61 protein-coding genes and 2 pseudogenes (2 of these 63 only partly in view) are annotated in these 57,067 nt (G+C 40.5%); 18 read left to right on the top strand and 45 right to left on the bottom strand.

Features of this window, described 5'->3' with window-relative positions; all coding sequences use genetic code 11:
- Together glgP and malQ are read right to left on the bottom strand one after the other, a co-directional pair.
- On the bottom strand, positions 1-1,470 hold the 5' portion of the coding sequence (glgP, locus tag KX728_RS00580; protein ID WP_215805149.1) for a glycogen/starch/alpha-glucan family phosphorylase. Its footprint begins 789 nt before the window's first position; only the first 1,470 of its 2,259 coding nucleotides appear in the window; the start codon lies at positions 1,468-1,470; its stop codon lies off the left edge, out of view.
- Between the two features lie 24 nt (positions 1,471-1,494).
- Positions 1,495-3,012, bottom strand: coding sequence for a 4-alpha-glucanotransferase (gene malQ, locus KX728_RS00575; protein ID WP_215805148.1), 1,518 nt, complete (start codon positions 3,010-3,012; stop codon positions 1,495-1,497).
- 473 nt (positions 3,013-3,485) lie between these two features.
- Between malQ and KX728_RS00570 the strand changes: the two genes are divergently transcribed.
- The 8 genes from KX728_RS00570 (at position 3,486) to KX728_RS00535 (ending at position 11,147) form a co-directional block, all read left to right on the top strand.
- Positions 3,486-4,757 carry an extracellular solute-binding protein gene (locus KX728_RS00570; protein WP_000095463.1) on the top strand — a complete coding sequence of 424 codons (1,272 nt, stop codon included), beginning with the start codon at positions 3,486-3,488 and terminating at the stop codon, positions 4,755-4,757.
- Positions 4,758-4,883: 126 nt separating this feature from the next.
- Complete coding sequence (locus KX728_RS00565; protein WP_000431414.1) at positions 4,884-6,176, top strand: carbohydrate ABC transporter permease; 1,293 nt, start codon at positions 4,884-4,886, stop codon at positions 6,174-6,176.
- A 1-nt stretch (position 6,177) separates the two neighbouring features.
- A complete protein-coding gene (locus KX728_RS00560; protein ID WP_001065654.1) occupies positions 6,178-7,020 on the top strand; it encodes a sugar ABC transporter permease in 843 nt (280 codons plus the stop codon).
- A gap of 180 nt (positions 7,021-7,200) precedes the next feature.
- A complete protein-coding gene (locus KX728_RS00555) occupies positions 7,201-8,001 on the top strand; it encodes a DUF1189 domain-containing protein (RefSeq protein ID WP_084942594.1) in 801 nt (266 codons plus the stop codon).
- Between the two features lie 9 nt (positions 8,002-8,010).
- Positions 8,011-8,997 carry a LacI family DNA-binding transcriptional regulator gene (locus KX728_RS00550; RefSeq protein WP_215805147.1) on the top strand — a complete coding sequence of 329 codons (987 nt, stop codon included), beginning with the start codon at positions 8,011-8,013 and terminating at the stop codon, positions 8,995-8,997.
- Positions 8,998-9,219: 222 nt separating this feature from the next.
- Positions 9,220-10,263: a hypothetical protein gene (locus tag KX728_RS00545; RefSeq protein ID WP_215805146.1), complete on the top strand. Its 1,044-nt coding sequence runs from the start codon at positions 9,220-9,222 to the stop codon at positions 10,261-10,263.
- Positions 10,241-10,624: an ASCH domain-containing protein gene (locus KX728_RS00540; RefSeq protein WP_000645808.1), complete on the top strand. Its 384-nt coding sequence runs from the start codon at positions 10,241-10,243 to the stop codon at positions 10,622-10,624. The genes KX728_RS00545 and KX728_RS00540 overlap by 23 nt, the downstream gene beginning before the upstream one ends.
- A 1-nt stretch (position 10,625) precedes the next feature.
- Positions 10,626-11,147, top strand: a complete 522-nt coding sequence (locus KX728_RS00535) for an ATP-binding protein (RefSeq protein WP_000875131.1) — start codon at positions 10,626-10,628, stop codon at positions 11,145-11,147.
- A 76-nt stretch (positions 11,148-11,223) separates the two neighbouring features.
- Here the strand turns inward: KX728_RS00535 and KX728_RS00530 are convergent, their stop codons facing one another.
- The 5 genes from KX728_RS00530 to hisS all read right to left on the bottom strand — a co-directional run bounded on the left by KX728_RS00530 (position 11,224) and on the right by hisS (position 16,435).
- On the bottom strand, positions 11,224-12,165 hold the full coding sequence (locus KX728_RS00530; RefSeq protein ID WP_215805145.1) for a YitT family protein: 942 nt from the start codon (positions 12,163-12,165) through the stop codon (positions 11,224-11,226).
- The gene (gene aspS, locus KX728_RS00525; protein ID WP_215805144.1) at positions 12,143-13,906 is read right to left on the bottom strand and encodes an aspartate--tRNA ligase; all 1,764 of its coding nucleotides are present in this window, start codon (positions 13,904-13,906) and stop codon (positions 12,143-12,145) included. Before aspS ends, KX728_RS00530 begins: the two co-directional genes overlap by 23 nt.
- A gap of 151 nt (positions 13,907-14,057) precedes the next feature.
- Positions 14,058-14,276: a hypothetical protein gene (locus tag KX728_RS00520; protein ID WP_215805143.1), complete on the bottom strand. Its 219-nt coding sequence runs from the start codon at positions 14,274-14,276 to the stop codon at positions 14,058-14,060.
- Positions 14,277-14,293: 17 nt separating this feature from the next.
- Positions 14,294-14,935 carry a CPBP family intramembrane glutamic endopeptidase gene (locus tag KX728_RS00515; protein ID WP_215805142.1) on the bottom strand — a complete coding sequence of 214 codons (642 nt, stop codon included), beginning with the start codon at positions 14,933-14,935 and terminating at the stop codon, positions 14,294-14,296.
- Between the two features lie 219 nt (positions 14,936-15,154).
- Positions 15,155-16,435, bottom strand: a complete 1,281-nt coding sequence (hisS, locus tag KX728_RS00510) for a histidine--tRNA ligase (RefSeq protein ID WP_215805141.1) — start codon at positions 16,433-16,435, stop codon at positions 15,155-15,157.
- Between the two features lie 168 nt (positions 16,436-16,603).
- On the opposite strand from hisS, the gene KX728_RS00505 reads away from it, so the two are divergent.
- Entirely contained in the window at positions 16,604-16,945 is a 342-nt protein-coding gene (locus KX728_RS00505; RefSeq protein WP_001204052.1) for a metal-sulfur cluster assembly factor, read from the top strand.
- 60 nt (positions 16,946-17,005) lie between these two features.
- Here KX728_RS00505 and ilvD read toward each other — a convergent pair whose 3' ends face one another.
- The gene (gene ilvD / locus KX728_RS00500; protein WP_061428478.1) at positions 17,006-18,709 is read right to left on the bottom strand and encodes a dihydroxy-acid dehydratase; all 1,704 of its coding nucleotides are present in this window, start codon (positions 18,707-18,709) and stop codon (positions 17,006-17,008) included.
- Between the two features lie 230 nt (positions 18,710-18,939).
- Between ilvD and rpmF the strand changes: the two genes are divergently transcribed.
- Entirely contained in the window at positions 18,940-19,122 is a 183-nt protein-coding gene (rpmF, locus tag KX728_RS00495; protein WP_000290417.1) for a 50S ribosomal protein L32, read from the top strand.
- A gap of 15 nt (positions 19,123-19,137) precedes the next feature.
- Positions 19,138-19,287, top strand: coding sequence for a 50S ribosomal protein L33 (gene rpmG, locus KX728_RS00490; RefSeq protein ID WP_001265622.1), 150 nt, complete (start codon positions 19,138-19,140; stop codon positions 19,285-19,287).
- Positions 19,288-19,834: 547 nt separating this feature from the next.
- Here rpmG and KX728_RS00485 read toward each other — a convergent pair.
- The 17 genes from KX728_RS00485 to KX728_RS00410 form a co-directional block, all read right to left on the bottom strand.
- A complete protein-coding gene (locus KX728_RS00485; RefSeq protein WP_257474691.1) occupies positions 19,835-21,181 on the bottom strand; it encodes an ATP-binding protein in 1,347 nt (448 codons plus the stop codon).
- Positions 21,182-21,207: 26 nt separating this feature from the next.
- Positions 21,208-21,801: a helicase HerA domain-containing protein gene (locus KX728_RS09295; RefSeq protein ID WP_252344798.1), complete on the bottom strand. Its 594-nt coding sequence runs from the start codon at positions 21,799-21,801 to the stop codon at positions 21,208-21,210.
- Positions 21,801-22,976: an SIR2 family protein gene (locus tag KX728_RS00480; protein ID WP_215805140.1), complete on the bottom strand. Its 1,176-nt coding sequence runs from the start codon at positions 22,974-22,976 to the stop codon at positions 21,801-21,803. The genes KX728_RS09295 and KX728_RS00480 overlap by 1 nt, the downstream gene beginning before the upstream one ends.
- Positions 22,977-23,575: 599 nt before the next feature.
- Positions 23,576-23,788 (bottom strand): hypothetical protein, encoded by a 213-nt coding sequence (locus KX728_RS00475; protein ID WP_215805139.1) that lies wholly within the window; start codon positions 23,786-23,788, stop codon positions 23,576-23,578.
- 66 nt (positions 23,789-23,854) lie between these two features.
- Complete coding sequence (locus KX728_RS00470; RefSeq protein ID WP_215805138.1) at positions 23,855-24,046, bottom strand: LSm family protein; 192 nt, start codon at positions 24,044-24,046, stop codon at positions 23,855-23,857.
- Positions 24,047-24,334 (bottom strand): hypothetical protein, encoded by a 288-nt coding sequence (locus KX728_RS00465; RefSeq protein WP_042768212.1) that lies wholly within the window; start codon positions 24,332-24,334, stop codon positions 24,047-24,049.
- Between the two features lie 113 nt (positions 24,335-24,447).
- Positions 24,448-24,699: a 16S rRNA processing protein RimM gene (locus KX728_RS00460; RefSeq protein WP_215805137.1), complete on the bottom strand. Its 252-nt coding sequence runs from the start codon at positions 24,697-24,699 to the stop codon at positions 24,448-24,450.
- Between the two features lie 17 nt (positions 24,700-24,716).
- The gene (locus tag KX728_RS00455; protein ID WP_215805136.1) at positions 24,717-24,932 is read right to left on the bottom strand and encodes a hypothetical protein; all 216 of its coding nucleotides are present in this window, start codon (positions 24,930-24,932) and stop codon (positions 24,717-24,719) included.
- A 75-nt stretch (positions 24,933-25,007) separates the two neighbouring features.
- Complete coding sequence (locus KX728_RS00450) at positions 25,008-25,190, bottom strand: hypothetical protein (RefSeq protein ID WP_000780389.1); 183 nt, start codon at positions 25,188-25,190, stop codon at positions 25,008-25,010.
- A gap of 622 nt (positions 25,191-25,812) precedes the next feature.
- A complete protein-coding gene (gene rpsD, locus KX728_RS00445) occupies positions 25,813-26,424 on the bottom strand; it encodes a 30S ribosomal protein S4 (RefSeq protein ID WP_000092756.1) in 612 nt (203 codons plus the stop codon).
- 202 nt (positions 26,425-26,626) lie between these two features.
- Positions 26,627-27,661, bottom strand: a complete 1,035-nt coding sequence (locus KX728_RS00440) for a sensor histidine kinase (protein ID WP_215805135.1) — start codon at positions 27,659-27,661, stop codon at positions 26,627-26,629.
- On the bottom strand, positions 27,658-28,356 hold the full coding sequence (locus KX728_RS00435) for a response regulator transcription factor (protein WP_215805134.1): 699 nt from the start codon (positions 28,354-28,356) through the stop codon (positions 27,658-27,660). Before KX728_RS00435 ends, KX728_RS00440 begins: the two co-directional genes overlap by 4 nt.
- Before the next feature lie 80 nt (positions 28,357-28,436).
- Positions 28,437-30,971, bottom strand: coding sequence for an SSURE domain-containing protein (locus KX728_RS00430; RefSeq protein ID WP_215805133.1), 2,535 nt, complete (start codon positions 30,969-30,971; stop codon positions 28,437-28,439).
- Between the two features lie 155 nt (positions 30,972-31,126).
- A complete protein-coding gene (locus KX728_RS00425; RefSeq protein WP_038806509.1) occupies positions 31,127-31,792 on the bottom strand; it encodes a potassium channel family protein in 666 nt (221 codons plus the stop codon).
- A gap of 13 nt (positions 31,793-31,805) precedes the next feature.
- The gene (locus KX728_RS00420; protein WP_215805132.1) at positions 31,806-33,185 is read right to left on the bottom strand and encodes a TrkH family potassium uptake protein; all 1,380 of its coding nucleotides are present in this window, start codon (positions 33,183-33,185) and stop codon (positions 31,806-31,808) included.
- Between the two features lie 33 nt (positions 33,186-33,218).
- Positions 33,219-33,983: a nucleoside phosphorylase gene (locus KX728_RS00415; RefSeq protein WP_215805131.1), complete on the bottom strand. Its 765-nt coding sequence runs from the start codon at positions 33,981-33,983 to the stop codon at positions 33,219-33,221.
- Positions 33,984-34,032: 49 nt separating this feature from the next.
- On the bottom strand, positions 34,033-34,923 hold the full coding sequence (locus tag KX728_RS00410; RefSeq protein WP_215805130.1) for a LysR family transcriptional regulator: 891 nt from the start codon (positions 34,921-34,923) through the stop codon (positions 34,033-34,035).
- A 118-nt stretch (positions 34,924-35,041) separates the two neighbouring features.
- On the opposite strand from KX728_RS00410, the gene KX728_RS00405 reads away from it, so the two are divergent.
- The gene (locus KX728_RS00405; protein WP_215805129.1) at positions 35,042-36,088 is read left to right on the top strand and encodes a threonine aldolase family protein; all 1,047 of its coding nucleotides are present in this window, start codon (positions 35,042-35,044) and stop codon (positions 36,086-36,088) included.
- A gap of 112 nt (positions 36,089-36,200) precedes the next feature.
- On the opposite strand, the gene KX728_RS00400 is transcribed toward KX728_RS00405, so the two are convergent.
- The 3 genes from KX728_RS00400 to KX728_RS00390 are packed head-to-tail and all read right to left on the bottom strand — an operon-like array spanning position 36,201 to position 38,664.
- Positions 36,201-36,824, bottom strand: a complete 624-nt coding sequence (locus KX728_RS00400; RefSeq protein WP_084856237.1) for a TetR/AcrR family transcriptional regulator — start codon at positions 36,822-36,824, stop codon at positions 36,201-36,203.
- 39 nt (positions 36,825-36,863) lie between these two features.
- The gene (locus KX728_RS00395) at positions 36,864-37,946 is read right to left on the bottom strand and encodes an ABC transporter permease (protein WP_215805128.1); all 1,083 of its coding nucleotides are present in this window, start codon (positions 37,944-37,946) and stop codon (positions 36,864-36,866) included.
- Between the two features lies 1 nt (position 37,947).
- Positions 37,948-38,664 (bottom strand): ABC transporter ATP-binding protein, encoded by a 717-nt coding sequence (locus KX728_RS00390; RefSeq protein ID WP_215805127.1) that lies wholly within the window; start codon positions 38,662-38,664, stop codon positions 37,948-37,950.
- A gap of 229 nt (positions 38,665-38,893) precedes the next feature.
- Here KX728_RS00390 and KX728_RS09445 point away from each other — a divergent pair.
- Positions 38,894-39,028, top strand: a pseudogene (locus tag KX728_RS09445) (low temperature requirement protein A); the annotation flags it as partial.
- A gap of 54 nt (positions 39,029-39,082) precedes the next feature.
- Here KX728_RS09445 and KX728_RS00385 read toward each other — a convergent pair.
- Together KX728_RS00385 and KX728_RS00380 are read right to left on the bottom strand one after the other, a co-directional pair.
- A complete protein-coding gene (locus KX728_RS00385; protein WP_000837416.1) occupies positions 39,083-40,318 on the bottom strand; it encodes a carbohydrate-binding domain-containing protein in 1,236 nt (411 codons plus the stop codon).
- Between the two features lie 272 nt (positions 40,319-40,590).
- Positions 40,591-41,154: a sugar O-acetyltransferase gene (locus tag KX728_RS00380; protein WP_215805126.1), complete on the bottom strand. Its 564-nt coding sequence runs from the start codon at positions 41,152-41,154 to the stop codon at positions 40,591-40,593.
- Between the two features lie 175 nt (positions 41,155-41,329).
- Here KX728_RS00380 and KX728_RS00375 point away from each other — a divergent pair, with 175 nt between their 5' ends.
- From KX728_RS00375 to KX728_RS00370, 3 genes and pseudogenes are all read left to right on the top strand, one after another.
- Positions 41,330-41,638 carry a rhodanese-like domain-containing protein gene (locus KX728_RS00375; RefSeq protein ID WP_215805125.1) on the top strand — a complete coding sequence of 103 codons (309 nt, stop codon included), beginning with the start codon at positions 41,330-41,332 and terminating at the stop codon, positions 41,636-41,638.
- A gap of 3 nt (positions 41,639-41,641) precedes the next feature.
- A pseudogene (locus KX728_RS09425) lies at positions 41,642-42,009 on the top strand (rhodanese-like domain-containing protein); the annotation flags it as partial.
- A complete protein-coding gene (locus KX728_RS00370) occupies positions 41,984-42,280 on the top strand; it encodes a rhodanese-like domain-containing protein (RefSeq protein ID WP_215805124.1) in 297 nt (98 codons plus the stop codon). The pseudogene KX728_RS09425 and the gene KX728_RS00370, both read left to right, overlap by 26 nt.
- A 222-nt stretch (positions 42,281-42,502) precedes the next feature.
- Here KX728_RS00370 and KX728_RS00365 read toward each other — a convergent pair whose 3' ends face one another.
- The 15 genes from KX728_RS00365 to KX728_RS00295 all read right to left on the bottom strand — a co-directional run bounded on the left by KX728_RS00365 (position 42,503) and on the right by KX728_RS00295 (position 55,422).
- A complete protein-coding gene (locus tag KX728_RS00365; RefSeq protein ID WP_000185160.1) occupies positions 42,503-42,760 on the bottom strand; it encodes a metal-sensitive transcriptional regulator in 258 nt (85 codons plus the stop codon).
- A gap of 199 nt (positions 42,761-42,959) precedes the next feature.
- Positions 42,960-43,517, bottom strand: coding sequence for a DUF3592 domain-containing protein (locus KX728_RS00360; RefSeq protein ID WP_049506239.1), 558 nt, complete (start codon positions 43,515-43,517; stop codon positions 42,960-42,962).
- A gap of 75 nt (positions 43,518-43,592) precedes the next feature.
- Positions 43,593-44,255, bottom strand: coding sequence for a hypothetical protein (locus KX728_RS00355; RefSeq protein WP_215805123.1), 663 nt, complete (start codon positions 44,253-44,255; stop codon positions 43,593-43,595).
- A 2-nt stretch (positions 44,256-44,257) separates the two neighbouring features.
- On the bottom strand, positions 44,258-44,929 hold the full coding sequence (locus KX728_RS00350) for a hypothetical protein (protein ID WP_001226099.1): 672 nt from the start codon (positions 44,927-44,929) through the stop codon (positions 44,258-44,260).
- Between the two features lie 115 nt (positions 44,930-45,044).
- Positions 45,045-45,713: a hypothetical protein gene (locus KX728_RS00345; RefSeq protein WP_215805122.1), complete on the bottom strand. Its 669-nt coding sequence runs from the start codon at positions 45,711-45,713 to the stop codon at positions 45,045-45,047.
- Position 45,714: 1 nt separating this feature from the next.
- Entirely contained in the window at positions 45,715-46,287 is a 573-nt protein-coding gene (locus KX728_RS00340) for a hypothetical protein (protein WP_215805121.1), read from the bottom strand.
- 312 nt (positions 46,288-46,599) lie between these two features.
- Positions 46,600-47,454 carry a VOC family protein gene (locus KX728_RS00335; protein WP_215805120.1) on the bottom strand — a complete coding sequence of 285 codons (855 nt, stop codon included), beginning with the start codon at positions 47,452-47,454 and terminating at the stop codon, positions 46,600-46,602.
- Between the two features lie 110 nt (positions 47,455-47,564).
- Positions 47,565-48,602 (bottom strand): aldose epimerase family protein, encoded by a 1,038-nt coding sequence (locus KX728_RS00330; RefSeq protein ID WP_215805119.1) that lies wholly within the window; start codon positions 48,600-48,602, stop codon positions 47,565-47,567.
- Between the two features lie 134 nt (positions 48,603-48,736).
- Positions 48,737-49,732 carry a tagatose-bisphosphate aldolase gene (lacD, locus tag KX728_RS00325; RefSeq protein ID WP_042901976.1) on the bottom strand — a complete coding sequence of 332 codons (996 nt, stop codon included), beginning with the start codon at positions 49,730-49,732 and terminating at the stop codon, positions 48,737-48,739.
- Positions 49,733-49,742: 10 nt separating this feature from the next.
- Positions 49,743-50,909 (bottom strand): SIS domain-containing protein, encoded by a 1,167-nt coding sequence (locus tag KX728_RS00320; RefSeq protein ID WP_042901933.1) that lies wholly within the window; start codon positions 50,907-50,909, stop codon positions 49,743-49,745.
- A gap of 104 nt (positions 50,910-51,013) precedes the next feature.
- Complete coding sequence (locus tag KX728_RS00315) at positions 51,014-51,418, bottom strand: PTS sugar transporter subunit IIA (protein ID WP_033629163.1); 405 nt, start codon at positions 51,416-51,418, stop codon at positions 51,014-51,016.
- A gap of 3 nt (positions 51,419-51,421) precedes the next feature.
- Complete coding sequence (locus KX728_RS00310; RefSeq protein ID WP_000185287.1) at positions 51,422-52,243, bottom strand: PTS system mannose/fructose/sorbose family transporter subunit IID; 822 nt, start codon at positions 52,241-52,243, stop codon at positions 51,422-51,424.
- Complete coding sequence (locus KX728_RS00305) at positions 52,230-53,135, bottom strand: PTS mannose/fructose/sorbose/N-acetylgalactosamine transporter subunit IIC (protein ID WP_000616991.1); 906 nt, start codon at positions 53,133-53,135, stop codon at positions 52,230-52,232. The genes KX728_RS00310 and KX728_RS00305 overlap by 14 nt, the downstream gene beginning before the upstream one ends.
- A 26-nt stretch (positions 53,136-53,161) precedes the next feature.
- Positions 53,162-53,638 carry a PTS sugar transporter subunit IIB gene (locus KX728_RS00300; protein ID WP_000156968.1) on the bottom strand — a complete coding sequence of 159 codons (477 nt, stop codon included), beginning with the start codon at positions 53,636-53,638 and terminating at the stop codon, positions 53,162-53,164.
- Entirely contained in the window at positions 53,635-55,422 is a 1,788-nt protein-coding gene (locus KX728_RS00295) for a glycoside hydrolase family 35 protein (RefSeq protein WP_215805118.1), read from the bottom strand. The genes KX728_RS00300 and KX728_RS00295 overlap by 4 nt, the downstream gene beginning before the upstream one ends.
- 321 nt (positions 55,423-55,743) lie before the next feature.
- Here KX728_RS00295 and KX728_RS00290 point away from each other — a divergent pair, with 321 nt between their 5' ends.
- Both KX728_RS00290 and strH read left to right on the top strand, forming a co-directional pair.
- The gene (locus KX728_RS00290; protein WP_219108646.1) at positions 55,744-56,460 is read left to right on the top strand and encodes a GntR family transcriptional regulator; all 717 of its coding nucleotides are present in this window, start codon (positions 55,744-55,746) and stop codon (positions 56,458-56,460) included.
- Between the two features lie 302 nt (positions 56,461-56,762).
- Positions 56,763-57,067, top strand: the start of a protein-coding gene (gene strH / locus KX728_RS00285) for an LPXTG-anchored beta-N-acetylhexosaminidase StrH (protein WP_215805117.1). It continues 3,697 nt past the right edge of the window; 305 of the gene's 4,002 nt are visible here — the first part of the coding sequence; its start codon is at positions 56,763-56,765; the stop codon falls past the right edge of the window.

Here is a 57,067-nt window from a genome sequence, read left to right as displayed (position 1 = left end):
CTGGATATCAAAGATAGAGTTTGTATTGATTTCCACACCTTGGTGTTCTTTCAAGTGACGAGCCAATTTACGTTTGTTGTGAGCCTTGATGCTTTCCAATTTTTCTTTAACAGCAGCCTTGTCTTCGTATGACAAGAGTTTTTCAAGCTCATCTGCTTCATGGTGCCAACCATGTCCAAGAATCTCATCCAAGTAGTGAGACAAGCTTGGGTTAGCATGCATGAGCCAACGACGGAATGTGATACCGTTTGTTTTGTTGTTGAATTTTTCTGGGTAGATGTCGTAGAAAGCTTTCAACTCTGAGTTCTTCAAGATTTCAGTGTGAAGAGCTGCAACCCCGTTAACGCTGTATCCGTAGTGGATATCCATGTGAGCCATGTGGACACGTCCACTCTCATCGATGATTTGAACAGCTGGGTCTTTGTATTCTGCTTTCACACGACGGTCCAATTCTTCGATGATTGGTACCAAGTGAGGAACCACTTCTTGCAAAAATTCAAGAGGCCATTTTTCAAGGGCTTCAGCAAGGATTGTGTGGTTAGTGTAGGCAGTCATGCTACGTACGATTGAGATTGCTTCATCAAGTTCGATACCACGCGCAGTCAAAAGACGAATCAATTCAGGAATCACCATTGATGGGTGAGTATCATTGATTTGTACAACTGCATAGTCCGCAAGGTCATGCAAGTTGCTTCCTTTTTCGATTGCTTCGTCGATGATCAATTGTGCACCGTTTGAAACCATGAAGTATTGTTGGAAGATACGGAGCAATTCACCTTGCTTGTCGCTGTCATCTGGGTAAAGGAAGAGAGTCAAGTTGCGAGCGATATCTGTCTTGTCAAAGTTGATACCATCTTCGATGATAGAAGAATCAACTGAATCCAAGTCAAACAAACGTAAGCGGTTTTTAGTAGCTGTCTTGTAACCAGGAACATCAATATCGTAAAGAGTTGATGTCAAGGTAAAGTGTGCAAATGGCACTTGGTAGCTACGGCTTGAGCGAACCAACCAGTTTTGCTCTGTCAACCAAGCGTTAGGAATTGTTTCTTGTTGGTTGTTTTTAAGAACTTGTTGGAAAAGACCGAAGTGGTAGTTCAAACCAACACCGTCACCATTCAAACCAAGTGTAGCGATTGAGTCGATAAAGCAGGCTGCCAAACGTCCCAAACCACCGTTACCAAGTGATGGTTCCAATTCGACTTCTTCAATTTCAATCAACTCTTTACCTGCAGCAGCAAGTTCTTTTTTCACATCGTCGTAAAGACCAAGGTTAATCAAGTTGTTTGACAAGAGTTTACCGATCAAGAACTCAGCTGAGATGTAGTAAACTTTTTTCTTACCAGTGTTGACTGGTTTTTGACTGCTAGCAAGCTTGCTGTAGTTGAGAAGAGCAAGGTAAAGCTCTTCATTGCTACATTCTGCAATGGTTTTATTGTAACGTTTTTGTACAAATTCGTTTAATGGTAACATGTTTATGTGTCTCCTGATATTGTCTTATTTCTTTAATTCTACCAAATTTTCATTGATTCGGCGATAAATTGTAGTCAAGTCAAGCAAAGTTTCTTCAACAGCTGGTGTGAGTTGGTCTGCTGTCATACGCCATGACCAGTTTCCACCAAGAGTAGATGGGAAGTTCATACGAGCTGACTCATCTAGTTCTAGCAAGTCTTGCATGGTTGCAATAGCCATGAAGCTAACTGATGAAAAGACTGTGCGAAGCATTGCGTGTGGTACTGTTTCATACTCTTTACGGTTCGTGTAACGAGCCATGTATTCACGAGTTGGATCGTCAATCTCATTACGGTACCAACCAAGAACTGTATTGTTATCATGTGTTCCTGTGTACATAACAGAGTTGGCAGGTGCCAAGTGTGGGCTATCGATACTTTCGTCTTCTGGATTGAAGGCGAATTGAAGAATCTTCATTCCTGGGAAGCCAGTACGCTCACGCAACTCGATGACTTCATCTGTCATGAAACCAAGGTCTTCTGCGATGATGTTTAGCTCACCAAGGTCCTTCTTAACGGCTGCGAAGAGTTTGTACCCTGGACCTTTCACCCATTTACCAGGTGCTGCTGTATCGGAACCAGCAGGAATTTCCCAGTAAGATTCGAAACCGCGGAAGTGGTCGATACGAACGATATCGTAGATTTTGAAGCTTTCACGCAAGCGTTCAATCCACCATTTGTAACCGTCTTTGTCCATTGCTTCCCAGTCATAGATTGGGTTCCCCCAAAGCTGACCAGTGGCAGAAAACTCATCTGGTGGGCATCCTGCGATGCAAGTTGCTTTACCATTGGCATCTGTCTTGAAGAGATGTGGATTTGCCCACATGTCGCTTGAATCTTCCGCTACATAGATAGGCATGTCCCCAACGATTTCGATGTGGTTGTCGTTAGCGTAAGCTTTCAATTTCAACCATTGTTGGAAGAAGAAGTATTGAGTCACACGGTGGTAAACCAACTTGTCTGCCAATTTCTCACGGTAGCTTTCAAGCGCTGAAGCTTTACGAGCACGAGCGTCTGCATCTGGCCATTCTGTCCAAGCAAGATTGTCAAAATGCTCTTTGATCGCTATATACTCAGCGAAGAGTTCAAGCCATGATTGGTTGTCTTTAGCAAACTTCTCAAAATCTTTGACATTTCCCACTTCCAAGAAGCGTTTAACTGCTTTTTCTAAAAGCGGACGACGTGCATAATAAATCTTCGCATAATCAACTTCAGATGCATCGCTACCAAAGTCAACACCTTCAAGGTCACTAGCTTCGAGCAAGCCTTGCTCTACTAAGATATCAAGGTCGATAAAATGCGTATTTCCAGCAAAGGCCGAGAATGATTGGTATGGAGAATCTCCATAGCTTGTTGTCCCAAGAGGAAGGATTTGCCAGTAACGTTGCTTGGTACGAACCAAGAAATCAACGAAATCATAGGCAGTCTGCCCAAATGATCCAATCCCGTATGCTCCTGGCAGAGAAGAGATGTGCATCAACACACCACTTTGACGTTTTTTCATAATAGCACCTCATGTGTTTGTTATAAAACGTTGCGCAATTAAGGCGCAAACGTTTGCGTTAATTTAAGTATAACGCATTTCAAAAACAAATGCAAGCGTTTTTAAAATTTTTTTTGAATTATTTTAATCAAACAAAACTTGTTCCCACTGATATTTTATGAAATAAGCGAAAAAAATTTTAAAGATTTTCTGATTTAAGATAATTCATTCTCAATATCTGCTCTATTTTCTGAAAAACCGAGCCGAATTTACGCAATCGTTTTCCTAATATATTTTCAATTCAAAAAAACAAACATTTTAAGTTCTTTCCTATATATGGGCTTTAACAAATGTTTGAAACCTTAAAATTTTTTTAAAAATTTTTCTAAAAAAGCTTGCAACCGTTTTCTATTTGTGCTATACTAAGTTCGTAAAAGAAAACGTTTGCGTTTTCTCATTAAATTATTTTTGTTATTCTTTAGGAGGAATACACTATGTCATCTAAATTCATGAAGAGCGCTGCTGTGCTCGGAACTGCTACTCTTGCTAGCTTACTTTTGGTAGCTTGCGGAAGCAAAACTGCTGATAAAGCAGCTGATACTAGCTCATCTGAAGCAAAAGAAATCACTTTCTACGTTGAAGACCAATACAAAGCCTACGCTGAAAAAGTTGCTGCAGCTTATGAAAAAGAATCAGGTACAAAAGTTAACATCAAATCAGGTGACCAACTTGGTGGACTTGACAAACTTTCTCTTGACAACCAATCAGGTCAAGCTGCTGACGTTATGATGGCACCATACGACCGCGTAGGTAGCCTTGGTACTGACGGACAACTTTCAGAAGTTACTTTGAGCGATGGTGCAAAAACAGATGATAAGACTAAATCTCTTGTAACAGCTGCTGACGGTAAAGTTTACGGTGCTCCTGCCGTTATTGAGTCACTTGTTATGTACTACAACAAAGACTTGCTAAAAGAAGCTCCAAAAACTTTTGCTGAATTAGAAGAACTTGCTAAAAACAGCAAATACGCTTTCGCTGGTGAAGATGGCAAAACTACTGCCTTCCTAGCTGACTGGACAAACTTCTACTACGCATATGGACTTCTTGCTGGTAACGGTGGTTACGTATTCGGACAAAACGGTAAAGACGCTAAAGACATCGGTCTTGCAAACGACGGTTCTATCACTGGTGTCAACTACGCTAAATCTTGGTATGAAAAATGGCCTAAAGGTATGCAAGATACTGAAGGTGCTGCAAACTTGATCCAAACTCAATTCCAAGAAGGTAAAACAGCTGCTATCATCGACGGTCCTTGGAAAGCTCAAGCATTCAAAGATGCTAAAGTAAACTACGGTGTTGCTACTATTCCAACTCTTCCAAATGGTAAAGAATACACACCATTCGGTGGTGGTAAAGCTTGGATCATCCCATCAAGCACTAAGAACCTTGAAGCTGCACAAAAATTTGTAGACTTCCTTGTTTCAACTGAACAACAAAAAGCATTCTACGATGCAACTAACGAAATCCCAGCTAACACTGAAGCTCGTTCATACGCTGAAGGTAAAAACGATGAGTTGACAACAGCTGTTATCAAACAGTTCAAGAACGCTCAACCAATGCCAAACATTTCTCAAATGTCAGCAGTTTGGGATCCAGCTAAAACTATGCTCTTTGATGCTGTAAGTGGTAAAAAAGATGCTAAGACAGCTGCTAACGATGCTGTAACATTGATCAAAGAAACAATCAAACAAAAATTTGGTGAATAATTGAATTCGTTACAAGGGGGGAGAATACAAATCCCCCTTTGATTTTATAAATTTACGAATGATTGCAGTTGCCTATCTAGTGATTGGAGACAAACTTCAATCTCGTATCCTATGAAAGGAGTATTCATGGAAAACCAACAACCTAGCAAAGCAGCCTTGCTTTCAGTGATTCCTGGGTTAGGACAGATTTACAATAAACAAAAGGCAAAAGGTTTTATCTTCCTTGGTGTAACTATCGTATTTGTTCTTTATTTCCTAGCACTTGCAGCCCCTGAATTGCACAATTTGATCACTCTTGGTGACAAGCCAGGTCGTGATAATTCCCTCTTTATGCTGATTCGTGGTGCCTTCCATTTAATCTTTGTAGTCGTTTATGTGCTCTTTTATTTCTCAAATATTAAAGATGCACATACAATCGCAAAACGTATTAACAATGGAATTCCTGTCCCACGTACTTTTAAAGACATGATCAAAGGTATTTATGAGAATGGTTTCCCTTACCTCTTGATCATCCCATCTTACGTCGCTATGACATTTGCGATTATCTTCCCAGTTATCGTAACCTTGATGATTGCCTTTACCAACTATGACTTCCAACACTTGCCACCAAACAAATTGTTGGACTGGGTTGGTTTGACTAACTTTACAAACATCTGGAGCTTAAGTACCTTCCGTTCAGCCTTCGGTGCGGTTCTTTCTTGGACCATCATCTGGGCCTTGTCTGCTTCTACTTTGCAGATTGTGATTGGTATCTTCACCGCTATCATTGCTAACCAACCATTTATCAAAGGAAAACGTATCTTTGGTGTTATTTTCCTTCTTCCTTGGGCTGTTCCAGCCTTCATCACTATCTTGACATTCTCAAACATGTTTAACGATAGTGTCGGAGCGATCAACACTCAAGTATTGCCTATCTTGGCTAAGGTCCTTCCTTTCCTTGACGGTGCTCTTATCCCTTGGAAAACAGACCCAACTTGGACCAAGATTGCCTTGATTATGATGCAAGGTTGGCTAGGATTCCCATACATCTACGTTTTGACTTTGGGTATCTTGCAGTCAATTCCTAACGACCTCTACGAAGCGGCTTATATCGATGGTGCCAATGCTTGGCAAAAATTCCGCAACATCACTTTCCCTATGATTTTGGCTGTTGCAGCACCAACATTGATCAGCCAATACACCTTCAACTTTAACAACTTCTCTATCATGTACCTCTTCAACGGCGGAGGTCCTGGTAGCGTTGGTGGTGGAGCCGGTTCAACTGATATCTTGATCTCATGGATTTATCGTTTGACAACAGGTACATCTCCTCAATACTCTATGGCGGCAGCTGTTACCTTGATCATCTCTATCATTGTCATCTCTATCTCTATGATCGCATTCAAGAAACTACACGCATTTGATATGGAGGACGTCTAAGATGAATAACTCAATCAAACTCAAACGTAGACTGACTCAAACCCTCACTTACCTCTACTTGATTGGTCTTTCAATCGTGATTATCTATCCACTTTTGATTACTATTATGTCAGCCTTCAAGACTGGTAACGTCGTAGCTTTTAAACTAGATGCTAACGTCGACTTTAGCTTTGCCAACTTCCAAGGGCTCTTCACTGAAACCTTGTACGGCACTTGGTACCTCAACACTTTGATTATCGCCTTGATTACCATGGCTGTTCAAACAAGTATCATCGTACTTGCTGGTTATGCCTACAGCCGTTACAACTTCTTGGCTCGTAAACAAAGTTTGGTCTTCTTCTTGATCATCCAAATGGTGCCAACTATGGCCGCTTTGACAGCCTTCTTCGTTATGGCCCTTATGTTGAATGCCCTTAACCATAGCTGGTTCCTCATCTTCCTATATGTCGGTGGTGGTATCCCAATGAACGCTTGGTTGATGAAAGGCTACTTCGACACAGTACCGATGTCTCTTGATGAATCAGCAAAGCTAGATGGTGCAGGACACTTCCGTCGCTTCTGGCAAATTGTTCTCCCTCTTGTTCGGCCAATGGTTGCAGTACAAGCGCTCTGGGCCTTCATGGGACCTTTCGGAGACTATATCCTCTCTAGTTTCTTGCTTCGTGAGAAAGAATACTTTACAGTTGCCGTTGGTCTACAGACCTTTGTCAGCAATGTGAAAAACTTGAAGATTGCCTACTTCTCAGCAGGTGCTATCCTCATCGCCCTTCCAATCTGTATTCTCTTCTTCTTCCTACAAAAGAACTTTGTTTCAGGACTTACAAGTGGTGGCGACAAGGGATAATCTATCCCCGCCACCCTTTTTCATTTTGATCTTGTTTCTAAAGTTGAAAGATTAGACACAAGACCGCAAATAGTAGCAAAATCAGCTTTTCAGTAAGCAATTTATCTACTAGACTTGAAATAAAGCACATTTCTCTATATAATAATACTCATATAGAAAACACCTTTTAGAAAGATACAAATGCTTCCATATCCATTTTCATATTTTTCAAGTATTTGGGGATTTCGTAAGCCCCTGTCAAAACGTTTTGGACTCAACTGGTTTCAACTCCTCTTTACTAGCATTTTCCTCATCAGCTTGTCTATGATTCCAATTGCCATCCAAAACAGCTCACAGGAAACGTATCCACTGGATACCTTTATCGATAATGTCTACACACCCCTGACAGATGAAGCAATCATGGATTTGTCGGAGAATGCGCAGATAGTAGATGGAAAACTGAGCTATGCTGGAACTAAAAATCAGCAAGCTTCTCTTCTGATTGGTCCAAGTCCAAGTACGGAATTGCCAAAGGATTTGCAACTTCATTTTGATACTGAAGAACTCATCATCAGCAAGGAAAGCAAGGAACTGACCCGCATTCGCTACCACGCCATTCAAACGGAGAGTTTCCAGAGTAAGGAAGCTTTAACCCAGGCTATTTCTAAAGACTGGTATCAACAGAACCGTGTCTATATCAGTCTCTTTCTCGTCCTTGGTGCTAGCTTCCTCTTTGGATTGAATTTCTTCATTGTCTCTCTTGGAGCTAGTCTTCTCCTTTATATCACCAAAAAATCACGCCTCTTTTCATTTAGGAGCTTTAAAGAGTGCTACCATTTTATCTTGAACTGTTTAGGATTACCAACTTTGATTACGCTTGTTTTGGGACTTTTTGGTCAAAATATGACAACCCTTATCACTGTACAAAACATTCTTTTTGTTCTTTATCTGGTCACCATCTTTTATAAAACACATTACCGCGATCCAGATTATCATAAATAGGAGATTTTTATGCCCGTTACGATTAAAGATGTGGCCAAGGCTGCAGGTGTCTCACCTTCAACTGTAACCCGCGTTATTCAAAACAAATCAACGATTAGTGATGAAACCAAAAAACGAGTTCGCAAGGCAATGAAGGAACTCAACTACCATCCCAATCTCAATGCTCGTAGCTTGGTAAGTAGCTATACTCAGGTTATCGGCTTGGTGCTCCCTGATGACTCGGATGCCTTTTACCAAAATCCTTTCTTCCCATCTGTCCTTCGTGGTATCGCCCAAGTCGCGTCTGAAAACCACTACGCTATTCAGATTGCAACAGGAAAAGATGAGAAAGAACGTCTTAATGCGATTTCTCAGATGGTTTATGGCAAGCGTGTTGACGGTTTGATTTTCCTCTACGCTAAGGAAGAGGATCCTCTGGTCAAACTAGTAGCCGATGAGCAGTTCCCTTTCCTCATTCTCGGAAAATCTACTTCACCCTTTATCCCTCTTGTTGATAATGACAATGTACAGGCGGGCTTTGATGCGACAGAGTATTTCATCAAAAAAGGATGCAAACGAATTGCCTTCATCGGGGGGACAAAGCGACTCTTCGTAACGCAAGATCGTCTAACTGGCTATGAGTCCGCACTCAAACAACACCAACTTCCGATTGATACCAACTTAACCTACTTTGCAACCGAATTTCTAGAAGAAAAAGGGTATCAATTCAGTGAACTCCTGTTCAATCACGATCCACAGATTGACGCTATTATCACAACCGATAGTCTCCTTGCAGAAGGGGTTTGTGACTACATCAGTAAGCATCAGCTAAAAGTTCCTGTCTTGAGTTTCGACTCTGTCAATCCTCGACTTGATCTTGTAGCTTATGTGGATATCAATAGTCTGGAACTTGGGCGCGTTTCCTTTGAAACCATTCTCCAGATCATCAACGATGCTAAAAACAATAAACAGATTTGTTACCGCCAGTTGATTGGACACAAAATTATCGAAAAATAAAGACCAGCCCCGAATAATTCAAATATCGCCCTATAAGTTAAGTGAAGAAAATCTAACTTATAGGGCGATATTTGAATATTGAAAGACATATATAAAATTATACTACTAAAAATCATTCCCAAGCTGATAATTGATATAAACACTCTAATTATGAACATTATTTTTAACGGGCATTGTGAAGTTATGGTATAATTAGTTATATCAATTTTTGAGAGGCAAATTATGACAAACGATGTGATTCAAAAGGTTAGAATTGATAGTCTCGATGTTGAGAATCCTTTTTTTAATTCTTTAAGAGCTGACTATCCCGGATTCAATTCATGGCTTAGTAGAAAAGGCGGAGAAGACGCCTATGTTTTGGTGGATAACAATCAATTACTGGGCTTTTTGTATCTTAAAGATGAAAAGGAAGCTGATGACAGTATTACTCCTTCTTTTGATATTCGACGCCGTTTGAAAATTGGAACCTTTAAAATTAATTCTCATGGCACTGTTCTTGGACAGCGTTTCTTAAGCATTATCTTAAGAAAAATGTTGAATGATGGTCATGATTTTACTTATGTTACTCTGTTTCCTAGGCAGACAGGTTTAATTAATCTTTTTGAGAAATTCGGTTTTCGTCAATGGGGAACAAAGAATAATGGAGAGTTAGTTTATTTTAAAGACCTGACTATCTTTAATGATAGTTATCAAAACTTTCCAAGAATTAATTTGAAAACAAATTCCCAAAAACATTTACTTGGAATTTGGCCTGATTTTCATACAAAATTATTTCCAGATTCCAGATTGACTACGGAGCGTAAACACATTGTTGAAGACCTATCATTTACAAATACAAGTGAAAAAATTTACTTATGTAATATGCGAGCTGTTTTGAATATGTTGCCAGGAGATTTAGTAACTATTTATCGAACAAAGGATAATAATCGGGCAGAATATTCTTCAGTTGCGACTTCGATTTGTACGGTAGTAGAAGTTATAGATATATCTGACTTCGAGTCATTAAATGATTTTCTTAAATATTGTGAGAAAGGTTCTATCTTTACGCAAAGAGAATTATCTGCTTTTTGGGAAAACAAACGATATCCGTACATTATTAAGATGTTATATAACGCCCCTCTGCAAAGACGGATTATTAGAAAAGAATTGATTAATCAGGTCGGATTGAATAGAGATGATTACTTTGGTTATTTGGCTTTAACAGATAATCAATTTTGCAAAATTTTAAGAATGGGTGAAATAAATGAAAGCTTTATTATCAATTAAGCCAGAGTTTGTAGAAGAAATTATAGAAGGGAGGAAAAAGTTCGAGTATCGAAAAAAGGTTTTTAAGCGTCCAGATGTTTCTTCAATCGTAGTTTATGCAACGAAGCCATACGGTAAAGTAGTTGGAGAATTCGAAATTGAAACTATTTTAGAAGAAAATATAGATAAACTATGGAATGATACCAAACATCTATCTGGTATTTCTGAGGAATTTTTCTATGAATACTTTAAAGATAGAGATAGCGGTTTTGCTATTCAGATTAAAATGTTTAAAGAGTACAAAAAACATCTTGATTTATCAGAATTTGATTCCACAATAAAAGCGGCGCCTCAATCTTTTTGTTATATAGGGAGGTATTAGTTTGAAATATATTTTATTAGTGGGCGTTCATGGAGTTGGTAAAACCACTTTGTTAGAGAATCTGAAAAAGGATGTGCAATTTGTTGCTTTATCAATCAGTAATTTAATTCGTCAGGCAGGAAATAAAATACAGTCATCCGATAAGTTCACAAAAAATATTGCTAACAATCAAGAACTGTGGAAACAAGAATTAGCGAACTATCCATTTAATGATAATGATGTTGTGATATTGGATGGACATTTTACCCTTTTGAATCATTCGAAGGAAATAGTCGAATTGCCTTTTTCTACTTTTGATGGCTTGGAAATCAGTAAAATTATATTGAAGAAAGAGCATCCTGTAATTATTCGAGAGAGATTAGAGAAAAGGGATAATCAGTACTGGGAACAAGAATTGATTGAATCTTTTCAAGATAGTGAGGAGAATCAAGCTTTGGAATTCTCTCGTTTAAAAAATATCCCCATTTTTATTTATGATAGTGATTTAAAATTAGGAGAACTCAAAAATCTATTAAATGTCTAGAGATAAATTTTGAAATATGAACAGCACCCCATAAGTTAAACAAAAATCTAACTTATGGGGTGCTGTCTTTTCATGTCTAATTGTCTGTTTCTACAAATCGTCCTAGGATGTGGACATTTTCGGATACAGAGACAAAGGCTGTCGGATCGACCTGTTTCATGATGTGTTTAAAATCATTAAACTCTGCTCGTGTGATAACCGTAATCAAGACTGCTTTTCTCTCATGATTATAGGTTCCTTCTGCATCGTGGATCATGGTTGCTCCGCGGTGCAATTTTTTATGGATTTTTGCGATTACCTTATCAGGATTATTGGTCACAATCATGGCCTGCATTCGTTTTTGCTTGGTAAAGACCGCGTCTGTCACACGACTGGAGACAAAGATGGTAATCATGGAGTAAAGAGCGTATTTCCAACCAAAGGTCAAACCTGCTATCAGCATAATCGTCCCATTCACTAAGAAAGAAATACTACCGACATTTCTCCCTGTTTTCTTTCGAATGGTCAGACTAACGATATCTGTACCTCCGCTAGAAATATTGTTACGGAGCGCAAAACCAATCCCCAAGCCCATGACAACACCCCCAAAAAGGGCATTGATGATGGGATCCTCTGTCAGGGTCACAACTGGCACAAGCTGGATAAAGAGGGAACTCATGGATACTGTGATAAAGGTAAAGATTGTAAACTTATGCCCTATCTGATACCAAGCCAAAATCATCAACGGAAAATTGATAGCATAAAAGGTTAGCGATATCGGAACGTAAAAACCAAACCAGTGATTACTCAAAGCAGAGATAATCTGTGCTAGACCCGTCGCACCACTGGAGTAAACGTGTCCTGGTTGAAAAAAGAAATTGACTGCTACTGCTGACAAAAAGCCATAAACCAGAGAAGCCGAGACTTTCTCATCATATTTTTCCCGAGAGATACTTTGTAAAACTCGTAAGATTTTTATCTGATAAGCAAAGCGGCGCAGATAGTAGCGCCACCGCTTAATTTGTTTTGCTTGTTTCATCTTCTTCTACTTGTAAGCTGAGTTCCTCTAGTTGTTTGAGAGCGACTGTTGATGGAGCTTGTGTCATTGGGTCGGTTGCCTTGTTATTCTTAGGGAAGGCAATGACTTCACGGATATTTTCTTCTCCTGCTAAGAGCATTACAAATCGGTCAAGTCCGATAGCCAAACCACCGTGTGGTGGGAAACCATAGTCCATAGCCTCAAGAAGGAAACCAAACTGGTCATTGGCTTCTTCAGCTGAGAAACCAAGAGCCTTAAACATGCGTTCTTGAAGGTCTTTTTGGTTGATACGAAGACTACCACCACCAAGCTCATAGCCGTTCAAGACGATATCGTAAGCAATGGCACGAACCTTAGCCAAATCACCTTCTAATTCGTGAGCTGTTTCTTCCTGTGGAAGGGTAAATGGATGGTGGGCGCTCATGTAGCGGCCTTCTTCTTCAGACCATTCAAACATTGGCCAATCAACCACCCAAAGGAAGTTGAACTTATCGTTATCAATCAAACCAAGCTCTTTGGCAATACGGCCACGAAGGGCACCTAGTGTTGCATTCGCCACTTCAAGCGTATCCGCCACAAAGAGAACCAAATCCTTGTCTTCAAGAGCAAGTGCTGCAGTCAAGTCTGCTTGAATCCCAGTTAAGAACTTGGCAACCGGTCCATTTAATTCTCCATCAACTACCTTGACCCAAGCAAGACCTTTGGCACCGTACTGTTTGGCTACTTCGGTCATCTTGTCGATGTCTTTACGTGAGTAGTTGTCCGCAGCCCCTTTGACCACAATGGCTTTAACGGCAGGTGCTTCTGAGAAGACTTTGAAATCAACACCCTTGACAACTTCTGTCAAGTCCTGAAGCAACATGTCAAAACGGGTATCAGGTTTGTCAGAACCGTAAAGAGCCATCGCATCATCGTATTTCATACGAGGAAATGGAAGCGTTACTTCGATACCTTTTGTTTCTTTCATCACGCGCGCAATCAATCCTTCTGTAATATCTTGGATTTCTTGCTCCGTAAGGAAGGATGTTTCCAAGTCGACCTGGGTAAACTCAGGCTGACGATCACCACGCAAGTCCTCGTCACGGAAACATTTAACGATTTGGTAGTAACGGTCAAACCCAGCATTCATCAAAAGCTGTTTCGTGATTTGTGGGCTCTGAGGAAGAGCGTAGAAATGCCCTTTATTGACACGAGATGGCACCAAATAGTCACGCGCCCCTTCTGGCGTTGATTTAGAAAGGAATGGCGTCTCCACATCGATAAACTCCAACTCATCCAAGTAGTTACGGATAGAGTGGGTCACCTTGGCACGAAGCTTAAGGTTTTCTAGCATTTCTGGACGACGAAGGTCAAGGTAACGGTAACGCAAACGTGTATCGTCATTGGCCTCAATCCCATCTTTAATCTCAAAAGGCGTTGTTTTAGCTGTGTTAAGCACTGTCAAAGCTGTCACGTTCAACTCAACCGCACCAGTTGGCAATTTATCATTTGCCTGTTCACGCGCAGCGACTTGTCCAGTCACCTCGATGACAAATTCGCTACGAAGGCTTTCAGCTGTTGCCATAACTTCTGCTGAAACTTTTTCAGGGTTGATAACCAACTGCATGATCCCTTCACGGTCACGAAGGTCGATAAAGATCAAACCACCCAGGTCACGACGACGGCCAACCCATCCTTTCAAGGTCATTTCTTGTCCGATGTGTTCCTCACGAACACGACCAGCATACATACTACGTTTCATGTTTTCTCTCCTCTTTTATTCTGTTACTATTTTACCATAAAAGCGCAGGCTCTTCATGAAAATCAGCAGAAAAGTTTGATTGACTTTAGGAATCAAAACAAACAAACAAAAAATCCGATGAAAACGTCATCGGATTCTCTGATTATGATTCTTAATCTTTTTTACGCTTTTCAGCAATCTCAGCTGCCTTTTTAGGTAGAACAATCTCCGTCGCATAGGCCGTCGCAAAGCGCATGATTCCTGCAATAGGTGCAAAAATCACTGCTAGATTGTTGTAGAAGAAATCGCCTTTAAAGGCATAGGCAAGCCCCCCGATAATAAAGAAGAGAACGACTGCCTGTATCACTGCTAATAAAATTACTCGTTTCATGTGACCTCCTGATTCTATTATAGCATGAGTATCATCAAAAAGCCGATTAAATTATTCAAAGCGTGGAGAGAAATGCTGTAAAGAAGACCTTTTCGGCTCACATAAGCCAGACCCAAACTCAATCCCAGACTAGCATAAACTAAAAACTGTTGCAAAGTCCCTGGAAAATGAATCAAGGCAAAAAGGACACTCGATACAAGGAGAAACAGAGCTGTCTGTTTGCTGTTGTTCTGCTTAGGAAAGAGATAGCGCGCCAGCATCCCTCTAAAGATGAGTTCTTCCGTCAAAGGAGCAAAGACCACTACCATAAAGAAACCAAAGACAGGCTGAGTAACTGTCAATTGTGATACGATTTGTTGATTGACCGACGGATCATCTGGCAAAAAGAACTGGGCTGTAATCGCCACTAGCAAAACCAGAGTTGGCAACCAAATATAACGATTAAAAGCTGTTGTCTGGATGCTAACCTTTTCTGTCCGATACCATCTGTAAACTCCATAAACATAGGCCCCTGACAGGGCGATATAAAGTGGTAAGACTCCAAAGATTGAAGCCCCTAGGTCAAGCGCTGATAAAGCCATACTCTGAACCAGACCATAGCCAAAGTAAAAGGATAGAATGGCTAGAAGAAACCAGCCAAGATTTTTAAGTAAGTTCATATGGGCCTCCTATTGAAATGAAGACTTAGCATTGTTATTTACATCATCTTGATAAAAATGTGGAATACAGTCGCAACTAAAAGGGATAATAAGCGAATTCCTCTTGCAAAAATAGAAACGGTAGTAATAGTTTTATAAAGATATTTTGGAGCAAGCAAGAGCAATGTTAATCCTAGGAAAAAGAGGGTCAGGATGTATTCCTGACCAGCTTATCTGTCATTAAAATCCTAGTTTTTCAAAGATTTCTGAGAAGTTTTGGCTAATAGCATCAAGCGACATTTGCACTTCTTCTCGTGTTTGGTTGTTCTTGACTGTCACTTGTCCGCTTTCAACTTCACTCTCGCCTAGCGTGATGAGAGTCTTAGCTGCAAAGACATCGGCGGACTTGAACTGAGCTTTGAGTTTACGGTTGAGGTAATCACGCTCTGCTTTGAATCCTTGTTGGCGAAGGGCTTGTACCAACTCCAAGGCCTTAACATTTGCTCCTTCACCCAAAACTGCGATATAAACATCTAGAGCGTTCTCTATAGGAAGGGCCACACCTTGCTTTTCAAGAATGAGAAGCAGGCGCTCTACACCAAGTCCAAAACCAAATCCAGCAGTCTCAGGACCACCAAAATAGGCAACTAAGCCATCATAGCGACCACCCGCACAGACTGTCAATTCATTGCCCTCGATTTCAGTGATGAACTCGAAAATTGTGTGGTTGTAGTAGTCCAGACCACGCACCATATTGGTATCAATGATGTAGTCTACACCCAGATTTTCCAACATCTGACGCACAGCATCAAAGTGAGCTTGGCTTTCTTCATCAAGGAAATCCAAGATAGACGGCGCATTCTCCACTGCCACCTTGTCTTCTTTTTCCTTAGAGTCCAAGACACGAAGAGGATTTTCCTCCAAGCGACGTTGGCTATCCTTAGACAAGGTCTCCTTGAGCGGTGTCAAATAGTCGATCAAGGCTTGACGATAGGCCGCACGGCTCTCAGGATTTCCGAGAGTGTTGAGGTGTAATTTGACACCTTGGATGCCGATTTCTTTCAAGAAATGAGCTGCCATAGCGATGGTTTCCACATCGGTAGCTGGATTGCTAGAGCCAAAGCACTCGACACCAATCTGGTGAAATTGGCGTAAACGCCCTGCCTGTGGACGCTCATAACGGAACATAGGGCCCATGTAATAGAACTTACTTGGCTTTTGCACTTCTGGTGCGAAGAGTTTATTTTCCACATAAGAGCGAACAACGGGCGCAGTTCCTTCTGGACGGAGGGTAATATGGCGGTCACCCTTGTCATAAAAATCGTACATTTCCTTGGTCACGATATCGGTCGTATCTCCGACAGAGCGGCTGATGACCTCGTAATGCTCAAAAATAGGCGTGCGCACTTCTGCATAGTTATAACGCTTGAAAATTTCACGGGCAAAGCCCTCAACATACTGCCATTTAGCAGACTCAGCAGGTAAAATATCCTGCGTTCCTTTTGGTTTTTGTAATTTCATAGGGAATCCTCTTTAAACTTAATAGTCTTATTTTACCATAAATAAAGGGATTAAAACAGTGAGAGTAGAAAATCTCAAGAGAGTCTTTTTCAGAAAATTCATCAAAAACTTGCCAAATTGTCAGAATTATGAGAAAATAGAGGATATTTATCACGTGGAGGGACTGTTATGAGAGACGATATCAAAATCAATGACCGCGCTTTGGCCTTACAAGACCAAATTATCGAAAAACTAGAGAAGGTTTTTGATACAGATGTAGAATTGGATGTTTACAATCTAGGGTTGATTTATGAAATTAATCTGGATGAAACAGGTCTCTGCAAGATTGTCATGACCTTTACCGACACTGCCTGCGATTGCGCCGAAAGCTTGCCTATCGAAATCGTCGCAGGTCTCAAACAAATCGAGGGTATCGAGGACGTCAAAGTTGAAGTCACCTGGTCACCCGCTTGGAAGATTACACGAATCAGTCGCTACGGCCGTATTGCCCTTGGACTACCACCTCGTTAAGCAGGCAAATCACTTTTGAAGATAAAAAGAAGCAAGCCGAAGTTGGCTTGCTTTTCTTGTTTATTTTTTACCTGACTTATCCATATTCCAGAAGTCTGTCACGGCTCCGCGAGAAGCGGATGATACGATGTGGGCGTATTTACCGAGGACACCACGGCTGTAAAGTGGTGGCAAGGTTGTTTCTGCCTTGCGTTTTTCAAGTTCTTCTTCGGATACTTCCATGGAAATTTCTTTGGTATCTTGGTCAACCGTAACGATGTCACCTGTACGAAGGTAGGCAATCGGTCCACCATCCTGAGCTTCAGGAGCGATATGTCCAACAACCAGACCATAAGTACCACCAGAGAAACGGCCATCCGTCAAGAGAGCAACCTTGTCTCCTTGACCTTTACCAACAATCATGGATGAAAGCGACAGCATCTCAGGCATACCAGGACCACCCTTAGGTCCCACGAAACGAACAACGACTACATCGCCATCAACGATTTCATCTGTCAGAACAGCCTGGATAGCATCTTCTTCTGAGTCAAAGACCTTAGCTGGTCCAACGTGGCGACGCACTTTCACACCTGATACTTTAGCAACCGCACCGTCAGGGGCAAGATTACCATTCAAGATGATAAGCGGACCGTCTGCACGTTTTGGATTTTCAAGTGGCATAATGACTTTTTGGCCTGGTGTAAGGTCTGCAAAGTCAGCCAAGTTTTCAGCGACTGTCTTACCAGTACATGTGATACGGTCGCCATGAAGGAAACCATTTGCCAACAGGTACTTCATAACAGCAGGCACACCACCGACTTCATAGAGGTCTTGGAAGACATACTGACCAGATGGTTTCAAGTCGGCCAAGTGAGGCACACGTTCTTGGATTGTATTGAAGTCTTCAAGTGACAAGTCAACATTAGCCGCATGGGCAATGGCAAGTAAGTGAAGAGTGGCATTTGTAGAACCACCGAGAGCCATCGTTACAGTAATGGCATCTTCAAAGGCTTCACGAGTCAAGATATCTGATGGTTTGAGACCAAGCTCCAGCATCTTGACAACAGCACGTCCTGCTGCTTCGATATCTTCTTTCTTGTCGGCTGATTCAGCTGGGTGAGATGAAGATCCTGGCAAACTCATACCGAGAACTTCGATAGCAGTCGCCATGGTATTAGCTGTATACATACCACCACAGCCACCAGGGCCAGGGCAGGCATTACATTCGAGACGTTTCACGTCCTCAGCTGTCATGTCACCGTGGTTCCATTTTCCGATTCCCTCAAAGACAGAAACCAAGTCAATGTCTTTGCCATCAAGATTTCCCGGTGCAATAGTACCACCATAGGCGAAAATAGCTGGAATATCCATGTTGGCAATAGCAATCATAGAACCAGGCATGTTCTTGTCACAGCCACCGATAGCAACGAAAGCATCGACGTTGTGACCACCCATAGCCGCTTCGATTGAGTCTGCAATGATGTCACGAGATGTTAGAGAGAAACGCATACCAGGCGTTCCCATAGCAATCCCGTCGGCTACCGTGATAGTTCCAAACTGCACAGGCCAAGCGCCTGCGGATTTGACACCTTCTTTCGCCAATTTCCCAAAATCATGCAAGTGGATGTTGCATGGTGTATTTTCCGCCCAAGTCGAAATCACTCCCACAATCGGTGTTTCAAAGTCCTTATCTGTCATACCAGTCGCACGAAGCATGGCACGGTTTGGTGATTTAACCATGCTGTCATAAATGCTACTGCGGTGACGTTTATCTAATTCAGTCATCTTATCCCTCCCATTTCAGTTTTTACTATTATAGCACATTTTAAAGGCAATGAACAGAAGAAAATTCTTGAATTTTCAGAAAATTTCGATTAATTTGATTGAATGACTTCTAATTTTTTCATCTTTTTTTGTCAAGTAACTTTACTTTACAAAAAAAATGTGTTATCCTAGTATGGTTGATGAAAATCACTAGATTGAATCGAATTTAAATACCTAAAGGAGAAAACAAAATGGCAGTACCTGCACGTCGCACTTCAAAAGCGAAGAAAAACAAACGTCGTACACACTACAAAGTAACAGCTCCATCTGTAAACTTTGACGAAACTACTGGAGATTACTCACGTTCTCACCGCGTATCACTTAAAGGATACTACAAAGGACGTAAAATCGCTAAAGCTGCATCAGCTGAATAATAGAAGGGAGATACCATGCGCGTAAATATCACACTTGAACACAAAGAATCTGGTGAACGCTTGTACCTTACTTCTAAAAACAAACGTAACACTCCAGACCGTCTTCAATTGAAGAAATACTCACCAAAACTTCGCAAACACGTCGTGTTTACAGAGGTTAAATAAGGGTTCACTACTCGTCAGTAGACTTTAGAAACCTTGATTTAAAGCAATTCTTGAATTTCGAAATTTCACTACATTGCGATATGAATCAATCGAATCACTACCTTTTTCACTACCTTTTATGAAATAAGAAACTGATTCGTTTATTTAAAAAGAAGAGGAACTTTAGTGTCAAGCTCCTCTTTTTTATTTGTTCTTTTACTTACAAATCGTAAGACCTAGTTTGGAAAGTATGGACTTCAGTTGGATTAAAAACAGCGTAATATCAAGAATTTTCGGAACGATATCTACTGATTAATTTCATAAAATATGAATCAATATTTTTAAACGGGGGAATAGTTTAGTTCTGTAAAAATTAACTTATCCTCTTACAAAGCTTATTCTGATAGACTTTATAACTGTCTGCGAAAAAAGGTAGAGAGAAATGTAGAGATTCATACAGCATCTAGATTTTTCAAAAATTCTTTATAAACTTAAAATCTGGTTTGACAAGGTTTTATTTTAAGTAGTTTAAAAATAGCTTTAATCCAATATTCAACAGTTTAATTTCTCATTTTCGAACTCGACGAAATTTTATACTTTTTTCTGAATGAAGGAGATTCTTTTTTAAGATAAGAAATGGTTCTGAAACGACTTTCCACATTTTTAGTAACTCACTATCTGAACTATTTGGTGCTTCGTCTTTTTGAAGTTTATCGATTTTAACAACCACAGGTAAATCAAATGATACACCCGTTATTATTGCTTGACCAGCTGATAAGTTAGGAATACTAGATTTTGAAACATAATCTAAAGATGTCATTGTTCTATCAAGTAATCTAAGGTCATTTTCGTTAACCAATCTATGAATAAAATAATTATGTATTTGCGAAACTATGGTAGGTGAAATATCTGAGGGCCTTTGACTAGCTATAGTAAGATAGTATCCAAATTTACGTCCTTCTTTTACTATCTCTTCAAAAACGTCTAATCTGTAATCTTTCCATTTTTCAGATTCAACAGTTGAATTTTCAGATAGAATGTTATGCGCTTCATCAATAATTAGATTAAATATGCTAGAACGTTCATCTTGGTTTCTATGTAAGTCATAACTTATTTTAGCAATTAACATCGGTAACAACATTTTAATATCTCTATTGACATTTTTCAACGAAATTACGTGTGAATAACCACCAGAAAATAAACTTTGGCATTGTCGTGAATTTTCTATTTCTAGTACTTTATTAAAATCACTGGTTCTTGCTTCAATTCTATGAATCAACGGTGAAATATGGTCATATTGTATCGTATGACGAGATAAGTCAAAAATCATTTGAAAATATGATGCCAATCTCAATTGAATAATAGGATTTGTCACTATTTTATTAGTCTTCTCTGACATAAACTCAGAGGATTTCTGTTGTATTGAATCAATCTCTTGATTAAGAATATCTATATTTTCATCAGCATTCCAATAAAACTTATTATTACTTTGTTTCCATCCATCAAGTTCACATACACTATAATATCCGTTTGAGTTATTAGGATTATAAACACTATGAACGATCCATGAAGAGAAAGTATCATAATCAATTTCTAAAAGATCTAGCGCATACTTTAGTATATCTAAAGATTCTTTAGAGGGAGTACTAAAAACCGTTTTAAATGCTTGTTTCAGGTAACGGACTATATTTTCTTCAAAACCTGTCTCTGAAAAATAATATTTTAACACCCTGTTCAAAAAAGGTTGTTGAGTTTGTGCAGTAGCTCCAAAAAGTATCGACAACATTTCTTTATCCCAAAACTTATTAGCAGGAATTACTATTTTGTCCCTTCCTGAACTTCGAGTTTCTAGATTGTAGACTTTTTTTTCTTTTGTAAAAACATTTTCCTCTACATACTCACCATTAAAATCAATGACTACAAATTTAGAATCTCCAAAATCTAGAATTTTTTTGTATTTAAATCAAAAAGATTTTTATAGAGTCTAGCCAAAGTATTCGATTTCCCGCTACCAGTATTTCCAAAAATCGCAATATGAGTGTTGAATATCTTTGCCCAATTAACTTTATAGGGGATTCCTTCTGGCCACATTTCACCAATTTTAAAAAATGATTTTGGATTTGGCCGAGTTTTAGAATCATTTGTTCCTTCTCCACTTATAATTGAACCTATTTTTTCATCAGGTAATAGAATCACATCATTAAATATTTGTGGGAAGGCTACCATTCCTGAAATATATTTATCTCGAACAAAGCTACCAATTACTTTAGCTTCCACCTCTCTAATGAATCTATCTTTTGAAAATTCCTGTACCATTGTATCGTGAAAAATATCTTGAGCGTACTCTTTTTCAATCTTTACAACAATAGTATAGTGCCCCCGTTTTATCCCAATATATGATCCAATCATAACACCAGAATAACGCTTCCCATTTAAAAAGTAAGTCATTTGCGATGAATTATCAAACAAGCGAATTATAACATTTGTTCCTTTTATTTCTCTAACTGTTCCTACAATATAGCTTTGGTCTGTCATTATTTACTCATCTTTCCATCAAATAATGAATTTAAATAGTTAAAGTTCCCCAGAACTTCATTCCCATCTGGAGATACGGTAGAAGGAAGATATTCAATTATATTTCCTCCTAAATCCCCTAGCTTATTCTTTGTTTGTTCCTTCGCTCCCTTATTATAAGCTATCACATAGATTTTGAGTTTAGGGTTAACTATTGAACGTCGGACAATTTCTAATATATGTTCATCAGCAAATGAGAATCCAAAAACAACTAAAACACTATCTTGTTTTTCCAATTCAAAACTTAGCATCCTTAATAATTGATAATAATGTTGTTGAAAAACAGTGTCAGAAAATTTTTCCTTCGTTGGATTTACCACTGGAAAATTTCTATATTTTTCATAAAAAGAATTTATTTGACCAGAAAATTTATCAAAAATAGTTGTCAGTTCTGTTGAAAATCGCTGATTATCAAGTGTTCCGTACAAAATAGATTCTTCATATTTATTCGGATTAAGCAACTTCTCCTCATTAGTGAACCAACTAGTATTATTATGGTCATTTATTGCTTCTTTTATTTTATCACTTAAATCACAAAGCCCATTGTAGACCTCGTTTTCTAAACTCACTTCAATTTCATTATTAATATTACTCCAAGTGACCGAACCATGAATTTTTAACAAATTTATAGTTGGAATTTCTCGTTGAAAGGAGTCACTCATCCCCGAATGAGATATTTTTAAATGATAATTTTCAGTTGAAATATACTTCTTGAAGAAACCTCTACTTCCATCATTAAAATAAGTAAGTCTATTCTCCTTGCTTAATGAATCAAAAGTCTTTTCAAATAAAGTATCATAATTAGATGTAAAGATATTAAGTCGTTTAGGTCTATCAAAACCTTCATTATTTAGATAATTAATTAAATTTTTAATAAAACGTTCATATTGCTTATGTGTTTCATTTTTTAAATCAAAATCAATAATTTTTGTTTTCCGAATCCAAAGTTCAAACCAGATAAAATATAATACTTTTTTTTGATTTTCATTAAAATCATTAGAGGTTAATAAATCCTCAAAAGACTTATTAAGTGATTTCACCCATAGCGTTGGCACGACCCCAGAAGAAGCTCCTGCTCCTATTAAAAAATTAACATTTTTTCCTTGAATATCTTTTAAAAATTGATCAGATTCCATCAGTGCTCACTTTCAATATTTATAGACACATAATCATAATAAAGAATTCTTAATAAGATTAAACCATTTAATATTATTATATCATGTAACATACAAAAAAAGCTATACTTTTAAAAAGTATTTTTTTACTATTTCGAGCGTGAATAAAATATTGAATTACAAATTTCTAATTTCATTGAAAATCAAAATTGAAGTATCAGAGATTCTCTATGGTTCTATCCTACTGATTATAATCGGATTCGTGAATAAAGATATTTTCTCTCAGGTAGGTTTAGTTCTAGAACTTATATTTCAGATTCAAAAATATTCTTAATTTAATTACCAATCTTATAAAACATTTAAAAATTTAAATGTACTCTCTAATTTATTTAATCCATCAATTGGTTGTGAAATAGCGATGCGAGCCACTCTTTATACAGGAGAAAAATTTCAAGCATAAATATCACATATAATTAAGTTTCTGAAAAATAAGTATTTTCCGGAAAAATATCGAAATTAAATCAAAACTAAAAATATCTCATACATTTGAACTGCACCCCAAAAGTTAGACAGAAAAAATCTAACTTTTGGGGTGCAGTTCATCAAAGGTACTTTTCATTTTAAAAAACTTGTGGAAAAACTTCATCCCATATATCTACTAAGCTTTTCCCGTCAAATACTTTAGCTTCCATAGCTTCATCAATTGTATCAAACTGCTGACCTTCATAATCATAACCAACTACACATATACTCGATAAAAAGCAAGCACCTCGGCTATTATAATTAAATTCAATATCTTTGTCTAAATATTTTTTAATTTCATCCTTTTTCATATAGGACCATCCCAACTAAAACAATCTCAACAAACAAGATTTTTTCCTTAGATTCTATTCCCACTACTAGCTTTCTATGATGCTGACGATTTCATCCTCAAAATACTCTCTAAGAGTTCCGTCAACATCTACAAGTAAGGAATCCATCTCCTCGGCATTGTCCGAGGCGTCACAATAGCCTTCTACAAATCCTCTAACTACCACGCCATTTTTAAGCGTGATGACTACATCTGTACGGTTAAATTCCCAGAGCTTCATTTAAATATCCCTTTCAATATTGGCTAATTGCTTTGCTTTTTCGTAGTAAGGTGTTAAGAAATCGATAAAACCTTGTTTGTCGCTTGGATCATGTTCCTCTAAAAATATCATCAACTCAAAGTCATTGAGAGCGTCAAACATTTCAGAGTTTTCATTAGCCCAAGCCTCGGCAAATTCCTCATCTTCTCCAAAAAGTGCGTTAAACGTAAAGGAAAAATCCCAAAAATTATCAATCTGACCACTGACTGCTTGCTGGAGCATGTCTAATACTTGTTGACTATATCCCATTACCCATCCCCTCCTAATAAGAACGTTGTAGCATATTGAGCTACGTTCCAAAAATTTAACAGACAAAATCTAATTTTTGGGGTGCAGTTCATTCATCAAAGATGATTTTTATTTTAATAATACTGCACTTCAATTCCATCCATAATTTCTACTAAAGTGTTATCGCCAATTTTTAGAGAAATCAGATCAATGAATGATGATACCTGGTATTCCTTATCTCCAATCACCACTACAATATCATGAACAGAATTAGGAAAAATCCCACATACTTGACCATTATAATCAAAAGAGGCGTCCCAACCATTGTCATATAAACTAAATCTTTTTCCATAGTGTTTTCTTTCAAATAAGTCAGGTAAAAGCACCTAGATTATTCTAAGTCCTATGAGATTGTTTTAATCGAGACAATCTCACTCTCAAAGAGAGAAATTTCAGTAGCTTCATCTGGACTAGGATTGTCAATGAGGATAGTGATTTCATCTTGCTCATCATTGTCCATTTCGTCAACAAAGTCTATGACACGTCCCTTGATTATCTTATCGCAATTAGTGGCTACCTGAACCCTTGATCGAAGATACTTCCAAAGCTGTTTACTCATTTATTTTCCTCTCTGCTAATTTTTCGATAGTTCTTATACTTTTTATAGTTAGTCGATAAAATCGCCTAGGTTGAACTAAGCACTAATCATTTTGATTTTCTTGATAATATCTTCAGGATATGAGCGATCACCTATGACTATTTCGTCAGGACCATCTAAATCATAACCGTCAAACCAATCAACCACCCTGCCCTTGATGGAGGTCCCGTCTTCTAAAATAAGGCGAACATTTTTATCAACATATTCCCATAATTTCATTAAGTTCCTTCTCTCTAATTTCGGAACAATATGACTCAATATTAGTTATTTACTAATGGCTTTTAGTTCCTGTTAAAAGCATTATAGCACACCTTGTTTGCTAAAGTACTACAGATACTCCATTAGAATAACTTACTACTTTGTTTTCTTGTAAACATATTGTATACTTAAATAAAGGAACTGGTTTGGCTCCCAATGATCTATTCTAGGTTGGTGCCTAAGTCAGTTCCTTTTGTCATCCCGACTATCATCAAAGGGTGGGCTTTAAATATTCTTGCGTCAATTAGTTTTTTAGACTATAATTAAATTAACGAATAGAGGTTTTCCATCTCCCCTTGAAACAGATCTTTCTGCGGTAGGAGGTGGGACGCCTCTATTTGTTTTTTAAGTCAAAATGATGTAAAATTAATCCAAGAAAGAAGTGTGGTTTTCCCGCCTAAAAGCTCTATTGCTGTGGGAGAGTCATGCTTCTTTTTACCTCTCAAAAATGAACGCCCAAAAAGCAGTTTCGTTCTATGAAACTGCACTAAAAAGTTTATAACTGAACAAACCCAGAAATCAACGTTTTAAGACAAAGCAAAAAGCCCACTGTTGTAGGCTTTCTGTAAGATATTTCTTAAAATTAAAGCATCTTGTTGTAGAATTCAACGACAAGTGCTTCGTTGATTTCTGGGTTGATTTCGTCGCGTTCTGGCAAGCGAGTCAATGAACCTTCCAATTTTTCAGCGTCGAATGATACGAATGCTGGACGTCCAAGAGTAGCTTCTACTGCTTCAAGGATTGCTGGAACTTTCAATGATTTTTCACGAACTGAGATCACTTGACCTGGAGTTACGCGGTATGATGGGATATCAACGCGTTTTCCGTCAACAAGGATGTGACCATGGTTTACGAATTGACGAGCTTGACGACGAGTAGTCGCAAGGCCAAGACGGTAAACAACGTTATCCAAACGACGTTCCAAAAGAAGCATGAAGTTGAAACCTAGGATTCCGCCTTTGATTTTTGTAGCTTGTACGAACAAGTTACGGAATTGTTTTTCACCTACACCGTAAGTGAAACGAAGTTTTTGTTTTTCAGCCAATTGCAAACCGTATTCTGACAATTTAGAACGGTTGTTTGGTCCGTGTTGTCCTGGTACGTAGTTACGACGTGCCAATTCTTTACCTGTACCTGTAAGTGAAAGGCCAAGGCGACGAGCTTGTTTCCAAGATGGTCCTGTATAACGTGACATGTGTATGTCCTCCTGATATAAATAATATTTCGGTGGAAATAGTCACTTAGAAAGCCCTGATTCGTGCAGATGCCCTTCGCCTAAACAGCCAAGGTTACTTGTCATAAGACACCTGTTGACGAGCTTCATGCTTTCCTGCTGCTATTTCACACAAAGGCTATTTTACCATGAAAAGCTAGATTTGTAAAGGGATTTTACGCCTTTATTTCAAATTGAGGCTGAATGTAAACTTGCTTCCTAAGCCATATTGACTTTCTGCTGTGATTTCGCCACCAAGCTGATGGGCTAGTTCGCGTGCAATCGCAAGTCCTAATCCATGTCCACCTGTCTTCATATTGCGCGAAGTTTCTACACGATAAAGTCGTTTAAAGATCTTTTCCAAATCTTCAGGAAGGATCCCCTGACCCTCGTCTTTCACACTGATTGTCAGCTCTTGTTCTGTTAATTGGGCAAGAACCTCAATTCTGGTTCCTGGTTCTGAATATTTAAAGGCATTGTTTAACAAATTGACCAGAATACGAGAAAGTTTGTCAGAATGGCTCTTGATTTTCGCCGACTCAGGTGACACTTGAATGTAAACATCTCGCTCCTCTTGTTCAATCTGGAGTTGGAATTCACTCATTGACTCAATCAACAGCTGATCTAAAAAGACCTCTTCGACTTCCTCGTCAGCAATTTCTTGAGGTTGTGTATTAAGAGTCAAAACATCCAATTCCTCCACTAGCTTGTTTAGACGCTCAGTTTGCCGACCAATCGTGGTTAAGTAGTGGAGCCGTTCCTCTTCCTTAATCACTCCATCTAGAATTCCCTCCACAGTAACCTGAATGGAGGTAATGGGAGTTTTAATATCGTGAGAGAGCTGCGCAATCATCATTCTCTTTTCTTGCTCGCTCTCATCAAGTGATTGAAAGGTAGCCTGCAAATTGTGGGACATGTCATTAAAAGCCTGGCCCAGCTCTTGAAATTCTAATGGGCCCTTGGTTTCAATTTCTGTGCTGAAATCCTTGCTGGCTATATCCTGAGCTTGTTTTTTCAAATGTTTCAGAGAAGAGAACACAGGCGACAAAAGAAAGATGCTCACTGCAGCGCCAATGAAACTAGCAATCAAGGTCATTCCAACTAGAAAGTAAACTTCACTTTTCTCGATCAACATTCGTTGGACTGCCCAGAAAACGACCAAAATCGTTAGTAGAGTCGACACTAGATACCCCACTAAAATATAGTTTTTTAATTTCATTTTCTACCTCTTGGTTTTTCCATCTTATAGCCCAAACCCCAGACAGTTTTGATAGTAGGAGCATTTGAATTTGTATACTTAGTCAACTCTTGCCTCAAAGCATGGATATGAACATTGAGTGTATTGGTATCATCCACATAGTCCTCTTGCCATACCTTCTCGTAAAGTTCCGTCTTTGAAAAGACTCTCTCGGGATTGCTGGCTAATATCCATAGAAGTTCAAAGGATTTTACTGTCAATTCCAAAGGTTGCTCCCCAATGCGAACCTCATGAGTCACATGGTTGATCACTAAGTCACCAAACTCGATCTGTTCTGTCTCTCCTCCACGGCTAAGGCGACGCAAGATATTATTCACTCTTAAAACCAATTCGCGTGGGCTAAAGGGTTTGACTATAAAATCATCTGCCCCCAAACTTAATCCATAAATCTTATCCTGTTCGCTTGTCTTAGCAGTTGTAAAGAGGAAGGGTTGATCCGGAGCGATATACTGAACTTCACTGATAAAATCATAGCCATCCATATTGGGCATCATGATATCTGTGATAATGAGGTCGATAGATTTTTTTCTGAAAAGTTCTAATCCCTCCTTACCATCATGGGCGACCAAAACATCGTAACCTGCTTGTAAAAGATAGCGGTTTTGAATATCTAAAATATCTATCTCATCATCAACCAGCAAAATTGTCTTTTTCATCTGACACTCCTTCGATAAAAACAGTGTTATACTTGCTTTAGTATAACACTATTTTCTCTAATGTTTAAGTGATTTGAATCTTAATCTTCTCGTTTGGTTGTCAAACCCAAAAGTCCAACAAGACCTGCCAAGGCTAGACCAAAGATACCAAGGCCAGCTGTAGCCGTTTTAGCTTCCCCAGTATTTGGTAACATCGCTTTATCATCTTTTTTCATCATATTAGCCATTGGGCTAGAAGCTGGTTGATCTACTTTCATATCTGACATATGGTGATTTGTACCCATCATACCCTCAGTCGTACCTGTAGAGCCTGTTTCAGAAGGCTTCGTATTCATCTGACCTTGTTGAGATGGTATTGTCGCCATTTCTTTTCCACGAAGCTGAATCGTTACTTGACGAGTAGCAATCAGATTGGTCAAATCAGGTTTGCCATCTTTAGATCCATAGACTTTAACAGTAGCTAGATATGTATGGGTTCCGTTAGCTCGAAGTTGATCCAGCAAGGCCTGACCATCTTTGCCAACCGTATTGCCATTCAAATCCACTTCGTAGAAATATTGACCTTTAGCCAAGCCTTCAAGTGGCAATAGGGCAGGATTTTTAGCTGTTCCGTTGTCTGACCATGGAGCTTTGTCTGAAGCTTTTAACAAGAGGCGAGTCAACATACCATCTCCACCAAAAACTTCGTACGGAATAACTTGGTTGACACCAGCCAAGAAAGGTCCAGGAACCTTAGCCTTATCAAGGTAGCTAGCTGGAACATCAATCATGTCTTTGACATTGTTCACAACAGAGTCTTTAACCTGATTTGGTGTGGTCAAGCCATTCAAGTTGACATTTAAATCCTTAGTCGCTACCAGATTAGTTAAGTCAGGTTTGCCATCTTTCGCACCGTACACTTTGATGGTAGCTTTATAGCTATGTGTGCCGTTTTGTTTCAACAAGTCAAGCAGCTCTTTATCAGATTTACCTTGGGTGCCGGCCAAGTCTACTTCGTAGAAGTAAAGACCTTTGCCCAATTTCTCTACTGGTGGGAGAGCGAGATTTTTAGCTGAACCATTGTCTGACCATGGAGCCTTATCAGATGCTTTCAAGATAAGGCGAGTCAACATGCCATCACCAGCGAAGAATTCATATGGAATGACTTGGTTGACACCAGCTGTGAATGGTCCTGGGAAGTTAGCCTTTTCCAAGTAAGTGGCTGGGACATCTACTGTGTCTTTGGTGTTGTCAGCCACACCTTTTTGAACTTCTGCTGGAGTGGTCGAACCATTCAAATTAACAGTCAAATCTTTAGTCGCTACCAGATTAGTTAAGTCAGGCTTGCCGTCTTTCGCACCGTACACCTTGATAGTAGCTTTATAGCTTTGAGTTCCATTTTGTTTTAAAAGATCAAGCAACTCTTTGTCAGATTTGCCTTGAGTCCCTGCTAAATCCACTTCGTAGAAGTAAAGGCCTTTGCCCAATTTCTCTACTGGTGGGAGAGCGGGATTTTTAGCTGAACCATTGTCTGACCATGGAGCCTTGTCGGATGCTTTCAAGATAAGGCGTGTTAACATACCGTCACCGGCAAAGAACTCGTATGGAATGACTTGATTGACACCAGCTGTAAATGGTCCTGGGAAATTGGCTTTGTCAAGGTAACTAGCTGGGACATCTACTGTATCTTTTGTATTGTCAGCCACACCTTTTTGCACTTCAGCTGGGGTGGTCAAACTATTCAAGTTGACATCCAAATTTTTAGTCGCTACCAGATTAGTTAAGTCAGGTTTGCCGTCTTTTGCACCGTACACCTTGATAGTAGCTTTATAGCTTTGCGTGCCGTTTTGTTTTAAAAGATCAAGCAACTCTTTGTCAGATTTGCCTTGGGTACCTGCTAAATCCACTTCATAGAAGTAAAGACCTTTGCCCAATTTCTCTACTGGTGGAAGGGCGGGATTTTTAGCTGAACCGTTGTCTGACCATGGAGCCTTATCAGATGCTTTCAAGATCAGGCGAGTCAACATGCCGTCACCAGCGAAGAATTCGTATGGAATGACTTGATTGACACCAGCTGTAAATGGTCCTGGGAAATTGGCTTTGTCAAGGTAACTAGCTGGGACATCTACTGTGTCTTTGGTGTTGTCGGCCACACCCTTTTGCACTTCAGCTGGGGTGGTCGCTGGTTGCGCTTCACTGACTTCACGGTCTTGTCCAGAAACTGTAGACGCAGGACTTTCCACAGGTTTAACTGCATCTTCTGTTTGTTTCTTAGAGTCAGGTTGTGCTTGCACTTCTTCTTTTGGCACTACTGCAGGCTCTTTAGCAGTTGCGTCCGCTTTTTCTGAAGAGCTTGTGGTATCCACACTTGCTTTAGGTGTTGGAATAGACTGTTCTGAAGGAAGAGCTACATCGACTGCTTTTTTGAGAACCTCTGCTGGTAAGTCGCTCTTTTCACTCACCGAAGCAGCGTCTGGCACGACTTGGGCAGGAGTCGGATTGACGACATCAGCACGCGCAGAACTTGGTTGACCAACTAGGACAAAGAAGCCACTAGCCACAACAACTGAAGCAACGCCTACACTGAGACGGCGAATAGACCAACGAGTATATCTCTGATTTGGATTGAATTTCATAGGATTCTCCTTAGAGTTTTCTTTTTTTGATGACTCTAGTATAATCTCCTAAAATTAAAAAGGATTAAGAAAAAGTTAAAATTTTTCTTAAATCCCTCTTATAAAATACTTATATTGACTCGTTAATTATTGGGATAGAGAGTACCCTTCCTCTCCTACTCACTCAGTTCAGCTAGGGTGTCCAGATGTTGGTTATTAATGACGGCCATGATGTAGGCATCTGCCTGCAAAAGGTCATTGGGTCCGAATTGGACATCCAGAGGAGCATTTTCGTAGGCACGAAAACCAAGTACGTTGAGGTTGTATCGCCCACGCAAATCCAACTGACTGAGGCTTTTACCTACCCATGATTGGGGGATTTTCATCTCGACAATCGATACATTCTTGTCCAGCTGAAAGACGTCTACGCTGTTATGAAAGAGGATGGTCTGCGCCAATGAGCGCCCCATTTCAAACTCTGGTGAGATGACTGCGTCTGCGCCAATTTTTTCTAGAACCTTTTTAGCTGTATGACTTTTGACCTTGGCAATAACAGTCGGCACTCCTAGACTCTTGCAGTGCATAACCGCGAGAACACTGGACTCCAGATTTTCACCCGTTGCGACAACTACGGTATCACAAGTGTCAATCCCCGCTGATAGAAGGAGTTCTTCATCCGTGATATCTCCAACTACCCCACGCGCCAGCACAGGTTCAAATTGATTAATGCGTTCCTCGTGGTCATCAATAGCAATAATATTCATGTCATGCTTGGCTAGGGCAGCCAAAACACTGCTCCCAAAAATTCCCAAACCTAAAATTCCAATTGTCCGATCTGACATCGTTCTTCCTTTCTTATCCGATAGTGATATCTGCTTTCATATAGTGAATCGTGTCTTTCTTGTCTGGCTGGTATTCCGCTACACTGACCAGTAGTGTCAAGGGACCAATACGGCCGATAAACATCAGCAGCATAACGATGCTGAGGGCTATCTTGCCTAGCTCCGGTGTTAAATTTGCCGTCACTCCAACTGTCGCAAGGGCTGAAATGGTCTCAAACATGAGGTAGATGAAGCGCGGATTTCCCTCTGCTGTTATCCCTAGTAGAATCAAGCCCAGCAAGAAAGTTAGCAAGAAGATAATAAAGACACTGAAAGATTTTTGCACGGTTCGGGGTTCAATGGTCCTCCGAGCCACATTGGCATGAGGCAAGCCCAATAGTTCGCTACGAGCAAAGACCAACAAGACAAAGAAGGTCGTAATCTTGAGCCCCCCTGCTGTCCCTCCTGGTGCCCCGCCCAGAAACATCTGCAAAATGTAGATCAGTAAGGTAACTGGTCTAGCCTGGGTGTAGTCAATGGAAGCAAAGCCTGCCGTTCTCATGCTGACGGTCTGGAAGAAACTAACCAGCAATTTCTCTGGAGCGCTGAGATTTCCGATCGTCCCAGGATTATTCCACTCGATGAACAAAGTCGATACGGTTCCAAAGAGTAAAATTCCCGCCGTTAAAAAGAGAACCAACTTGGTATGGAAACGCAGACGGCGTTTTTTCTTTTTCCCAAACTGGGTCGCTAGGTCAAACCAGACCATAAATCCTAGCCCCCCCGTGATAATCAATCCTGCAATCACTAGATTGATCAAGGTATCCGTTTGAAAGGCTAGCAAACTCGTACTTCCAAAATTATCAAATCCAGCATTGCAGAAAGCTGAAACAGCCAAAAAGATAGAGGTTAGAATCCCTCGCCCCCAGCCAAATTCAGGAATAAAGCGGAAACTCAAGAGAAAGGCACCGATCCCTTCCACTAGAAAAGTCGTCAGAAAGATTGAACGAATGAAATCCTTTAGAGACTGGGTTTCTCCATAACTGAAACTTTCTTGAATAGTCTCACGACCACGAAGACTGAGCTTTTGCTTGCCTTGGATATAAAAGATTCCGATAAAGGTCATAAGCCCCAATCCACCGATCTGGATCAAGAGCATGCAAATCAGCTGGCCCCATATATTGTAAGTAGAGGCTACCGGCTGGGTAAAGAGCCCTGTCACACAGACCATGGACACGGTCGTAAAGAGATGGTCAAAGTAGGTCGCTTGTGACGTTTCTGCTTGCACAAAGGGGAGACTTAAAAGGAGAGAACCCAAGAAGATTACTAGGGCAAAACTTAAAAAGATGCGACGGGCTGGCGACAAGCGTCCCAGTATCGTCTTGATTTTTTCCAAAAAAGATTTGAATAACATAACTACATTCTACCATAAAAACAGTCAGAACACTCACATGTGGTGCACAATGGCAAGACAGAGTTCGAGTGCCTTATCAAAAGCTTCTGAGCCCCAGTCACGACTGTCGTAGTTGTCTAGATCCGCCAAGGAATCTGCGGTAAAGAGCAACTCTCCCCAGACAACTCCACGTAGCTGAGCTACTGCCGCAAGAGCCGAGCACTCCATCTCCACAACAGCACAGCCTTCTTCCTTACGATAGGCAACCTTTTCAGCCGTCTCTCGATAAAAACCATCTGTCGTCCATGTCATGACCTCCTCGTAAGGAATGCCTCTTTGCTCCAAGACTTGCTCAATAGCAGAGACAGCCTCAATCTGCATCTCCATATAACGAGAAGGCGCCACATAGTGGTAGCTGGTCCCCTCATCTCGCAAAGCGCGAACAGGGACGAGAAAGGCATTCTCCTCTATATCGGCTAGGACGCCACAGGTTCCAGTGGAAATGATTTGCTCCACACCATAGCCAATCAACCAATCCATAAACTGGGCCGCTGGGGCAGAGCCTACGGGCGCCTGGGTCAGACAAATCTCCTCGCCCTTGTAATTGATGACGTAGACCGGATAAGTCTTGGTGGCCGAAACGAACTCACCAATACAGTCCGCTCCTACTTCCTGAGCGTAGCGGTCAATCTCCTCCTCCAAAAATGCATAGATACACTTCTTTGGCAACTTTAAGTCTAAACCCTCGTGATTCGGCATAAGGACCGCTTGGGGATTGTCATCAAACTCTAAAATGGGAATCGCATGCTTCTGAATCATAGCCCACCTCCTCTAATTTTGTACTATTGTATCAAAAGCTGACGGAGTGTCAAGGAGTTGGGTTTACCAAGCCAGAAAACTCCTCTTCCATGCACTTGAGAAAGCGTTGCACCGCTGGAGAGGTTGGTTTCTGTTTTGGCAAAGCCAGGCCCAGCGAGACAAAACGTGGTGGGGTTAGAGGTAACTGCACTACATCTTCTTTCCAATCTTGTGCGATCATAGCCTGATTAAAACTCACTCCTAAACCTGCTTTTACTAACTGATAGGTCGTAAAGCCGTCTTTTGTTGTAAACCGTGTTTTTAAATTTAGATTTTCTTTCTCAATTAATCTATCCTGGTCTGTATCTTGCCCAGGCAAGGTATGTATAAACTCCTCTGCCTCCAAATCCTTTATCTCGTATTGAGCTTGTCTAGCCTTAGGATGATTTTTGGGGAGCCAAACAAGAAGTGGGTCCCGATAGAGTTCTTCCCAACTATAGTTCGTCTTGTCTTGAGGTTCTGCACATAAACAGATATCGACAGATTTTTCTGCTAACCACTTAGCTATTTCCTTATTCCCACCCTCCAACAACTTAATCTGGATATTGGGATAGCTCTCTGAAAAAACTTTTAAAAGACGAGGCATCCACATAGAAGATACACTAAAGTAGCAGGCAATCGTGATGGAGCCACGAACGACACCTTTTATATCATCACTCATCTCTTGCGCAATCTGACTGGATTCAACGATTTCTCTGAAATAAGGCAACATCAATTTCCCATTCTCCGTCAAGCGAACTCCTTTTTTACTGCGGATAAACAAGGAAAATTCTAATTCTTCTTCCAAACTCGAAATCATTCTCGTAATCCCTGACTGAGTATAATTGAGTTGTTCTGCTGCAGCTGAAAAAGAACCTGTTTCACTAGCGATTAGAACTGCCTGGCACTTACTTGCGTCCATTTTTCACTCCTTTTCTTTTATCTATTCCATTTTATCATAGTTTATATGATTTTTTGACGTTTGTGTAATGAATATATTTCTTGTACAATGAATGTATCAATCAAGAAAGAGGTCTCTTATGACAAACAAAACTCTAAATTTTGCAAATGATTATCTTCAAGGAGCACATCCTGCGATTCTCAAACGAATCATGGAAACCAATGAAATGGAAATGAGCGGATATGGGAACGATTCGATTAGTGCCAGTGCTGTTGAAAGCATCCGAAAAGCCTGCGCTTGTCCGCAGGCAGCTGTCCATTTTCTTGCCGGTGGAACCCAGACCAACCAAGTCATGATTGACAGTCTTCTCCAATCTTACCAAGGGGTGATTGCTACAAAAACTGGTCATATCAGCGTTCATGAGGCTGGTGCTATCGAATTTGGAGGTCACAAGGTACTCGAACTAGAGGGAACAGATGGAAAATTGACTGCCCAGCAAATTAAAGAAACCATTGAAAATTATTGGGCTGATAAAAATCATGAGCATATGGTCATGCCAGGAATGGTCTATCTCTCTCAACCAACTGAACTCGGAACCCTTTATTCCAAAGCAGAATTAGAAGCTATTTCTCAGGTTTGTAAGGAAAAGAATGTCAAACTCTTCGTAGATGGTGCTCGTCTTGCTTACGCACTTGTCTGTCCTGAAAATGATGTCAGTCTTGCTGATTTGACTAACTTATGCGACGCATTCTACATCGGTGGTACCAAATGTGGCGCTCTTCTCGGGGAAGCAGTCGTTATCCCTAATCCTCAACTCCTTCCTCACATGACCACCATTATCAAACAACACGGCGCCCTTCTAGCCAAAGGAAGACTTCTCGGCATTCAATTTGACGAATTGTTTAAAGACAAGCTCTATCAAACGATTGGCGAAGATGCGATTTCCTATGCCAACCAAATTCGTCTAGCTTGTAAAAATGCTGGCCTCCCCCTTTATTTTGAAAATCCAACCAATCAAGTCTTTTGTATTGTAAATGATGAACAGATGAAAAACTTGTCTCAAAAAGTGATTTTCTCTTACTGGGAAAAATATGATGATAAGCATACCGTCATCCGTTTTGCGACCGCCTGGTCTAGTCAAAAAGAAGATGTAGAAGCCTTATGCAAGGTGATTGAGGAGTTATAAATACATATCAAATCCAACAACAAAAAAGACATGAATCTGAAATAAGCAGAACATGTCTTTTTTATCTTGTTTGAAGGTCAGGTAAATAAACCTTAGTTCTTCTAGAACCCCCTTATTTCCACAAACCACCTAAAATCTGTTTTTCTAATAAGTCTAAGTCTTCCTCTTTTATTTCTCCATTATCGCTAACGATATAAAGCTGAGCGAAGTAAGCCAACAATGGACCAACACAAATACGAACCATTTGAGGACTCGTTAACTCTGGATTTACACGTGGATCTGCCAGCAATTCCTTATGAAGCACTCGAAGTTTATCTTGAATAGCATTCCAGATAAAAATCTGTTCATTTTTTAGTTTCTTATTTGAAAAACTCTCCTGCAGAATGATTTTCATCAAAGCACGATTTTTTTTGAGATAGCTCATACGATCGTGGACGAGATAACGAACCCTCTCTTCTGTCGTTTCAAAAGCTAAGAGTTCCTCAAAAAAACTACCGAAAATGCTTGGGACTACAGGATGTAAAATAGCCGTCAGTAGATCATCCTTCGTCTTAAAATACTTAAACAAAGTTGCCTGGCTTAGTCCAGCACGCTCAGCTATGTGAAGAGTTGAGGTCCCATGGTAACTCCTAGTTGATATGAGATCCACTGCTGCCTGCATGATTTTTTTCTTTCCTTGAGGGTAATTCGCTTCTTCTAAGTAATCTTCAAACGATTCAAAAACAGTCTTATCCATCTAATCTTCACACCTTTTTAGCATTATTTATGTTGATTTCTAAACTTTACGATAACGACGCAATCCAACAATATTGAGAATTGTTAAAATGATCAAGAAAATCATTAAAACACCAAGATTTGGCAAAATATCACCAAGATTGTGTCCGTAAAGAATAATCTGGCTTATTGCATCACCAGAATAGGTTAATGGCAAAAATTTCCCCACAGTTGGAGCCCATTCTCCCATGGATGACAATGGAATAATTCCTGAGAAAAAGAGTTGGGGCATAATCACGAGAGGAATAAATTGCATCATTTGGAATTCTGATTTTGCTAGAGTAGACAAGAGAATTCCAAAAGCTAGTGCTACAAGAGCCAGTACCACATTAACTATTATAACATTTAAAATACTTCCTACAACTTCTACATCTAGTAGCCAAATTGCTGCTAAGACGACAACTGCCGTTTGAAAAATCGCAATAATACCGTAAGACAACATATAGCCATAGACGATTTCAGATCGTTTCACTGGTGTTGCTAACAAACGTTCTAGCGTTCCACTGGTGCGCTCTTTCAAAAGCGCCATACCTGAAATCAAAAAGACAAAGAAGAAAACTACAAAACCTATCAAAACCGGAATCATACTGGTAAAGAAGCTTGTATTTTCATCTCCATATTGATAGGACTCCTTGATTTCTGGTATTTTTGCGTCCGAGTCCAATTGTGGAAGAGCTTGTTTGACACGAGATAGTAACTGATCGGTGCCTTCACTGGCGATACTTGTTCGTAACACTTGTCGTATCATAGATGTCTTGGAGACATCTGTATTTGCGTAGTCGACCTGATACTCACCGTCTTTATAAGAAATCACAGCATCGACTTTTTCATTTGCTAGCGCTTCTTTGGCCTGATCTAAGTCTTGATAAGTCTCGATGTCCACATGATCAAGCTCATCCATTTTCGTTACCAAACCAGTTGGTAGATCTTGTGTCGCTAACTTGACATTCACGGCTGTACTAGCTGAAAACATGAGGTTCATCAACCACATGATAAAAACAGGTGCTATAAACATCAGGGCTAGAGTTCGTTTGTCACGAAGTAATTCTTTGATGACTTTTTTTGCAATCGCTATTGTTCTCATTTTACTCACCTTCTGCTTTTAAAAATACTTCTTCAATACTTGAAACTTGATAACTTTCTTTTAAGTGTTGCGGTGTATCAAAAGCAATGATTTTTCCGCCTAATAATAAGCCGACCTTATCCGTCAACTCTGCTTCATCCATAACATGGGTAGTAACTAATATCCCAATCCCATTGTCTCTAAGCGCGAATAATTCTTTCCAGATTTTCTTTCGAAGAGAAGGGTCGATTCCAACTGTCGGTTCGTCCAAAATCAAGAGTTGAGGATTTCCTAACAGCGCGATAGCAAGAGACAAACGCCGTTTCATTCCTCCAGAATAACCAGATACCGCCTTGTTTAAGTAGTCTGTCAGATCTACTACTTGAGCTATATGAGCAATTTCCGCCTTTAGGTCTTTTTTAGAAAGCCCCTTTAGCTGACCAAAAAATTCCAGATTTTCTTGGCCTGACAAGGACTCGTATAAAGCATCTGATTGGGCCATATAGCCAATATCTCCTAAAATATGGCGATTGGGCATAGTGTGATTTAACACTAAAGCTACGCCTCCATCAGCCTTTTCCATTCCTAACGTAGTCTTAATCATAGTTGATTTACCAGCACCAGACGGACCAATTAATCCTATAATTTCTCCTGGCTGCAATTCAAAGCTGACATGATTCAGAACTATTTGATTGTCAAAAGATTTTACTAAATCTTGTAAATGTAGTAATGTTTTCATTTACTTCCTCCTTGGTGAGTGGGTACTCACTTTTTAAATCCAGAAGCTATTATAGTGAGTAATCACTCACTTGTCAAGAGAAAGGGTTAAATTCTTTAAAAAAATAAAACACCAGATTCGTATCTGATGTTTATAATGGATAGCTATTGCTTTTAGAGCTGTTTCTAAATCTCTTCACGATACTCCGAAATGGTCTTTCCTGTCCACTTTTTAAAGGCCTATTCTTCCTCTACTTTTCTCAGCCAATCCTACTACTGTCATCACAATAGCAACCTTGATAACCTTAGCTATGGAAATTCACTTTATCCGTTTTTATATGAAACAGACCAAGAAGTTCTCAACTCCGGATTGGTATTTATTCTAGAAAATCCTTCCTACATAAAACTCTCCCTTCTCTTTCGAGAAAGGAGATTCTTTTTTATCCTTGTCCGCCAGGGGCTGGACCGTCGCCTTGAGGGCCTCCATTTGGTCCACCGCCTCCAGGTATAGAATTGACGATTTCCGTTTGTTTTTCACCGTTGAGATAGATATCTCCACCTGTGTAGGTCGCTGTTCCATCAAAGTCAAAACCTGTTTGACCAGTCATTTTAATGGTCCCACCTGTGACCGTAATATTGCCGTTTGAGTCGATTGGGTCTGTGTCTCCTTGGCCGACTTCTACAGTCAGATTCCCGCCGTTCATAGTGAAGAAGATTTCATTCTGTTGGGCGTTTTTGTTAGCTGCGTTGACTCCATCATCTGTTGAGTAGATGCTAATATCCCCACCGTTGATAGTGATTGACTTACCTTCAAGTCCTTCTGTCGAATTCTTGACGGTGTAGGTACCACTATCGATGACGAGGTCTCCAGATGCGTGGATGCCATCATCTCCTGCTGTGACGGTGATGTTGTTGTTGGATAGGTACATGGTCCCAACTGAAGTATCCTCGTCATTGTCCACCTTGACCCCATCCTCTTTGGCATCGATGGTCATGGTCGTACCAGTGATGTTGAGTTCATCATTGACATTGAAGGCATCGCCAACTGCTGTGATGTTATAGGTTCCACCCGTGATGTGGAGGGTGTCGTTGGCCTTGATACCATTGTTCTTCTTGCCATCTACATTGAGAGTTCCTTTCCCGTTGATGGTCAAATCCACCTTAGAAAAGAGAGCTGCGTCTGCTTTTTCGTCACTGTTAGAGCTTGAGTCAGAGAGACTGTTGGTGGTTCCCTCTGCTAGAGTCAAGTAGACATGACCAGCTGATGTCGCAGATATCGCTGCATTGGTATTGGTCATGGTCGCGCCTTTTAGGACTAGATGAACATCTGCAGACTTATCTGCCTCGATCTTGATCTGCACTCCGTCAGACTGACCTGAAATCACATAGGTCCCAGATTTTGTGATGGTCACTGTTGATTCAGAGACTGTCACGCCATCCCCAAAGACGTTTGCTGATGAGCCAGATAACTCAATCTTAGAAGCTGTGCTTTCGTCATAAGAAGTATCATTGTCCTTCTCTGTAAAATAGGATGATTGGTTTGTCTTTGTTGCAGTTGTTGTGGCACTATTTGTCGTTGCATTGGTATTGGATGTAGTTGTTGACTGGGCACATGCTGCCATCAGCACTATTGCCGTTAAACTCGTTGCGAGTAGGGTCCATTTTTTTGATTTCATAGCTTTTTCCTCTCCTTCGTATGATATAGCTAGACAGTCTACAGAAGATTCCTGAAACAAAACTAAAACTTTTCTGAAAGTTTCCTTAAATTCAGTTTCGCTCAGTATTCTTTTGAAAGGGCTACTAGAAACAATTTGAGAGTACTAAAATGCATTTAATAGTTTTTAAAAGCAACATTCCCAAGTGCGATATCACTCTAACCCAAAAAGCCAAAAAGAAGAAAAATCTATAAGACTAAAGCTCATAAAAAGAACAGCCTCGGCTGTTCTTTTTAGTTTTCTTTTACTGGGATTTCCTTGATAACACGCGCAGGATTCCCAGCTAGGACGACATTGTCGCCAAAAGACTTGGTAATCACGGCCCCTGCTCCTACAACGACATTATTTCCCAGTGTTACTCCAGGAAGAACAATGACGCCACCTCCAGCCCAGAAATTATCTCCAATGGTGATGGGCTTGCCGTATTCGACCCCTGAATTGCGTTCATCCGGATCCAGTGGATGGAGTGGGGTTAAAAACTGACAGTTGGGGCCAAGCATGGCGTTGTTCCCGATGCGAATCGGACAAACATCCAGCATAGTCAAGTTCCAATTAGAATAAAAATTTTCCCCTAGATGGATATTGACTCCATAATCGACCACCAGGCGTGGATTGACATAGAGATTTTGCCCAGTTGAGCCAAACCAAGTCTTGATAATATCCGCTCCCTTCAAGGGATCTTCTTCCTTGTTAAAGGTAGCCTGTTTTTGGCGAGAAGCCTGCGCCAAGGCCCGTAACTCTGGGTCCGACGGACGGTAAGGCCCCCCTGCTATCATTTTCTGGTATTCGCTGGTCATCTTATCACCTCACACTTACTTTGGACCCATCATATCAAAAAGCCTTTGAAAGGTCAAGAATAGCCTGCTTTCTAAACTCTCGAAACTAATTCCCTCCCAAGTTAAAACAACTTGCTTGACAAAAGATTAACTTCATGGTTTAATATACCCCATAAGGGTATATGTGGAGGTGCCTATGTTTCACTTATTATTTACAAAAATTGACAGTATTTCTACCAGCGAGTTAGAAGCTAAACTCAGAGAACCGATTCAGCTACTGGATGTTCGGACGCCTATGGAATTCCGTAGAGGCCATATCAAAAATGCAAAAAATGTTCCTTTAACGGAAATCGGTTCTTACACACCTGCGAAAAAAGAAACACTTTATGTCATTTGTCACTCTGGTGTACGAAGCAAACTAGCTGCGAAAAAACTAAAGAAAAATGGCTATGATGTCATCAATGTACGAGGCGGTATGAGCGCTTGGACAGGTAAGGTCATCTAGAAGCATCAAATGGGCTACGCAGCCTTGAACCTAATCAAAGGTCTGAGCGACAATATCCAAGGTATCCGCTCGAAGACGATCTGACTAAGGGCCAAAATCCCTAGATATGCAGATAAGTGGCGAATTTCAGGGGAGCGACCCAAGGTCGATACCATTCATATCCCCCTAAATGAACTAGGGGAGAGCTTGGATGAACCGGACAAGAACCAAACCTACATCCTTAGCTACCACAGCGTTTTGCGCAGCTAGATCACAGAGCGTAGCCTCGAGCGGCAGGATTTATCGTCCAAAACCCTGATAGCGCTTATTCACAATATAAAATGTCTAATCCAGAAGGAGTCAAATATGGAAACGAGTATCAGCATGGCTGATTTTTATGAAAAATACCTAAATGAAAATCTAAACCTTATCGATGTACGTGAAGTGCACGAATTCCAAGCAGGACATGTACCAGGTGCCAAAAATCTTCCGTTAAGTACCTTGGAGAAAGGTTACAAAGAACTCAATCCTGACCAGGAATACCATGTCATCTGTCAAGGTGGAGTACGCTCCGCATCTGCTTGTGAATTTCTAAGCGCCCAAGGCCTCACAGTTATCAATGTAGAAGGTGGTATGAATGCTTGGCCCGGTCAAGTAGAATAAGCAAAAAACCGATTAAGTTCCTTAATCGGTTTTTTTCATTTCTGCAACCCACTGATATAGGGCTCGTAGCCCGTCGCTTCTAAAAAAGAAACACATTGATGGTATCTAAAAAGAGGTTTTCTCATTGGTATTGGGGGAACTCATCCGTTTGTCTGACATGATTTCTTTATCGAAATAGACTTAAATACCTTTGTCTGCATTGTTTATCAATAGCAAATTAGTTTATTTCCGTTTAATCAGGTATCGGATGGCCTTTTCTAGGCGTTCCTTTTGAGCCTCGGGGTCGTCTAGTGGTTGGTTGATACAGCCTGTGAGATTTTCAGTAATGATCATCTCAATCACGCGCTCAACGCTAGATTTCACTGCTGTCAACTGCGTAACAATATCTGCGCAGTCACGATCTTCTTCAATCATCTTTTGAATCCCACGCAACTGGCCCTCTGAACGTTTCAGGCGTGTGATGTACTTTGAGTTTGTCATTAATTTATCCTTGGTCACTTTTTCTTCATTATATCTCGAATAAGGGGCTTTGTCAAAATTCACTTCCTGTCTGTATTTGTAGGAGGCAACCTCTCCTCTGTATCAGATAGAAAAGATTGATAAGCATAGAAATGGAAAAGAAACTCTGTCCTCCTTGAAGCTCGATGGGAAGTCACGTTTCCTTTCAACCAACTGACCTTTATGCGTATATCTTGGACAAATTGGACAAAAAGGCTAGGATCACTATCCCATAGACTAGAACTAGAGCCAGCCCAAATCCGATACCAAACCACTTGTAAAACTTGTCCATTCCGCTGTAACGTTCGACATAGGCCCTGGTCGGCTTGTCTGGATCATACCAGACTGTCAGCTCCGAATGAAGGGGGAAATGGGTCTGCATCAAGCGTTTGAAGGAAACAAAGGAGTTGCTGTAGCGAGTGATCGAAGGTGCCAGCATATCTTCTCTTGTATAGTCCTTTAAAAATTTAGTAGTCCCCCACGGAATTGTGACCGTTTTGAACATAAAATACTGCAAAGTTTTCTTATAAGAAATCCCATCCACCGTGTATTCGACGATAGGTGGATACCCCTCACGAAAACGGCTATAGCCGATAACCGTTCCCTGTACGGATGACTTGGCAAGGCGGACCAACTTCTGATCCCGAAGATAGAGGAAAAGAAAGGTCCCACACACAAATACAAAAGATAGGAAGATGACGATTGTCCCAACTATCAAACCAATCACTTCTTTATTCATATGAACTCCTCCTGTTATTTTATACAGTAAAATCCCAAAACGAACTCGTCCAGAAGGACATTGAAGCTCTCGAGTCTACTCTTCGGATTTTTCTTTTGACTGTTTTTCTCTCAAATCTTTTACAGATTTCGATATGATATCTCTCAACTGTTCGTCAGTAAGTCCTGGAATCTGGTAATAAGGGCTGTTGGACTCGCTTTTTGACGGTTTTGTTCCTGAACTTTCGGTTTTAGAACTTTGTTCAGTCGAAGACGAGGATTTCGGCTCTGAGGAACTGGATTCTTTGGTCTTAGAGGAACTGGACGACTCAGACTCTGAAGACTTGGATGTTTCAGGCGTTTTAGAATCAACCTTAGGTGGCTTGTTTACTTGGTCGTTCGGCTGTTTCACAGGTTTATAGAATAGCCCAAAAGACAACAGCAAGGCCACCAAGATCCCAATACCAGCCAAGGTTCTTTTATTGGCTTCAGCCGAGGGAACCTTTACTCCCTTTGTACTGAGTATTTTCCATTCTGGATGCTCTTTTTCTATAGCTTTTTTCTGTCTCCTAAGAGGACCAAGTAGAAAATGATTAAAAGGCACAATCGTTACCATAGCCACCGTTACAAGCGGGACATAATTGGAATGACTTGATACCAGTAGAACATCGAGTATAGCGAGAAGAATGAAGAGGAAACGCCCCACAAACTTACGAACTTGATGCTCTTTTTTGATCTGCAAATATCTCTCTTGTGACATTATCATCCTCTCTTTTCTATTTCTTCATTAAATATCACTTTCCCCTGTTCATATTTTCGCACAGCTAAGAACCAGCGGATAGGGTTGTTTTGGAATAAGAAAAGGTACAACAAGGCAGGAAAGAGACCTGCTAAAGGCGAGAAAAAGATTTGTATATCAAATGCCTCTTGCTTATTGAATGAGTCAATAGTGCCCGGAATTGCAGCAGCAAATATTACTATAGTAGTCATAAAAACTAGTAGCATGACAATCATAAAAGCCAACATTTTCGCAAACGTCGCTTTTTTCTCACTAAAATTTTCCCAGAACAAATTTGAATAAACTGCTTCTTTAAACTCTTTCTTTGTTGCTCCTTGGACTCGTTTCACTCCTTTATATAAGGCGACTTCCATCATCCATATAAATCCAAATAGGATAAAGGAAAGACAAAGAATAAAAATAGGAACCATCCCACTATTATAACGAAGGCCTGAGAAAATTGGTATTGCAACAAATCCTCCGAGTAAACCTAACAAAGAGAATATAGCAATTAAAGGAGCAATCCCCCTATTCGATCTCCTAGCCCCTTCTGTATTTAACAAGGCACTCTTATCTGCTACAAGAGCCTCTTTTGTTCGCGTATTATAGTAAACGGCCTTATCACCGCTCTGTCCAATAAAAATTATTTTTCTCATATAAAATCACCACAGTTTTCACTAATCACTATAATCAGAAACTTCAATTTTATCATAGGTTGTTGATAAAACATCGCCAACCACTGGTAATGGTAATAGCGTTTCTCTCGTGTTTCTAGTTCTTCTCTTCCCTAAATAATACTTTCCCCTGCTTGTATTTTCGTACGGCTAAGAGCCAGCGGATTGGATTGTTTTGAAATAGTAGAAGAACCACGCTAATTGGGACGATCGTTGCTCCGATTGGCACCATGAACATCGACGGTTCAAACCATTCATGTTCATAGTAGGGAATGAAGGTCCCAGGTATGGCAAAGAACACAACAATAACAAAAACAAATAGAAGAACGAGGATAACAAATAGATACAAGATGATTTTATCGACTGTTGGTTCCTTATCTGGTGACTTCCTCCAAAAAGTACTACTTTCAACCGCATCTTTAAACTGTTCTTCACTTGCTGGGACAAGCGACTTAGCCCCACTGTAAAAAAGTTTTTCAAATCCATAAACACTTCCGATAAAAACGAAAAGGATAGCGGCTAGATGGATAGGTGCCATCCACTCACTCAATCTAAAGGGCGCTAGCAAGGAACGAATCCAAATACCGATAATAGCAACTAGCAAGAAAATAAAGAAGACAACCCAAGGCCACTTGGATTTCTTTGAACTGATGGCACCGTCGGTTTCTGACGAGGCGCTAGATTCTGTCGCTAAAGCCTCGCTCGTCTTTGTGTTATAGTAGATGGATTGCTGGCATCCTTGGCCTATATAAATGATTTTTCTCATCTTACATGTCTCCCTCCTTCCCTCGACTACCGTCCTGTAATGTCTCCATCAGCTCCTTGAACAGTCGTTTGCGCGTTTTCATCCGAAAATCATAGACTATATATGTAAGAATACCAATCCCTAACATGTACATAAGTAAAAACTGAAAATCAGAAACAGCCAGATAACGATAGGCTGAAAAAATCGTTATTAAAACAAAAATGTAGCCAACTACTGTCAACGCCCTAGATTTTCTCCTAAGTGTTTTGATATTGGCTTTTGTCAGCCGAACTTTTCTAAATCTATCTGTCTTCATGTTGCGTCGGTTAGTTTTGGCAAGGAGAATGGTCCCGAAAACCAAAAACAAAGACATCAAGATAAAGAAAATCAGATTGAAAAGGGAGGAGACATCTCCAAAGGTTTGGTTGAGCAACTTCGACAGCCGTTGCAAGGAATAGATTGCAATAGGGGCTGCAATGGCTGAATAATTCATGCCTTGTTTTGCACTGTAGAATACTTGATTCCCCAAATCATAATAGATAAAAGAGTCCTCCAGAGGGCCCATACTGATTAAATTTTTTACACTTGTGTCCATCTTATTTCCCGTCTCCTAAACTCAATACGGATGTTCAAACAAAGTTCTACTTTCTCTTAAAAGCATCGTGACAACGATTGCCAGCATTCTAGCTGATTTTTAGCATTTGCCTTCCTAGAGAAAGAAAAGTTTATTAGTATTATAGCATGAACCCCCAGAAAAGGGAAAATATCCCCGGCAGATACCTTTGCTAGATCCAAGAAAGGTTTCGTCATTTCATAAAAAAGCGAACAAGTCCGCATTCTAAAAACAGAATACGAGCTTATCCGCCTTTTCCTATGTCTCTAAAATAAATAACGTGTTTTCCTCGTTTCATCGTGCCAAGCGAATGCGAGTCACAATCCCATCTGGGTCTACAAGATCCAACTCACTCGAATTTAGCCACTTGATTGGTGCTTCTAGCTCTTGTGCTTGCTGAACGATGTCCAAGAGTTCTTCCTTGCTTTCGACCTCAAGGACATAGTAGGCCAAGCCTGGCAAGCCTTGCTCACGCGGAGCCAGCCCTTTTCCAGCCCATTCGTTGACAGCCAGATGGTGATGGTACTGACCAGCCGCTATCCAACTGGCACTAGGAATGCTAAATTTATCTTCTAATCCTAACACCTTTTGATAAAACTGGCTCGCCGCGTGGCTATCCTTCACCGATAGATGGATATGCCCCATTCTAGTCCCTTCAGCTAGGATAAAGGGATCCACCTTTTCCCCTAACTCATAGATGTCCTGTGCCGCAAGGGCTTCGGTCACACCGATAATGCGACCGTCTTCTCGAATATCCCATGAAGACACTGGCTTATCACGGTAGAGTTCAATGCCATTTCCTTCCAAATCCTCTAGATAAATAGCCTCACTGTATCCATGATCTGCACCCCCGACCAGAGGAATCCGCAAGTCACTTAGGTGTTTCAAGACATCTGCCAAGGCTTTTCGCGTCGGCAACAAAATCGCCAGATGGTAGAGCCCATAATGCTCCCTTACTTCGCCAGACTTTTCTGCCTGAATCAAGTGAACCAAGGCTTTTCGACCAAGTCCCAAAATCGCTTCTGTCTCTGTTTGGGATAAAATCTCCAAGCCAATAATCTGGTGATAAAAAGCCGTTTGACTCGTCAAATCCTTGACATTTAAAACCGCCTCTGCTAGATAAATGTGGCTTTGGTATGCATAAGTCATAGGGTGTCTCCTTTTATTTGTTGTAACTTTATGTATTACATCAATTATACACTATTGAGATAAAATGTCAACGAAGACAACTCAAAAGAGCTGGAAACCAGCTCTTCTTTTTATTTGACAACAAGCTCGTAGCGAGTTTTGCTGGTGAAAGTTTCCCCTGCTTTGAGAATAACTTGGTCTTTGAGATCACTGTGAATGGCATCTGGTAAAGCTTGCGCTTCAAGGGCAATCCCATTGTGTTGCACCATTGGCTGGCCTCCGATGATGACACTCTCATCCACAAAGTTTGCTGTGTAGACCACAAAGCAAGGGGCCTCTGTCTTGAACAGCAGGAAACGACCTGAGTTTTGGTCATAAAGGAAACCAGCATTGTCATGGCCTGCAGGAAGAGCAAATGGGTGATCCAAACCAGATACCAACTGGATTTGCTCATCTTCCTCTTCAAAGATGTCCTTCAACAAAGCTCCATTGTAGATATGTTTCACTACATCACGAGTAGCATCTGGAGTCTTAGCCGGAACTCCGTCTGGAGCGATTGGGTAAATGCCCTCCGTATTTAGTTGGAAGACATGGCGGTCAATTGTCTGCGTGAAATCACCAGATAAGTTGAAATAGCTGTGGTTGGTTGGATTGACCAGCGTATCCTGATCTGTCGTCACCTTATAGCTGACTTCGTAGGCGCCAGTTTCTTCCAAGTGGTAGCTGATCCAGATCTTGAGATTACCAGGGAATCCTCCTGTCCCGTCTGTACGCTCTGTGTAGAGGGTCAAGCCATGGTCGCTCACCTCGACCAATTCAAACAAGCTCGAATCCCAACCTGTTGAACCACTGTGGTTACAGTTGCTAGCATTGTTGACTTCAAGATTATAGGTCTGGCCATTGAGTTCAAATGTTGCACCTGCAATACGGCCCGCTACAGGACCTACACTTGCTCCATGCTTGGGACTATTGCCTACATAGCTATCAAAATTATCAAAGCCCAAGATCACATTGGCAAAATTACCAGCCTTGTCAGGTGTGACATAGCGCAAGATGGTCGCACCATAGGTCATAACTTCAAGCTGGTAACCACCGTCAGTCTCAAAGCGATAGGCCAAGACATCCTTGCCCTCATGATTTCCAAATACACGCTCTGTGTATGCTTTCATTCTTCTCTCCTTTGATCTATTTCTCTTAAGTAAACAAACCATAGAGAGCCTATTCACCATCTATGGTTGTAGTTTTTATTTTCAGAATCCTTTGTCAGAAAACCTTAACAAAAGGGGGTTCTTCTATACTTGTTTTATGCTTCCACACGTTCAGTCCATGAAGTCGCTGTTGTTTGAAGAACCTTGTTGAGTTCGTCAATGTTCTCAAAACCTGTTGTGCGTAGCCACTCACGAGCTGCTGCTTCACCATCTTTAATGTAAGCTTCAACTGATCCAGCCCAGGTTGCACGGCCACAAAGAACGCCGTTGAAGTTTGCGCCTGATTCGTGAGCAAAGACAAGGGTTTCTTGGAAGAGTTTAGCTGATACACCTGCACTCAAGTAGATATATGGCAAGTTAGTTGCTTCGTCTTGCGCTTTGAAGAAAGCTGCCGCTTCTTCACGAGTATGCACGATTTCACCATCGCCAAAGCCTTCAACGTATTTGACGTTGACTGGAACTTCCACTTTCAAAACATCGATGTTAAAGCGTGGGTCTGAGAAGACTTTCATAGCACCGATAACCTTGTGTGGTTTTACTTTGGCGTATTCTGCAGAACCTGCGTCAGCGATTTTTTCATCGTAAGCCAAGATTTCAAGGAAGAATGGAATGTCTTCCGCCACACACTCTGAACCGATGCGTTCGATATAGGCTTGTTTTTCTTGGTTGAGTTCGTCAGCGCTGTCTACGTCATAGTAAAGCAAGAACTTAACAGCGTCTGCACCTTGTTCTTTGATGCGTTTGGCAGACCAAACATCCAAGCAGTCAGGCAAGCGTTTAGTGCTAGTTGTATCGTAGCCAGTTTTCTCATAAGCAAGGAGAAGACCAGCATTTGGAGCAAGCGCTTTTGTAGCTGGGAGACCATACTCAGGGTCGAGAAGCATAGAGGATGCGTATTTTGTCAATTCATCTGCAACCAATACTTTAAGTTCTTCCATTTGAGCTACTGTTGGCTCTTCTGTTTGGTATTGAGCCATGAGGCGTTTTAAAGCACCACGTTGGTCAAAGGCAAGAGCTGAGATAATGCCGTTCTCGTCAGAGAGTTTTTGCAAGCAAGCTACTTTATTGGGACTTAATTGTAATTTACTCATAGACACTTCCTTATTTTTGATATTCATGAATGATCACACCTTGTACCACACGGTTTACAGTGCCAGTAGGAGATGGTGTATCTGGTTTATTTTCTACCTTGAGTGAAGTCAATAGGGCAAAGAGTTGAGCATAAACGATGTAAGGGAAGACACGGTAAATATCGTTCAAAACACCGCCACAGCCAAGGGCTACTTCTTTGACATTTTCAAGACCAAAGGCTTGATCACTCAAAAGCACAACACGACGAGCAATGTGATCACCAGCCACTTCACGAACCAAGTCCAAGTCGTACTTGCGAGTGTAGTCTGTCGTTGTGCCAAATACCAAAACAACTGTATCTTCGTTGATCAATGATTTTGGACCGTGACGGAAGCCAACTGGGCTTTCATACATGGTCGCCACTTGACCAGCTGTTAATTCCAAAATCTTCAACTGAGCTTCATGAGCAAGTCCAAAGAAAGGACCAGCGCCTAGGTAGATAACACGGTTAAAGTCGAGGTCAACCAACTCTTTGACATCTTTTGCATTGTCTAGAACTTTGCGGACAAGTCTAGACACAACTTCAAAACGTTGAGCTTTCACAGCAAATTCTGTAGGATCAAAGACCAAGAGAGCTGTTAGCAGCATAGATGTAAAGCTAGAAGTCATGGCAAATCCAGCGTCATTAGAAGCAGCTGGTTGCAAAAGCAAGAGATTGCGGTCATCTCCATGAGCTTGAAGAGCCAATTTACCATCTGCAGCACATGTAATGGTCACTTGATAGAGGTCATCCACCAAGGCCTTAGCCAAATCAACCGTCGCCACACTTTCAGGTGAATTCCCACTACGAGCAAAGGAAACAAGGACAGTCGCCACATCTTTTTTCAAATAAGTTTCTGGATTGGCAACAATATCAGTTGTCGCAATAGCATTGAAATTCCATTTGCGTTCGTCATAGACTTCCTTAAAGTATGGTACCAAGGTATCTCCCACATAAGCAGAAGTACCAGCACCCGTCAAGATGACCTTGATATAGTCATGTTTATCCGCAATCCCTTGTAGGAAGGCTGCAATTTCTTCACGTTTTGCTTGATAGGCTTCAAAAGCTTCTTTCCATACATCAGGCTGTTGGTAGATCTCACGAGTCGTGATTTCTGCACCCAGTTCAAGTAATTCTTCTTTTGTGTAATTTAGCATAGAGTTCCTCTAATCTATTGTTGTTTCATTCCTATTGAAAATATGGGAATGGGATTGACTCCCATTCCCATGTATATTCTATATAAGATGCCCTAAGTCACATCTTATTCATCTTCGTCATCATCGAAGCCCGCTAACAGGTCGTTGACTTTTACGATGCTTTCTGCAGCACGGCTCCTGTAGTCCGCATCTGCACCTGTAAGGCTGGCATTGATAAATTCAATCACCATTGGAAGATTCATCCCTGCGTAGAGTTCAATGTCGCGACCTTCCATAATCAAACGGCTTACCACGTTACAAGGTGTTCCACCGAGAAGGTCCGCAAAGACTAGGAAATCATCCAATCCTTCGATAGCAGCTTCAAATTTTGCAGTAAATTCTTCTGGACCATCTTCTGGAAGAAGAGCCACTGCATGAATGTTGTCCTGTGGACCCATGATCATTTCTGTGCTACCTTTAAGTTCTTCACAGAAGCGACCATGACTCACCAAAATTAATGATTTGCTCATAAATTATGCGCCCATTCCAAGCAAGAATTTACCGATGAATGAAAGACCTACTGCAAGAACGATAATGATACCGATCGCTTTAGTAGAGTTCATACCTTTCTTACCAAGCAACCAGAAGATAAAGGCAGTAAAGATTGCTGGAAGCAAGCGTGGGAAGATTGAGTTCAAGATATCTTGGAAGTCAATCATCTTTTCACCGATTGGCAATTTGTAAGAAATCTCAAAGTTGATCATTGTTGCTACAAGAGCACCCATCATGAAGACACCAAGTACAGATGCAGCGTCAATCAAAGCTGTCAAGGTACTTTGCATGTTGTTGATAAGGTTAACCCCTTCTTTGTAGGCAAATTCCAATTGTTTCCAACGGAAGATGTCATATGCAACTGCAACTGCGATCCAAAGGAAGATACCCCATGGTTGGCCAGCGATAGCCATAGTTGCTGCGATAGATCCCATGATAGCAGGTACAAGTGAACCAAAGATTGTATCTCCAAGAGGAGCGAATGGTCCCATCAAACCTGTCTTGATACCGTTAACGGCATCTTTTGAACCCACACCATCTTTTTCTTCCATGGCAAGGTCAAAACCAGCGATAATAGTGTGGAAGAATGGTGAAGTATTGAAGAATTGAGTATGAACTTTCATCATTTCTTTCAATTCAGGAGTTCCATCCCCATACATTTTACGCAATTGAGGCAAGATCATGTAAAGGTAACCAGAAGCTTGCATACGCTCATAGTTCCAACCTAATTGGAAAGTAAACAAGCTACGTTTGTTGATTTGATTAAAATCTTCTTTTGTAAGTTTGTAATTAGAATTCGTCATCTTCGATTTCCCCACTTTCTGATGGTGTAGAAGGTGCTGCTACAGCTACTTTTTGGCTGTTCTTAAAGTGAACAACTGCAAGGAAGATACCTACGATAGAGATACCGATCATAGACAAACCTTTGAAGTTGTTAGCAAAGCCAATCTTTTCAGCAACATCAGCAGGAAGAGTACCAAGGATACCCGCAACGGCTCCACCAAGACCTGTTACATATGAGTAAAGAACAGTCAACATAGCTGTCAAACCGAATCCCATTGCAAGGTAGTGAAGGTTACGTTTAACTGGAAGGTAACGAAGCAAGATTGCAAATCCAAGACCTGGAAGCATACGACCTGCAAGTGTCAAACCGTCTGCAACCCATTGGTATTCTTTAACAAGGTCTACTACTGATTGTACGAAAGCACCACCAAAAGCAAGAGCGAAGAATACTGGAAGGGCACGAGAAAGAGCCCATGGAAGCGCACCAAGTAGGTAGTTGCGTTCGATACCTTTGTAGTCAAAGCGTTCGATCGCAGCATCAATACGGTGTGCAAAGAAAGTAGTTGTCATACGTCCAAGAACGTCGAAGTATGTCAAAAGTGCTGCTACTGGTACAGCGATTGTTGTAATCGCAAGGTCTGTATCAATACCTTGAGAGATAGAGAATGCTGTTGCAAGAACCGCACCAGAAGTTGCGTCGATACGAGAAGCACCACCGAAGGTACCAACCCCGAGAACGAACAACTGCAAGCTACCACCGATAAACAAACCAGTTGTCACATCTCCCATGATCAAACCGGTAATGAAACCAGCGAATACAGGGGAACCTGCAGATGAAACGATTGTCAACTCATCACAGATTTGATAAGCTGAGTACAAAGTGAGAAGTAAAATTTGCCACCATTGTATCATAACAATGACCTCCTAAAAATTTTTTCCTATTTTAATAAGCTCAAAAAGTCTGAAACTGGATCATTTGGAACCATTTGAGCAGTGAGTTTCACACCTTTTTCTGCTAGTTTGTGGAAATCTTCCACATCCTTGTCTACCACATTGATAGAACGTGTGATAGAGCGAGTTTCTGGTGTTTGAGACATATTGCCGACGTTGAGTGTTTCAAGCGGAACACCTGCTTCGACCAAACCAAGGAAACGGTCTGGTTTACGTGCAACGATAAAGAGACGTTGGCTATCGTATTTACCAGCAAGGATATTTGCTGCTGCTTTCTCAACTGGCAAGATACTGAGTTTCACACCTGGTGGTGTTGCAAGTTTCAAACCACTCTTTTCAATATCGTTGTTAACAACTTCGTCGTCTACAACCATAATGCGTGAAACATTTAGTTTTCCAGCCCAAAGATTGGCTACTTGACCGTGGATCAAACGTCCATCGATACGGCATCCTACAATTGTCATAAGTTTTCCCCCTTTATGTGTTTTAGTGTAGGTTTACGAGTTAAATGAATCTCTTCTTTATATTCGCCCTCAGTTTCAAAGATGATGATGCGGTTAGCACCTTCCTTGAGATAGCTATGAGGGATATAAAGTGAGAGGGTCGGGCCGACGTTCCAGAAACGCCCTAGGTGACGCCCGTTGACAAAGGCAACTCCCTTACCAAACTCAGACAAGTCTAAGTAGGTATCCTTCGGCTCTTCGACCGTAAAGTCGAAAGCGTAAAAGGCTGGTTGTCCTTCCGTCCATCCTTTTGAAAAATCAATTTTCTCAGGATTGTCCAGTGGCAGTGGATATTGTTTCCAATTCAGTAAGAAATGTAGATCCTTGCAGACACCTGTTCGAATTCCTTTACGTTGCGTATCTGCCAAGAACTTATGTCCGTAGTTGACACGCCCCATATTTTCTACCAAGATGTCAATCTCTGAAAAACCTTCTCGATTTCCCTGACAGTAGATATCTTCACCAATTTCTGTCTGGTATTGAGTGGCAATCCATTGACCATCTACAAAGAGTTGAGCTCGGTCACGTCCATCGATGATGCGGAGACGTTCCTCTTCTGCATCCCAACTTGCCTCAGTGCGGTAGAGAAGGTAGCCATAACTTTGACCAAGTTCTTCCATCGCTTTTGGATAGAGGCTTTCAGTAGGACTGGAGAGACTATCCAGAGTTTCAAACAAGGAAACTTTTTCGACCAATGGAATGGACCCTATCTCCATGCTTTCCTTATAGAGTGGTTCCAACTGTGGATACTCTGGGAAGTGTGTTGCCATCATCTTCTTGACTGCTAGGTATTTAGCAGTTGGATTTCCTTCTTCATCCAGAAGGGCATCATAGTCGTAAGATGTGACTTGTGGCAAATCCAGAGTTCCTCGAGCCGAGCAACCATTCATGAAACCAAAGTTTGTACCACCATGGAACATGTAAAGGTTGATAGAGCCTTGCTCCAATACCTCTCGAACAGCTTCTGCCAATTCTTTAGGATCACGAGTGATGATGGGTTCTTTCCAACGGTTGAACCAACCATCCCAAAATTCCATACACATGAGGGGCCATTTCTTGCCATGCTCATCAAAGAATTCCTGCATCTGTGAAAAGTTGTACGGAGCTTTAGAACCGAAGTTTCCTGTCACAAAGAGATCGTCTTCGATCAAGGTTCCGGCTTTCAGAGTAGCCCTCCATGGGCCATCTGAAGTAAAGAGTGGGCAATCAATCCCTCGGTCTTCCATCAATTTCCGAATTGCTCGTAGATAAGACTTATCTTCTCCATAAGAGCCATATTCATTTTCGACTTGCATCATAAGAATGTTTCCACCATTATCCAACAAGCGAGGCACAAGCCTTGGCAATAATTGGTCATAATAGCGAGCAACAGCCTCGATGTAGGCCGGGTCGGACGAGCGAATTCGCATGTCCTTGGTCAAGAGCCAAGCCGGCAAGCCACCAAATTCCCATTCCGCACAGATAAATGGAGACGGGCGTACAATGGCATAGAGACCTAGATCTTGTGCAATTTGAAGAAATCTCTCCAAATTTCTGGCACCTTCAAAATCAAACTCCCCTTCAACAGGTTCGTGTAAATTCCAAGCCACATAGGTCTCGACTGTATTAAAGCCAAGCGCCTTTAAGTTATAGAGAGAATGATACCAATCCTCTGCTGGAATCCTAAAATAATGAATGGCGCCGGACAAAATCTTGAACGGTTTTCCGTCTAAATAGAAATCGTCCTCAATTTTAAATCTGGTCATGTTATTACCTCTGACGAATTAAGTTTGCGCTTTCATTTATTATAATATTAACTATAATCAAATCTTTTGCATTTGTCAATAGGTTTTAGAAAATTATTTAAAATTTTTCTATTTTTTTACTTACCGTTTACCGAAATTATCTTAAAATAGCATGAAAACGATCTTTTTATGTATGATAATTCACAAGAACATCAAATGAATTTTTTTACATGTAAAATAACATTTTTAGTCTATTATTTTAATTTTTTGACCTTAATACTACTCTTTTCTCTATATTTGTGGTAAAATCAAAATTGGAGAAAGAGAATCGAGGTGAAATTTATGGCTATTCCTAAATACCAATATATTAAAGATGAATTAAAAAACAAAATCATCTCTGGTCAATTTGCAAGTGGAGATAAATTTTATACAGGAGCCGAATTGATCGCAATGTACGATGTGAGTTCAATCACAGTTGTTCGTGCCTTGAATGACCTTGCTAAAGACGGCTACATTGTCCGCCAACAAGGTAAAGGTACTTTCGTTTCACGTGCCCGCAAGCACAAACTCGTTGAGTTTTCAGATGTTGAAGTCTTTGAAACAAAAGACGATAAAGTTACTGTCCTTTCTATCGAGCGTGGAAATAAACTTGAATATTTAGATAAACTTGGACTACGTGGAGATCAATTCTACTATAAGATTGAACGTATTCGTCAGACAAACGACGTGACATACATCTACCACACATCTTATATTCCTGAGCAATACATCAATGCCAACTATCCAAATCTTGATTATTATAGCTCTATCTATACACGTTTCAAATTGGATTACCGCATTCACATGAGTGATGAACATTTTGAGGAAATCAACGAAATCGCATTCCCAACACCAGAGCATGCTGCTTCTGTACTCGGAATCGATACACAATTCCCAACTGTCTTCCAAACAAAGACTACAAAACTTGAGGCCACTGGCCAAGTCCTTGCCTATAGTGAAACTTATAAGCGAGCAGACTACTACAAAATCAAATTCATCTCATGTAACCGAGGTCATTAAGAAAAAGCCTGAGCCTAGCTCAGGCTTTTTCTGTATTCATTATAGCACGAGAAAGAAGTTGTGAAAACGCTATGAAGGGCTCTTATTTAATTAGTAGCATTTTTACTAAAAACAAGTTAAATTTTCGTTTGGTTTTTCCTCAGTTTTATCCCTTATTGGCAATTTTCTCCTAAATCTTATGTTTTCCTCCATTTATTATAGTTCTTATATAAACCCACTTGACATTTTACCCCTTAGATAATAAAATAAAATTGGTTTTATGTAAACGCTATCATATATGATAATAACAAGGAGGTTTTGTCATGAAACTAGAAAAGAAACAGCGCTTCTCCATCCGTAAATACGCGGTTGGGGCAGCTTCTGTACTTATAGGATTTGCTTTTAGCGCACAAGTCGTATCTGCCGACGGGATTACTCCAGCTCCAACAGCTGAAGAAACTGTTCAAACGATTCAGGAAAGTCCTCAAGCAGTCAAGGAAGCTGTAGACTCCAAGGTCTCGGAAAAACTGGAAAAAAAGGCTGACAAACCTGTAAAAGAGGATGTCAAAGAAGACACGGAGGCTCCTCATACAGTTGCTCCAAAAACGGAAGAAACAACTGCACAAGC

It is taken from the genome of Streptococcus oralis, from assembly GCF_019334565.1.
GTDB classification, from domain to species: Bacteria; Bacillota; Bacilli; order Lactobacillales; family Streptococcaceae; genus Streptococcus; species Streptococcus oralis_CR.
This window is presented reverse-complemented; position numbering and strand designations above follow the sequence as displayed.

Excerpts from the sequence above, each read along its gene's own strand:
- KX728_RS00305 (WP_000616991.1), bottom strand. The coding sequence starts at position 53,135 with ATGATACAATGGTGGCAAATTTTACTTCTCACTTTGTACTCAGCTTAT.
- KX728_RS00425 (WP_038806509.1), bottom strand. The coding sequence starts at position 31,792 with ATGTCAGATCGGACAATTGGAATTTTAGGTTTGGGAATTTTTGGGAGC.
- KX728_RS00435 (WP_215805134.1), bottom strand. The coding sequence starts at position 28,356 with ATGAAAAAGACAATTTTGCTGGTTGATGATGAGATAGATATTTTAGAT.
- KX728_RS00555 (WP_084942594.1), top strand. The coding sequence starts at position 7,201 with ATGCTTCCATATCCATTTTCATATTTTTCAAGTATTTGGGGATTTCGT.
- ilvD (WP_061428478.1), bottom strand. The coding sequence starts at position 18,709 with ATGACTGAATTAGATAAACGTCACCGCAGTAGCATTTATGACAGCATG.
- KX728_RS00415 (WP_215805131.1), bottom strand. The coding sequence starts at position 33,983 with ATGATTCAGAAGCATGCGATTCCCATTTTAGAGTTTGATGACAATCCC.
- KX728_RS00470 (WP_215805138.1), bottom strand. The coding sequence starts at position 24,046 with ATGAAGCTCTGGGAATTTAACCGTACAGATGTAGTCATCACGCTTAAA.
- KX728_RS00350 (WP_001226099.1), bottom strand. The coding sequence starts at position 44,929 with ATGAGAAAAATAATTTTTATTGGACAGAGCGGTGATAAGGCCGTTTAC.
- KX728_RS00430 (WP_215805133.1), bottom strand. The coding sequence starts at position 30,971 with ATGAAATTCAATCCAAATCAGAGATATACTCGTTGGTCTATTCGCCGT.
- KX728_RS00405 (WP_215805129.1), top strand. The coding sequence starts at position 35,042 with ATGACAAACAAAACTCTAAATTTTGCAAATGATTATCTTCAAGGAGCA.
- KX728_RS00340 (WP_215805121.1), bottom strand. The coding sequence starts at position 46,287 with ATGGACACAAGTGTAAAAAATTTAATCAGTATGGGCCCTCTGGAGGAC.
- rpsD (WP_000092756.1), bottom strand. The coding sequence starts at position 26,424 with ATGTCACGTTATACAGGACCATCTTGGAAACAAGCTCGTCGCCTTGGC.
- KX728_RS09295 (WP_252344798.1), bottom strand. The coding sequence starts at position 21,801 with ATGACAGACCAAAGCTATATTGTAGGAACAGTTAGAGAAATAAAAGGA.
- KX728_RS00300 (WP_000156968.1), bottom strand. The coding sequence starts at position 53,638 with ATGACAATTGTAGGATGCCGTATCGATGGACGTTTGATCCACGGTCAA.
- malQ (WP_215805148.1), bottom strand. The coding sequence starts at position 3,012 with ATGAAAAAACGTCAAAGTGGTGTGTTGATGCACATCTCTTCTCTGCCA.
- aspS (WP_215805144.1), bottom strand. The coding sequence starts at position 13,906 with ATGAAACGTAGTATGTATGCTGGTCGTGTTCGTGAGGAACACATCGGA.
- KX728_RS00295 (WP_215805118.1), bottom strand. The coding sequence starts at position 55,422 with ATGACCAGATTTAAAATTGAGGACGATTTCTATTTAGACGGAAAACCG.
- KX728_RS00320 (WP_042901933.1), bottom strand. The coding sequence starts at position 50,909 with ATGCTAAATTACACAAAAGAAGAATTACTTGAACTGGGTGCAGAAATC.
- KX728_RS00400 (WP_084856237.1), bottom strand. The coding sequence starts at position 36,824 with ATGGATAAGACTGTTTTTGAATCGTTTGAAGATTACTTAGAAGAAGCG.
- KX728_RS00330 (WP_215805119.1), bottom strand. The coding sequence starts at position 48,602 with ATGAAAGCATACACAGAGCGTGTATTTGGAAATCATGAGGGCAAGGAT.
- KX728_RS00505 (WP_001204052.1), top strand. The coding sequence starts at position 16,604 with ATGAGAGACGATATCAAAATCAATGACCGCGCTTTGGCCTTACAAGAC.
- KX728_RS00565 (WP_000431414.1), top strand. The coding sequence starts at position 4,884 with ATGGAAAACCAACAACCTAGCAAAGCAGCCTTGCTTTCAGTGATTCCT.
- KX728_RS00540 (WP_000645808.1), top strand. The coding sequence starts at position 10,241 with ATGAAAGCTTTATTATCAATTAAGCCAGAGTTTGTAGAAGAAATTATA.
- KX728_RS00520 (WP_215805143.1), bottom strand. The coding sequence starts at position 14,276 with ATGAAACGAGTAATTTTATTAGCAGTGATACAGGCAGTCGTTCTCTTC.
- KX728_RS00530 (WP_215805145.1), bottom strand. The coding sequence starts at position 12,165 with ATGAAACAAGCAAAACAAATTAAGCGGTGGCGCTACTATCTGCGCCGC.
- KX728_RS00560 (WP_001065654.1), top strand. The coding sequence starts at position 6,178 with ATGAATAACTCAATCAAACTCAAACGTAGACTGACTCAAACCCTCACT.
- rpmF (WP_000290417.1), top strand. The coding sequence starts at position 18,940 with ATGGCAGTACCTGCACGTCGCACTTCAAAAGCGAAGAAAAACAAACGT.
- KX728_RS00475 (WP_215805139.1), bottom strand. The coding sequence starts at position 23,788 with ATGAAAAAGGATGAAATTAAAAAATATTTAGACAAAGATATTGAATTT.
- hisS (WP_215805141.1), bottom strand. The coding sequence starts at position 16,435 with ATGAAATTACAAAAACCAAAAGGAACGCAGGATATTTTACCTGCTGAG.
- KX728_RS00290 (WP_219108646.1), top strand. The coding sequence starts at position 55,744 with ATGGCTATTCCTAAATACCAATATATTAAAGATGAATTAAAAAACAAA.
- rpmG (WP_001265622.1), top strand. The coding sequence starts at position 19,138 with ATGCGCGTAAATATCACACTTGAACACAAAGAATCTGGTGAACGCTTG.
- KX728_RS00455 (WP_215805136.1), bottom strand. The coding sequence starts at position 24,932 with ATGAGTAAACAGCTTTGGAAGTATCTTCGATCAAGGGTTCAGGTAGCC.
- KX728_RS00550 (WP_215805147.1), top strand. The coding sequence starts at position 8,011 with ATGCCCGTTACGATTAAAGATGTGGCCAAGGCTGCAGGTGTCTCACCT.
- KX728_RS00545 (WP_215805146.1), top strand. The coding sequence starts at position 9,220 with ATGACAAACGATGTGATTCAAAAGGTTAGAATTGATAGTCTCGATGTT.
- KX728_RS00370 (WP_215805124.1), top strand. The coding sequence starts at position 41,984 with ATGGAAACGAGTATCAGCATGGCTGATTTTTATGAAAAATACCTAAAT.
- KX728_RS00465 (WP_042768212.1), bottom strand. The coding sequence starts at position 24,334 with ATGGGATATAGTCAACAAGTATTAGACATGCTCCAGCAAGCAGTCAGT.
- KX728_RS00375 (WP_215805125.1), top strand. The coding sequence starts at position 41,330 with ATGTTTCACTTATTATTTACAAAAATTGACAGTATTTCTACCAGCGAG.
- KX728_RS00440 (WP_215805135.1), bottom strand. The coding sequence starts at position 27,661 with ATGAAATTAAAAAACTATATTTTAGTGGGGTATCTAGTGTCGACTCTA.
- lacD (WP_042901976.1), bottom strand. The coding sequence starts at position 49,732 with ATGAGTAAATTACAATTAAGTCCCAATAAAGTAGCTTGCTTGCAAAAA.
- KX728_RS00335 (WP_215805120.1), bottom strand. The coding sequence starts at position 47,454 with ATGACTTATGCATACCAAAGCCACATTTATCTAGCAGAGGCGGTTTTA.
- KX728_RS00450 (WP_000780389.1), bottom strand. The coding sequence starts at position 25,190 with ATGAAATTATGGGAATATGTTGATAAAAATGTTCGCCTTATTTTAGAA.
- KX728_RS00365 (WP_000185160.1), bottom strand. The coding sequence starts at position 42,760 with ATGACAAACTCAAAGTACATCACACGCCTGAAACGTTCAGAGGGCCAG.
- KX728_RS00570 (WP_000095463.1), top strand. The coding sequence starts at position 3,486 with ATGTCATCTAAATTCATGAAGAGCGCTGCTGTGCTCGGAACTGCTACT.
- KX728_RS00310 (WP_000185287.1), bottom strand. The coding sequence starts at position 52,243 with ATGACGAATTCTAATTACAAACTTACAAAAGAAGATTTTAATCAAATC.
- KX728_RS00315 (WP_033629163.1), bottom strand. The coding sequence starts at position 51,418 with ATGAGCAAATCATTAATTTTGGTGAGTCATGGTCGCTTCTGTGAAGAA.
- KX728_RS00480 (WP_215805140.1), bottom strand. The coding sequence starts at position 22,976 with ATGGAATCTGATCAATTTTTAAAAGATATTCAAGGAAAAAATGTTAAT.
- KX728_RS00390 (WP_215805127.1), bottom strand. The coding sequence starts at position 38,664 with ATGAAAACATTACTACATTTACAAGATTTAGTAAAATCTTTTGACAAT.
- KX728_RS00385 (WP_000837416.1), bottom strand. The coding sequence starts at position 40,318 with ATGAAATCAAAAAAATGGACCCTACTCGCAACGAGTTTAACGGCAATA.
- KX728_RS00420 (WP_215805132.1), bottom strand. The coding sequence starts at position 33,185 with ATGTTATTCAAATCTTTTTTGGAAAAAATCAAGACGATACTGGGACGC.
- KX728_RS00355 (WP_215805123.1), bottom strand. The coding sequence starts at position 44,255 with ATGTCACAAGAGAGATATTTGCAGATCAAAAAAGAGCATCAAGTTCGT.
- KX728_RS00410 (WP_215805130.1), bottom strand. The coding sequence starts at position 34,923 with ATGGACGCAAGTAAGTGCCAGGCAGTTCTAATCGCTAGTGAAACAGGT.
- KX728_RS00515 (WP_215805142.1), bottom strand. The coding sequence starts at position 14,935 with ATGAACTTACTTAAAAATCTTGGCTGGTTTCTTCTAGCCATTCTATCC.
- KX728_RS00380 (WP_215805126.1), bottom strand. The coding sequence starts at position 41,154 with ATGACCAGCGAATACCAGAAAATGATAGCAGGGGGGCCTTACCGTCCG.
- KX728_RS00345 (WP_215805122.1), bottom strand. The coding sequence starts at position 45,713 with ATGAGAAAAATCATTTATATAGGCCAAGGATGCCAGCAATCCATCTAC.
- KX728_RS00360 (WP_049506239.1), bottom strand. The coding sequence starts at position 43,517 with ATGAATAAAGAAGTGATTGGTTTGATAGTTGGGACAATCGTCATCTTC.
- KX728_RS00395 (WP_215805128.1), bottom strand. The coding sequence starts at position 37,946 with ATGAGAACAATAGCGATTGCAAAAAAAGTCATCAAAGAATTACTTCGT.